This window comes from Actinopolymorpha sp. B9G3 (assembly GCF_040120725.1).
Classification (GTDB): domain Bacteria; phylum Actinomycetota; class Actinomycetes; order Propionibacteriales; family Actinopolymorphaceae; genus Thermasporomyces.
Genome location: NZ_JBEEAB010000003.1, coordinates 513,425 through 569,732, shown reverse-complemented (window position 1 = coordinate 569,732; position 56,308 = coordinate 513,425). Strand labels below are relative to the sequence as shown.

General features: G+C 69.4%; 57 protein-coding genes, 1 tRNA gene and 1 riboswitch (1 of these 59 only partly in view). Of the genes, 22 read left to right on the top strand and 36 right to left on the bottom strand.

Annotated elements, in window-relative coordinates; translation table 11 throughout:
• Positions 1-39: 39 nt before the first annotated feature.
• The 6 genes from ABNF93_RS08795 to ABNF93_RS08770 form a co-directional block, all read right to left on the bottom strand.
• On the bottom strand, positions 40-393 hold the full coding sequence (locus tag ABNF93_RS08795) for a hypothetical protein (RefSeq protein WP_349327304.1): 354 nt from the start codon (positions 391-393) through the stop codon (positions 40-42).
• Positions 394-395: 2 nt separating this feature from the next.
• Positions 396-1,136 (bottom strand): hypothetical protein, encoded by a 741-nt coding sequence (locus ABNF93_RS08790; protein WP_349327303.1) that lies wholly within the window; start codon positions 1,134-1,136, stop codon positions 396-398.
• A complete protein-coding gene (locus tag ABNF93_RS08785; RefSeq protein ID WP_349327302.1) occupies positions 1,133-2,188 on the bottom strand; it encodes a glycosyltransferase family 2 protein in 1,056 nt (351 codons plus the stop codon). The genes ABNF93_RS08790 and ABNF93_RS08785 overlap by 4 nt, the downstream gene beginning before the upstream one ends.
• 290 nt (positions 2,189-2,478) lie before the next feature.
• Complete coding sequence (locus ABNF93_RS08780; RefSeq protein WP_349327301.1) at positions 2,479-3,555, bottom strand: LLM class flavin-dependent oxidoreductase; 1,077 nt, start codon at positions 3,553-3,555, stop codon at positions 2,479-2,481.
• Between the two features lie 532 nt (positions 3,556-4,087).
• Complete coding sequence (locus ABNF93_RS08775; RefSeq protein WP_349327300.1) at positions 4,088-4,360, bottom strand: protein kinase family protein; 273 nt, start codon at positions 4,358-4,360, stop codon at positions 4,088-4,090.
• 11 nt (positions 4,361-4,371) lie between these two features.
• A complete protein-coding gene (locus ABNF93_RS08770; RefSeq protein ID WP_349327299.1) occupies positions 4,372-4,998 on the bottom strand; it encodes a phosphotransferase in 627 nt (208 codons plus the stop codon).
• A 410-nt stretch (positions 4,999-5,408) separates the two neighbouring features.
• Between ABNF93_RS08770 and ABNF93_RS08765 the strand changes: the two genes are divergently transcribed.
• From ABNF93_RS08765 to ABNF93_RS08750, 4 genes are all read left to right on the top strand, one after another.
• Positions 5,409-5,828, top strand: coding sequence for a hypothetical protein (locus ABNF93_RS08765; RefSeq protein WP_349327298.1), 420 nt, complete (start codon positions 5,409-5,411; stop codon positions 5,826-5,828).
• Between the two features lie 639 nt (positions 5,829-6,467).
• Positions 6,468-7,205: a phosphotransferase family protein gene (locus ABNF93_RS08760; protein WP_349327297.1), complete on the top strand. Its 738-nt coding sequence runs from the start codon at positions 6,468-6,470 to the stop codon at positions 7,203-7,205.
• A gap of 117 nt (positions 7,206-7,322) precedes the next feature.
• Positions 7,323-8,228 (top strand): aminoglycoside phosphotransferase family protein, encoded by a 906-nt coding sequence (locus tag ABNF93_RS08755; RefSeq protein ID WP_349327296.1) that lies wholly within the window; start codon positions 7,323-7,325, stop codon positions 8,226-8,228.
• Positions 8,229-8,232: 4 nt separating this feature from the next.
• Positions 8,233-8,316: riboswitch (ZMP/ZTP riboswitch) on the top strand.
• A gap of 36 nt (positions 8,317-8,352) precedes the next feature.
• Entirely contained in the window at positions 8,353-9,507 is a 1,155-nt protein-coding gene (locus ABNF93_RS08750; RefSeq protein ID WP_349327295.1) for a phosphoribosylaminoimidazolecarboxamide formyltransferase, read from the top strand.
• A 56-nt stretch (positions 9,508-9,563) separates the two neighbouring features.
• Here ABNF93_RS08750 and ABNF93_RS08745 read toward each other — a convergent pair whose 3' ends face one another.
• A complete protein-coding gene (locus ABNF93_RS08745; RefSeq protein WP_349327294.1) occupies positions 9,564-10,574 on the bottom strand; it encodes a DUF4037 domain-containing protein in 1,011 nt (336 codons plus the stop codon).
• A 314-nt stretch (positions 10,575-10,888) separates the two neighbouring features.
• Here ABNF93_RS08745 and ABNF93_RS08740 point away from each other — a divergent pair, with 314 nt between their 5' ends.
• The 4 genes from ABNF93_RS08740 to ABNF93_RS08725 all read left to right on the top strand — a co-directional run bounded on the left by ABNF93_RS08740 (position 10,889) and on the right by ABNF93_RS08725 (position 13,656).
• On the top strand, positions 10,889-11,326 hold the full coding sequence (locus ABNF93_RS08740) for a YybH family protein (protein ID WP_349327293.1): 438 nt from the start codon (positions 10,889-10,891) through the stop codon (positions 11,324-11,326).
• 101 nt (positions 11,327-11,427) lie between these two features.
• Positions 11,428-11,967 (top strand): DoxX family protein, encoded by a 540-nt coding sequence (locus ABNF93_RS08735; RefSeq protein WP_349327292.1) that lies wholly within the window; start codon positions 11,428-11,430, stop codon positions 11,965-11,967.
• Positions 11,968-12,004: 37 nt separating this feature from the next.
• On the top strand, positions 12,005-12,421 hold the full coding sequence (locus ABNF93_RS08730; protein WP_349327291.1) for a hypothetical protein: 417 nt from the start codon (positions 12,005-12,007) through the stop codon (positions 12,419-12,421).
• A 65-nt stretch (positions 12,422-12,486) separates the two neighbouring features.
• Positions 12,487-13,656 (top strand): epoxide hydrolase family protein, encoded by a 1,170-nt coding sequence (locus ABNF93_RS08725; RefSeq protein ID WP_349327290.1) that lies wholly within the window; start codon positions 12,487-12,489, stop codon positions 13,654-13,656.
• Between the two features lie 15 nt (positions 13,657-13,671).
• Here ABNF93_RS08725 and ABNF93_RS08720 read toward each other — a convergent pair whose 3' ends face one another.
• Positions 13,672-14,718, bottom strand: coding sequence for an aldo/keto reductase (locus tag ABNF93_RS08720; protein ID WP_349327288.1), 1,047 nt, complete (start codon positions 14,716-14,718; stop codon positions 13,672-13,674).
• 118 nt (positions 14,719-14,836) lie between these two features.
• Between ABNF93_RS08720 and ABNF93_RS08715 the strand changes: the two genes are divergently transcribed.
• On the top strand, positions 14,837-15,451 hold the full coding sequence (locus ABNF93_RS08715; protein ID WP_349327286.1) for a TetR-like C-terminal domain-containing protein: 615 nt from the start codon (positions 14,837-14,839) through the stop codon (positions 15,449-15,451).
• A 24-nt stretch (positions 15,452-15,475) separates the two neighbouring features.
• Here the strand turns inward: ABNF93_RS08715 and ABNF93_RS08710 are convergent, their stop codons facing one another.
• Positions 15,476-15,952 (bottom strand): P-loop nucleotide/nucleoside kinase family protein, encoded by a 477-nt coding sequence (locus ABNF93_RS08710; protein WP_349327285.1) that lies wholly within the window; start codon positions 15,950-15,952, stop codon positions 15,476-15,478.
• 72 nt (positions 15,953-16,024) lie between these two features.
• Here ABNF93_RS08710 and ABNF93_RS08705 point away from each other — a divergent pair, with 72 nt between their 5' ends.
• A complete protein-coding gene (locus ABNF93_RS08705; RefSeq protein WP_349327283.1) occupies positions 16,025-16,921 on the top strand; it encodes a ketopantoate reductase family protein in 897 nt (298 codons plus the stop codon).
• A 273-nt stretch (positions 16,922-17,194) separates the two neighbouring features.
• Positions 17,195-18,037: an ANTAR domain-containing protein gene (locus ABNF93_RS08700; RefSeq protein WP_349327282.1), complete on the top strand. Its 843-nt coding sequence runs from the start codon at positions 17,195-17,197 to the stop codon at positions 18,035-18,037.
• A gap of 144 nt (positions 18,038-18,181) precedes the next feature.
• On the opposite strand, the gene ABNF93_RS08695 is transcribed toward ABNF93_RS08700, so the two are convergent.
• Both ABNF93_RS08695 and ABNF93_RS08690 read right to left on the bottom strand, forming a co-directional pair.
• A complete protein-coding gene (locus tag ABNF93_RS08695; protein WP_349327281.1) occupies positions 18,182-19,336 on the bottom strand; it encodes a M20 family metallopeptidase in 1,155 nt (384 codons plus the stop codon).
• 5 nt (positions 19,337-19,341) lie between these two features.
• Positions 19,342-21,279, bottom strand: coding sequence for a CocE/NonD family hydrolase (locus ABNF93_RS08690; RefSeq protein WP_349327280.1), 1,938 nt, complete (start codon positions 21,277-21,279; stop codon positions 19,342-19,344).
• Between the two features lie 611 nt (positions 21,280-21,890).
• Here ABNF93_RS08690 and ABNF93_RS08685 point away from each other — a divergent pair.
• Positions 21,891-23,420 (top strand): restriction endonuclease, encoded by a 1,530-nt coding sequence (locus tag ABNF93_RS08685; RefSeq protein ID WP_349327279.1) that lies wholly within the window; start codon positions 21,891-21,893, stop codon positions 23,418-23,420.
• 16 nt (positions 23,421-23,436) lie between these two features.
• Here ABNF93_RS08685 and ABNF93_RS08680 read toward each other — a convergent pair whose 3' ends face one another.
• Together ABNF93_RS08680 and ABNF93_RS08675 are read right to left on the bottom strand one after the other, a co-directional pair.
• The gene (locus ABNF93_RS08680; protein ID WP_349327278.1) at positions 23,437-24,591 is read right to left on the bottom strand and encodes an FUSC family protein; all 1,155 of its coding nucleotides are present in this window, start codon (positions 24,589-24,591) and stop codon (positions 23,437-23,439) included.
• 77 nt (positions 24,592-24,668) lie between these two features.
• On the bottom strand, positions 24,669-24,965 hold the full coding sequence (locus ABNF93_RS08675; RefSeq protein ID WP_349327334.1) for a GroES family chaperonin: 297 nt from the start codon (positions 24,963-24,965) through the stop codon (positions 24,669-24,671).
• Positions 24,966-25,187: 222 nt separating this feature from the next.
• Here ABNF93_RS08675 and ABNF93_RS08670 point away from each other — a divergent pair, with 222 nt between their 5' ends.
• Entirely contained in the window at positions 25,188-25,853 is a 666-nt protein-coding gene (locus tag ABNF93_RS08670; protein WP_349327277.1) for a hypothetical protein, read from the top strand.
• A 34-nt stretch (positions 25,854-25,887) separates the two neighbouring features.
• On the opposite strand, the gene ABNF93_RS08665 is transcribed toward ABNF93_RS08670, so the two are convergent.
• The 5 genes from ABNF93_RS08665 to ABNF93_RS08645 all read right to left on the bottom strand — a co-directional run bounded on the left by ABNF93_RS08665 (position 25,888) and on the right by ABNF93_RS08645 (position 29,315).
• Positions 25,888-26,364: a DUF3618 domain-containing protein gene (locus ABNF93_RS08665; protein WP_349327276.1), complete on the bottom strand. Its 477-nt coding sequence runs from the start codon at positions 26,362-26,364 to the stop codon at positions 25,888-25,890.
• Positions 26,365-26,608: 244 nt separating this feature from the next.
• Entirely contained in the window at positions 26,609-27,397 is a 789-nt protein-coding gene (locus tag ABNF93_RS08660; protein WP_349327275.1) for an energy-coupling factor ABC transporter ATP-binding protein, read from the bottom strand.
• Complete coding sequence (cbiQ, locus tag ABNF93_RS08655) at positions 27,394-28,164, bottom strand: cobalt ECF transporter T component CbiQ (RefSeq protein WP_349327273.1); 771 nt, start codon at positions 28,162-28,164, stop codon at positions 27,394-27,396. Before cbiQ ends, ABNF93_RS08660 begins: the two co-directional genes overlap by 4 nt.
• A gap of 3 nt (positions 28,165-28,167) precedes the next feature.
• The gene (locus ABNF93_RS08650) at positions 28,168-28,611 is read right to left on the bottom strand and encodes a PDGLE domain-containing protein (RefSeq protein ID WP_349327272.1); all 444 of its coding nucleotides are present in this window, start codon (positions 28,609-28,611) and stop codon (positions 28,168-28,170) included.
• Positions 28,608-29,315, bottom strand: a complete 708-nt coding sequence (locus ABNF93_RS08645) for an energy-coupling factor ABC transporter permease (protein ID WP_349327271.1) — start codon at positions 29,313-29,315, stop codon at positions 28,608-28,610. The genes ABNF93_RS08650 and ABNF93_RS08645 overlap by 4 nt, the downstream gene beginning before the upstream one ends.
• A gap of 169 nt (positions 29,316-29,484) precedes the next feature.
• Between ABNF93_RS08645 and bcp the strand changes: the two genes are divergently transcribed.
• From bcp to ABNF93_RS08625, 4 genes are all read left to right on the top strand, one after another.
• Positions 29,485-29,958: a thioredoxin-dependent thiol peroxidase gene (bcp, locus tag ABNF93_RS08640; RefSeq protein WP_349327270.1), complete on the top strand. Its 474-nt coding sequence runs from the start codon at positions 29,485-29,487 to the stop codon at positions 29,956-29,958.
• A gap of 99 nt (positions 29,959-30,057) precedes the next feature.
• Positions 30,058-30,138: transfer RNA gene (locus ABNF93_RS08635), tRNA-Leu, on the top strand.
• Positions 30,139-30,304: 166 nt separating this feature from the next.
• Positions 30,305-30,997 (top strand): glycosyltransferase family 2 protein, encoded by a 693-nt coding sequence (locus ABNF93_RS08630; RefSeq protein ID WP_349327269.1) that lies wholly within the window; start codon positions 30,305-30,307, stop codon positions 30,995-30,997.
• A gap of 65 nt (positions 30,998-31,062) precedes the next feature.
• Positions 31,063-32,730 carry a hypothetical protein gene (locus ABNF93_RS08625; RefSeq protein ID WP_349327268.1) on the top strand — a complete coding sequence of 556 codons (1,668 nt, stop codon included), beginning with the start codon at positions 31,063-31,065 and terminating at the stop codon, positions 32,728-32,730.
• A 112-nt stretch (positions 32,731-32,842) separates the two neighbouring features.
• Here the strand turns inward: ABNF93_RS08625 and rdgB are convergent, their stop codons facing one another.
• The 11 genes from rdgB to clpS form a co-directional block, all read right to left on the bottom strand.
• Positions 32,843-33,595: an RdgB/HAM1 family non-canonical purine NTP pyrophosphatase gene (rdgB, locus tag ABNF93_RS08620; protein ID WP_349327266.1), complete on the bottom strand. Its 753-nt coding sequence runs from the start codon at positions 33,593-33,595 to the stop codon at positions 32,843-32,845.
• Positions 33,592-34,335 (bottom strand): ribonuclease PH, encoded by a 744-nt coding sequence (gene rph / locus ABNF93_RS08615; protein WP_349327265.1) that lies wholly within the window; start codon positions 34,333-34,335, stop codon positions 33,592-33,594. Before rph ends, rdgB begins: the two co-directional genes overlap by 4 nt.
• A 109-nt stretch (positions 34,336-34,444) precedes the next feature.
• Complete coding sequence (locus ABNF93_RS08610; protein WP_349327264.1) at positions 34,445-35,248, bottom strand: SGNH/GDSL hydrolase family protein; 804 nt, start codon at positions 35,246-35,248, stop codon at positions 34,445-34,447.
• A gap of 183 nt (positions 35,249-35,431) precedes the next feature.
• Complete coding sequence (locus tag ABNF93_RS08605) at positions 35,432-36,193, bottom strand: MBL fold metallo-hydrolase (protein ID WP_349327263.1); 762 nt, start codon at positions 36,191-36,193, stop codon at positions 35,432-35,434.
• Positions 36,194-36,203: 10 nt separating this feature from the next.
• Complete coding sequence (murI, locus tag ABNF93_RS08600; RefSeq protein WP_349327261.1) at positions 36,204-36,998, bottom strand: glutamate racemase; 795 nt, start codon at positions 36,996-36,998, stop codon at positions 36,204-36,206.
• A gap of 447 nt (positions 36,999-37,445) precedes the next feature.
• On the bottom strand, positions 37,446-38,393 hold the full coding sequence (locus ABNF93_RS08595) for a PLP-dependent cysteine synthase family protein (protein WP_349327260.1): 948 nt from the start codon (positions 38,391-38,393) through the stop codon (positions 37,446-37,448).
• Between the two features lie 18 nt (positions 38,394-38,411).
• The gene (locus ABNF93_RS08590; protein ID WP_349327259.1) at positions 38,412-38,684 is read right to left on the bottom strand and encodes a MoaD family protein; all 273 of its coding nucleotides are present in this window, start codon (positions 38,682-38,684) and stop codon (positions 38,412-38,414) included.
• Positions 38,685-39,008: 324 nt separating this feature from the next.
• Positions 39,009-39,752: a putative endonuclease domain-containing protein gene (locus ABNF93_RS08585; protein WP_349327258.1), complete on the bottom strand. Its 744-nt coding sequence runs from the start codon at positions 39,750-39,752 to the stop codon at positions 39,009-39,011.
• Positions 39,753-40,028: 276 nt separating this feature from the next.
• Positions 40,029-40,472: a M67 family metallopeptidase gene (locus ABNF93_RS08580; protein ID WP_349327257.1), complete on the bottom strand. Its 444-nt coding sequence runs from the start codon at positions 40,470-40,472 to the stop codon at positions 40,029-40,031.
• Positions 40,473-40,547: 75 nt separating this feature from the next.
• On the bottom strand, positions 40,548-41,105 hold the full coding sequence (locus ABNF93_RS08575) for a DUF2017 domain-containing protein (RefSeq protein WP_349327256.1): 558 nt from the start codon (positions 41,103-41,105) through the stop codon (positions 40,548-40,550).
• Positions 41,106-41,154: 49 nt separating this feature from the next.
• A complete protein-coding gene (gene clpS / locus ABNF93_RS08570; RefSeq protein WP_349327255.1) occupies positions 41,155-41,454 on the bottom strand; it encodes an ATP-dependent Clp protease adapter ClpS in 300 nt (99 codons plus the stop codon).
• 141 nt (positions 41,455-41,595) lie between these two features.
• Between clpS and ABNF93_RS08565 the strand changes: the two genes are divergently transcribed.
• Entirely contained in the window at positions 41,596-42,918 is a 1,323-nt protein-coding gene (locus ABNF93_RS08565) for a nicotinate phosphoribosyltransferase (RefSeq protein WP_349327253.1), read from the top strand.
• A 24-nt stretch (positions 42,919-42,942) separates the two neighbouring features.
• Entirely contained in the window at positions 42,943-43,557 is a 615-nt protein-coding gene (locus tag ABNF93_RS08560) for an isochorismatase family protein (RefSeq protein ID WP_349327252.1), read from the top strand.
• Between the two features lie 14 nt (positions 43,558-43,571).
• Here ABNF93_RS08560 and ABNF93_RS08555 read toward each other — a convergent pair whose 3' ends face one another.
• From ABNF93_RS08555 to ABNF93_RS08545, 3 genes are all read right to left on the bottom strand, one after another.
• On the bottom strand, positions 43,572-46,295 hold the full coding sequence (locus ABNF93_RS08555; RefSeq protein ID WP_349327251.1) for a molybdopterin cofactor-binding domain-containing protein: 2,724 nt from the start codon (positions 46,293-46,295) through the stop codon (positions 43,572-43,574).
• A 168-nt stretch (positions 46,296-46,463) separates the two neighbouring features.
• Positions 46,464-47,348: a class I SAM-dependent methyltransferase gene (locus ABNF93_RS08550; RefSeq protein WP_349327250.1), complete on the bottom strand. Its 885-nt coding sequence runs from the start codon at positions 47,346-47,348 to the stop codon at positions 46,464-46,466.
• On the bottom strand, positions 47,345-47,539 hold the full coding sequence (locus tag ABNF93_RS08545) for a tail-anchor membrane protein (RefSeq protein ID WP_349327248.1): 195 nt from the start codon (positions 47,537-47,539) through the stop codon (positions 47,345-47,347). The genes ABNF93_RS08550 and ABNF93_RS08545 overlap by 4 nt, the downstream gene beginning before the upstream one ends.
• Before the next feature lie 212 nt (positions 47,540-47,751).
• On the opposite strand from ABNF93_RS08545, the gene ABNF93_RS08540 reads away from it, so the two are divergent.
• Positions 47,752-49,629, top strand: a complete 1,878-nt coding sequence (locus ABNF93_RS08540) for an ABC transporter ATP-binding protein (protein WP_349327246.1) — start codon at positions 47,752-47,754, stop codon at positions 49,627-49,629.
• Positions 49,622-51,535: an ABC transporter ATP-binding protein gene (locus ABNF93_RS08535; RefSeq protein ID WP_349327244.1), complete on the top strand. Its 1,914-nt coding sequence runs from the start codon at positions 49,622-49,624 to the stop codon at positions 51,533-51,535. Before ABNF93_RS08540 ends, ABNF93_RS08535 begins: the two co-directional genes overlap by 8 nt.
• 106 nt (positions 51,536-51,641) lie before the next feature.
• Here the strand turns inward: ABNF93_RS08535 and ABNF93_RS08530 are convergent, their stop codons facing one another.
• Positions 51,642-52,298: an FMN-binding negative transcriptional regulator gene (locus tag ABNF93_RS08530; protein ID WP_349327242.1), complete on the bottom strand. Its 657-nt coding sequence runs from the start codon at positions 52,296-52,298 to the stop codon at positions 51,642-51,644.
• A gap of 117 nt (positions 52,299-52,415) precedes the next feature.
• Positions 52,416-53,201, bottom strand: a complete 786-nt coding sequence (locus ABNF93_RS08525) for a GNAT family N-acetyltransferase (protein WP_349327240.1) — start codon at positions 53,199-53,201, stop codon at positions 52,416-52,418.
• Between the two features lie 138 nt (positions 53,202-53,339).
• Here ABNF93_RS08525 and ABNF93_RS08520 point away from each other — a divergent pair, with 138 nt between their 5' ends.
• A complete protein-coding gene (locus tag ABNF93_RS08520; RefSeq protein ID WP_349327239.1) occupies positions 53,340-54,668 on the top strand; it encodes an aminotransferase class I/II-fold pyridoxal phosphate-dependent enzyme in 1,329 nt (442 codons plus the stop codon).
• A gap of 9 nt (positions 54,669-54,677) precedes the next feature.
• On the opposite strand, the gene ABNF93_RS08515 is transcribed toward ABNF93_RS08520, so the two are convergent.
• Positions 54,678-54,872, bottom strand: a complete 195-nt coding sequence (locus ABNF93_RS08515; protein WP_349327238.1) for a tail-anchor membrane protein — start codon at positions 54,870-54,872, stop codon at positions 54,678-54,680.
• 171 nt (positions 54,873-55,043) lie between these two features.
• A protein-coding gene (locus ABNF93_RS08510; RefSeq protein ID WP_349327237.1) for a glycosyltransferase family 39 protein crosses the window boundary here: on the bottom strand, positions 55,044-56,308 show its 3' portion. Its footprint extends 340 nt past the window's final position; the window shows 1,265 of its 1,605 coding nt (coding positions 341-1,605); its start codon lies beyond the right edge, outside the window; its stop codon occupies positions 55,044-55,046.

Genomic DNA, 56,308 nt, shown 5'->3' with positions numbered 1-56,308 from the left:
TCACGACTGATGTATCCCGGCGGCGAAGCCCTGGCAGCTTTATGTGCGACCGCTACGAGACACGGGCGGGAGGCCCAACGTTTTGCGAACTCGGCGCGCCAGCCGGCGCCTGGTCCGCAGGAAGCGCGCCATCAGCTCGGCATGGCCGGTGAGGAAACCGTCGGGGTCGCCAGGCGGGGCGAGCACGTCGATCACCGGCATGCCGGCACCTTCGGGAACAGTCAGCGTGGCAGTGAGGCCGATGAAACCGGCATCAATCGTCGCAGCGGACAGGCTCGCCGTACCCTCGCCCGCATGCGCCGGTATCGCCGGTGTCGCCGGCTTCATGGTCGTACCGGCGAGCCGGATCGCCACCGAGTAGCGGCCGGGGTCAAGCCGATCACTGACCTTCACCGTCAGCGTGGAGTTGCTCGTGCCCCCGCGACGGCCGGCGAGAGCTCCGCGGGCAGGTCGATGGTCCTGTCCGTGCCCTCGTGCAGCAGTCTCATGACCGCATCAGACCGTGCCTGTGTGGTGAGTACGCGCAACGGGAGTGTGACCACGAAGCCCGCGTGCGGGCCTACCAGTGCAGGCTCGGCGGGCACGAGCATGTCCCGTTTCACGGTGCACTGCTCGCCGACCTCGATCGAGAGATGCCCGCGGTCGGTCCAGTGTGGTGTCACCATCTGTGCTGGTTCGCCGACGATCGCGGGTATGCAACGCTCGGCCGCCTTGACGGTCTTCATGGCACCGACCCTCGCGTCCTTTGTCCAGCCGCAGCAGGAGATCCGAGCGACGACATCCCAGATGCCGCTGGATAGAGGCGTGGAGGCGACGACCGAACGGATGTCGATGTGGGCCTCGCACGTCACGACCGTACGGAACGTTTCTCCGCTCACGGGTTCGGTGCCAGTGCAGTCGGTCATGGTCGCTGCGTAGGCCCGAACATCGGACGCGCCGACCGGGTATCGCGCGATGGCGGAGGTCGCCGGCACGAAGTGCTCGGCTGAGGTGGACTTCGCCCGGAGAACCACATCGACCTTCGCCTGGGCCAGCCGCATCGTGCTGTCGAGGTCGTCCGGGGACAGGGCCGCGAGCGCCTCGGCGGTGAGCGGTGGCGTCAGGAGGTCGCGACCGCCCCGATGGGTGAAGGTCATCGGCTCACCGGTGGTGCGCAGCTCAGCGGTGACGGCGAGCTGGAGACCCCGTCGTGCCAGACCAGATCGTCGAGGCGGACGTGATTGTGGATGTCCTCCTCCCACTCCGCCAACCGGATCAGGTCGTCGAGGCGGCCCGCCTGGACGAGGCGGCTGACGATACGTTGCGCGGGTGCCATGCCCGCGGCCACGCCAGGGGCGAAGCGTTCGGCGGAGAGGCGGTAGACCTCATCGAACAGCGCGCGCCGGTCGACCTCCGGCATCCGTAGCAGCCGGCTACCGCGCAGACGCTCGATCATCTCCACGCGGTACCACCGGCGGTGAAGCTTGTCGCGCAGCGGGCCAGGCTCGGTGTTGGCCTCGACGATGTCGAGCGCTTCGCTGAGGTTGGCGAAGTACTTTCTCCAGTCGATCTGCTGGTAGGCGGCGTTGCTGGAGTCGTCGCGGCGTACGTGGTAGTAGCAGATGTAGTTGCTGAGCACCGAGACTTTCTGCGCCGCGAAATATGCCGCCGTGACGAAGACGTGGTCTTCCAGGCGGCGCCGGCCTTCGGGAAACCTCAACCCGTGCGCGTCGAGGAACGCCTTGCGGAACATCTTGTGCGGGGTGAGGCTGTCGATCAGCGGCGTCTTGCCGAGAGTCGCGTCGGGGTGGTTCTTGCGGAACAGCTCGCGTGGGACGCCTCTGCCCTTGCCAGCCATCTTGCCGACGACGACGTCGGAGCCGTGCTCCTTGGCGTACTTATACATGCGCTCCAGGGCTTCGTCGCCGAGATAGTCGTCGTTGTCGACAAAGAAGACGTACTCCCCACACGCGTGGGCAACGCCGACGTTGCGAGGCTTGCCCGACCACCCGGAGTTCTCCTGGTGGATCACCCGGATGTGCGGGTGCTCGGCGGCGAGAGCGTCAAGCCGGGCCGGGCTGTCATCGGTCGAGCCGTCGTCGACGAAGATCGCCTCGAACTCCTCCGGCGGGAGGCTCTGGCGCAGCAGCGAGTCGATGCAATCCTGCAGGTAGGGCCCCGGATTGTAGACCGGAATGACGACCGTCACCTTGACGCCTGTCGACAGAGCGTTATCTGCGGCGGGACTCGGGGTGGGATCGCCCGACGATCCAGGGCCGGCGTGCGCAGACGAACTGCTTGTCGCCGCTGCCGAAAGTGTCATGTATACCCCTTGGTTGTGTCCATGTGGCTGTGTCGATCCACGGCGGCCAGGCTGCACGTGACGAACAGCACAGGTATCCGGGCGGGGCAGTCGGCGCGGTGCCAGTCAGGCCATTCCAGCTCGCCTGCGGCCGCCGCTGGCGGCGCATGGCGTGGCACCCCTCCTGCCTGCCGCCGTCAGGCGACTGCACGGTCGTTCAATCGGCTCAGCAACAGATCGCCGATTCTGACGACCTCCTGCTTGTAGGGAGTGTCCGAGAGGATGAAGTGGGTGAGGCCCAGCTCCTGGTACTTGCGCAGTGCGTCTGCGACGTCGGTGGGTGAGCCGACCAGCCAGGTGGTACCAGCTCCACCGCCTCCGAACTTGCCTGGCGCCGTGTAGAGGCAGGAGTCGAGCACCTCGCCCCGCGCGGCGAGGGCGATGAGGCGTTGCTGGCCAATCGCCTGGCGCCGCAGGCTGTCGGTACGGGACACGCGCTGTTCGTCGGACATCTTGGCGACCTTCGCCTCAGCATCGCGCCACGCTTCCTCAGTGGTGTCACGCACCAACGTGGTGATCCGTAGCCCGTACTCGAGGGGGGCGTGCGTACGCCCGAGCGACTGGCTCAGCGCCCTGAGCCGGTCGATCCGCTCGGCAATTCCGGCGAGCGGTTCGCCCCAGAAGAGCTGGACGTCCGCCTCAGCGGCCGACACCCGCTCGGCCGCGGCGGAGGCGCCGCCGAAATAGAGGCGCGGATGTTTGCGTTGCCCGATGCCAAACGGGCGCGGGGCAACTGTGGACCCGTCAACGGTGAAGTAGTCGCCCTTGAACGTGACGTTCTCCTCGGTCCACAGGAGCCGGACGAGCTGAAGAAACTCCTTGGTCCGTGCGTAGCGGTGGCTCTGGTCGCCCTCGGTGTCGCCGTAGGCGGCGAGGTTGTCGCGGCCGCTGACGATGTTGACAAGGAGGCGTCCGCCGCTGAGCAGGTCGAGCGTGGCCGCAGCGCTGGCGAAATGTGCAGGCTGCCAGTAGCCGGGCCGGATCGCCACGAGCGGCTTGAACGTTCTGGTGCGGGCGGCCAGGGAGGTGGCGACGGTGAAGGTGTCGGGGCGGCCCCAGCCGGTGCCGATCAGAGCGCCTCCCCAGCCGTGCTCCTCGGCTGCGCGAGCAAGCTTGGTGGAGAAGTCAAGGGTTCCCCACCCGTCCTTTGTGTCGTCGCCCCAGTGCCCCGGTTCGACAGTGTTCGGGATGTACCACAGGAACTCGAGGCTCATTTCGTCCCTTCGCCGGGGTCGCGACTGCAAGCTATCCTACTTACTCGATCGGGATGGTAGATAATAGGCATCTGCGGGCCATCAGATCCAGCGTCGCTACGTGGCGGAATATGCAGAGGATGGCGCGAGGGAGCTGTACACCTCGGCACCGCCGACACTGACGCCGTTGCGATCTAGTCGCCATGTGGCCCGGACGACCAACGCCTGCTAACCGGGTCTTCTCCCGCTTCTATGACGTGGCAGCCGTTGTCGAGCGAGCGCTGCCCCTCTGGCATCCTGACCATCGGCGGGGCCGCCAGAACGCTGTGTACCGGCTGCGTGCGGCTGTGAACCGCCCATCCTCCGCAGCCACGTCCCACCAGCCCGCCATCGGCGTGCCGGGTTGTCAGGTGTCAGCGTTGCTCTGCTTACCGACGTGCCCGCCGCCCGCAAGCGCGTGACACCGGTTGTGACACCAACCGGTGTCGTGCAAGTCACGCTCAGTACGGCAAGTCACGGCTCTGCACGCGGATGCCCAGGTAGAGCGCATGATCTACCCGTCCATGCCGTCTCGCCGCGCTGCTGCGTCGGTGAGTATCTCTTGAAAGAGCGCTTGGCATTCGGTGACGAAGGCGGGCCAGGTGCGCCCGTAGTACAAGATGATGGCGATCGCCCAGGCACGAGCGCGGGTCCAGGTCAGATCGTCGAGGTTCAGGGTGTTCCAGTAGGCCTGTCGTGCCTCCGGCGGCAGGCCCCAGACGGTGGCGTGCTCGGCGTCGGGATGACCGACCGTGAGGCTTCCAAAGTCAATGACAGCATGCAGCATGCCGTCCCGCGCTAACAGTTTGCTGGGTCTGAGGTCACCGTGGAGCCACACGTATGTCCGCATGGCTCGGGAAGGGCCAGAGCGGCTCGCCACAACTGCTCCAACGTCTCAACGTCCAGCTGGGATCCCAGAGTGGTTCGGCACTCGTCAAAGCAGCTGCTAACCCACTCGAGTTCCGGCAAGTAGCCACCGCGGTACCAGCTGAGGTCGCCAGTGCGAGTTGATCCCATCAGGTCGATGCTGTGCAACTCCCGAACGAACCCTGCCAGGTCCGCGCCCAACCTTGCCCAGTCTCGCACGCTGCCTGCGCCGACTAGCTCACCGTCTATCCAGCGGTAGACCGACCAGACGAGCGGGAACGTGCTGGTAGGGGTTCCGGCGTAGACCGGCTCAGGGACCGAGTAAGCAAGCAGGGGTGCCAGGCGAGGGAGCCACTCCTGCTCCTTCTGCACCGAGCGGGCGGTGTCGACGGTTCGTGGAAGCCGCACGACCAGCTCATCGCCGAGCCGGTACATGACGTTCTCCTTGCCCGCGCCCGCTGCGGACAATGGCAGATCAGCCCACTCAGGGCGTTGTTCCCTCAGGAGCGTCCGGACAACAGTGTCGTCGACCGCGACCTCGTTTTCGTGAAGCACCACCACGGAGAGTCTCCCCTTCGTAGAGCACGGGCAGCCAACGGTTTTCGGTCAGGCAGTCATGATGAGCCGCTGCTATCGCTCAATGCTGACGGGTTGACGGAGTGGGGCGGAGTCCAGGGGGCAGCGGCCCCGGAGAAGACCTCGACCTGAGACGGCTCAGCCAGTCATGCGTACCGTCTGCGACCGCGCCGGCCCGTCCGAGGAACGCGCCCCAGCTCCCCAAGTCAACCTTCGAATGCTTCGAGGCGGGCCTAGGATGCGTGCGTGGCGACCAAGTGGCTGATCGGGACGGCACTGGTTTTCGTTCTGATCGGTGGCTGCCAGCTACCACGGATCTGGAAGGTGCACGGGACATGTCCTGGCGGAACGGGCGGCACGCACAAGACAGCATCCAGGCTGTGGGAGAGGCGGTGGCCGACGAGTTCGGTGAGTCTGCGAAGGAGGCACCCGGTGGCCCGCTTTCGCGAGGCTACGTCGGCACCGCGCTCGACGACGCGTCAAGGAGTCTTGTGATTGTCGTCGATCCAGCGATGGTCGATATGGAGCGGCTCGCCCGCAGGCTGACTGCGGCGTCCGGGCCCAGCGGTGTGGCCGTTCGAGTCGAGGCCACGAAGGTCAGCGTCGCCGACTTGCTCGCCGCGGAGGAGGTATTGCGTGCACGAGATTGGCATCCGGATGCCTCAACGGTTGGTATGGCTTTCGGCCTTGACCCCGCGGCATGTCGGTACGAGGTCACTCTCAGTAAGACTCACGAGGACGTTGCTCTTGCCCTCAAGGACCGGCTAGGCGAGCTTGTCGACATCCGCTGGGGAACGCCGCAACGGCGGTGAGGGTAGGGCGCCGTGGACACCGGGGGCGACCTCGACGCAGTGGCCATTGGAAGCGGAATTCTTGGACTTGCGTGAGCGAGAACGGCTGGCCGCAGGGCGGCATCAGGATGCGACGCCGTCCGCGAACTGCCAGCCGCGTACCAGAGGGATAGCGGCGTCGCGTACGCCGGCCTGTCGGCGGCCCTGGCTGCCCAAGACCATCCTGAGGCCGCCGCCTCACCGGGCCCTTAGCGATGGCGCGGGCACGAAATAGGCTGCCCGTCACGTGGCGGGGAGGGTGGACGATGCGGCAGAAGATCGACACGGAGCCGATCCGTGAGCCCTGAGGAGGGTACGGGGCACGAGTGGGGATCGAGGCTCTGGCGCGACGCTGCCGAGAACTGGGCTCATCTGCAGCTCGACCGGCTTGGTTTCCGTCCAGCCGGCGCGATGTCCGACCTGTCAGACCAGCGCTGGTCGTGGGTTTGGCGCATTCCGACGAACCGGGGGGACGTGCTGCTCAAGCAAACGACGAGTGCCAGGAACGTCGAAGGATCCGTTCACACATTCTGTGCCGACGCGGCGCCCGAATACGTGGACCGGCCGCTCGCTTACGATCCTGCGACAGCGCGCATCCTGTTCACTGACGGTGGGCCCACGATGGGAGAGGCGAGTCAGTCGCCAGAAGGTCCTAGTCCCGAAGCCGTCGCCTCGATGGTTACCGACTACGCCCACCTGCAGCACGCCACTATCGGCCGTCAACGCCAAGCCGAGGCAGCCGGCCTACCGGCTTGGGATCCGGCCGGTGCAGCCCATGAGGCCGAGCAACTCGCCGGCATCCTGCATGCGCTGCCCAGATCGGACCCACGACGCATCACCGCCCTGCAAAAGGATCTGCTGCTCACGAAGCTCGACGCGCTCACTGAGTCCGGGACTGTCCTCGTCAACTCGCCCATCCCGTCCTGCGTCGACCACGGCGATCTCTGGCCAGGCAACGTCCTGGCCGCCCGTACCCCCGGCGGCCACCACCGCTTCATCGACTTTGGCGACGCTGCTTGGACCCATCCGTTCCTATCCCTCATGGCGCCCCTCTTCGAATGTCACCGTCGATGGTCACTGCCAGGCCCTTTCAGCGACAGTCTCAACCATCCGTCGCTGCAGATGATCATCGACTCATATCTTCAGGCGTGGACTGATTACGCCAGCCGCCAGGAACTAAGAGACATCCTCGGCCACGCCCTCCGGCTCACGCCCCTCAGACGAAGCTGGGCACTCGCCACCAACGTCAAGCACGCCACCAGCGCCGACGCCGACGACCTCGGACCCACCCCCTGGTCATGGCTAACGGCAGCCACGCCCTCTTGCACCAAGGAGCCACGACCGATGGGAGACCGATGACGATCATCTTTCTCGGTACGCCGCCCACGTGAAGCCCATGGGACTACCGAGCCGAGTTCGGGGCGATCGGAAATCGGCTTGCGGTGATCCGATGGGGCGTCGTACGGTCGGCCCTCGATGAACGAGACGCCCGAGGTCCTGCCATTGCCGGACAGGAAACCGGTCGACGCCGCAGTGGCGTCCAGGTTGATCGCCGCGCAGTTCCCGCAGTGGGCCGACCTCGAGGTCCGGCCGGTCGATGCGCAGGGTTGGGACAACTGCACCTTCCGCCTCGGTGACGAGATGCTGGTGCGGCTGCCGACTGCCGAGGAGTACGCGCTGGCGGTGGAGAAGGAACACCGGTGGCTGCCGGTTCTCGCCCCCGCGTTGCCGTTGGAGATCCCGGTTCCGCTGGCCAGAGGCGTACCCGATAAGGGCTTTCCGCACGACTGGTCGGTCTATCGGTGGCTCGGTGGCGAACCCGCGGACCGTGCCGTCGTCGAGGACATGACGGCGTTCGCCATCGACCTAGCGGAGTTCCTGGTGTCCCTGCAGCGGATCGACCCGACAGGCGGACCGGGCCCGGGGCTGCACAACTGGTTCCGTGGCGGACCACTGACGACCTATGACGGGTGGGCCCGGGCCTCTCTGGAGACCTTGGACGGCCTGATCCGGACCGAGACCGCCGAGGAGATCTGGGAACGGGCGTTGCGAGCCTCGTGGGACAACCGGCCGGTCTGGTTCCACGGTGACATCGCCTCGGGAAACCTTCTGGTGAAGGACCGTGCGCTCGCGGCCGTCATAGACTTCGGCACCTGCGGGGTCGGAGACCCGGCCTGCGACCTGGCGATCGCCTGGACGATGCTGACCGGCAAGAGCCGGGCCGCGTTCCGCGATCGGCTGGAGGTGGACGAGGCGACCTGGCAGCGTGGACAAGGCTGGGCGCTCTGGAAGGCCCTGGTCGTCTGCGCCTGGGCGGTTCGCGACGGCGACGGCCTGCCGGCGGACGCGTCGTTCGTTCTCGAGGAGATCCTCGCCGGGTAGGATTCGGCCTGGCCGCAACTGGCGAAGGTGGACAACCACCAGGGAGCGGCCGTTTCCCGCGTGAGCGTCGACCGCCTGGGCGCCTCCGTCAGTGATGTCCGGCTGACACCCAGGAGGCTACGACGTGGATCTGCGTTACGGAATCAACCCGCAGCAGGCGGCCAACGCCGCGCCAGTGCGCCCCGGCCAGTGGCCGGTCCGGGTGCTGCAGGGCAACCCGTCGTTCATCAACATGCTGGACGCGCTGAACAGCTGGCAACTGGTGCTGGACGCCAGCCGAGCCCTGCACCGACCAGCGGCTGCTTCCTTCAAGCACGTCTCGCCGGCCGGCGCGGCCGTGGCCGGACCCGTCGATGACGTCACCGCCGAGCTCTACGCCATCGACCGCGAGCAGGTCGGCGCGCTCACCAGCGCGTACCTGCGTGCCCGCGACGCCGACCCGAAATCCTCCTACGGTGATTTCGCCGCCGTCTCACACCCGGTCGACACCGAACTCGCCACGCTGCTGACCAACGTGGTCTGCGACGGCATCGTCGCTCCCGGCTATGCCCCCGGCACCGTCGCGACGCTCAGCAAGAAAAAGAATGGCCGCTTCCTGGTCATGGAAGCAGACGAAACCTACAGACCCCCTGCGTGCGAGGCACGGGACGTGTTCGGCCTGCGGCTGTTCCAGCAACGCGACGAGGTGACGCTCTCCACGACGCTGCTGGACAACGTCGTGTGCGGTGCGCTGCCCGCGACGGCATCGGCGGATCTCCTGCTGGGCTTGGCGGTCCTGCGCTACACGCAGTCCAACTCGGTGTGTTACCTGCGTGGTGGGGCGACTCTGGGGATCGGTGCCGGCCAGCAGTCCCGCGTGGACTGCACCCGCCTGGCCGGCGCGAAGACCGACACCTGGTGGCTTCGACGCCACCCGGCGGTCCGCGCGCTCGCGTTCCAGCCGTACATCAGGCGTCAGGACCGGATCAACTGGCAGATCCGCTTCGTCGAGGGCGACCTCACACCGGACGAGAGTACGCGAATGGCGAGCGCACTCTCCAAGCCCGCACCCGCGCTGACAGACGCCCAACACAGGCAGTGGCTGACTGGCTTGAGTGGGGTCGCGCTCGTCTCGGACGGCGCCTTGCCGTTCCGCGACAACGTCGACCATGCACACCGGCACGGCGTCGGCTACATCGCCGAGCCAGGCGGATCGATCCGTTCCAACGAAGTGGAGGACGCCTGCCGCGAGCATCAGATCGCTCTCGCCCGTACCGGCCTCCGGTTGTTCCACCACTGAGGACGCCGAGGTCCCCGCGGAGAGCAAACTGCTTGCGCAAGCCTCGTGCCGCGAACCTACTCAAACAGGCGGAGCAGCAGGCTGCGGCTACCGGGAGCCAGCAGAAGGTCCCTGAACTGGTCGACGCCGCCGGCGGGCCATCGTTCGGCGATGCGCTTCACGGCAGGGTCCTGGATCTGGGCGCCGAGCGCGCCGGGAAAGTCGCCCCAGATCACCTTGAAAGGACGGTCCCACAGGTGGTGCACCTCGGTGGGCACGGGTGGGGTGATGTTCAGTGCGTTGTGCATCGCTGCGACCTGTTCGTAGGCAGCCATCAGCGCGTTCTCGCGTTCCGGCCACGTCTCTGCCTGAAGCGCCTGCCACAGAATCGGCGACAGCTCGGCGGCGCAGGCCAGCCGGGAGAAAGCCGTCCCGAACCACTTCGAATAGGGCGCGTACTGCCGTTCCATCAGGAAGCACAGCCGCATCAGATCGAGCACCAGCCGGGATCCGATGAGCGCCGATCCGAGCTCGTCTCCCACGGAACCGGCCCTGCCGACCAGGTTGGCTTCGGGGTGAATACGCCACCAACCCGCCACCAGCAGGTAGAACCACACGTCCCGCGGATAGTAGGCGAAGCGGTCGCGGACGTTTTGCAGGCCGACCTCATCGTGATAGACCGCTCCGGCGGTGACCATACGGAGGCCCTGCTCAGAGAAGGTCAGCCAGTCGCGCGCACCGATCTCGCCGTCGATATCGACGTCCAGGCGTTCGCGAAAGTAGCCGCGCAGCGTGTGGATCCCGTAGTCGGTCGGATGGCCCTGGAACCGAGGCGGTACTCCTTGACGCAGGATTTCGTCGATGGCCTCACTGTGGCGGGCGTGGTCTTCTTCCCGCAGAAAGACCAGGACGCGCGGCTCCCAGTTGTGGTCCCCCGACATCTCGTCGTCGAAGCCCAGGACCTCCGAGCCGCGGCCGAGGAGCGCCGCGCTGTGGGGAAGACCGGGGAACTCCGCGTCCAGGATCGGCCGGACGGCTTCCTGGTAGAACCGCCGGCTCAGTTCCAGGCCGGGAACGAACGCAGACACGAGAGTGCACTCCTCAAGACGTGTGCCGCCGGGCGTTGCGGCACGGGCGTTGCGGCACGGGCGTTGCGGCACGGGCGGCATGCCACGTGCCCACACCGTGGATACCACGGAGCGTCAGCCGACAGGGCAGGGGTCACCGCAGGTCCGCCTTTCCTCCGATCAGGAGGTGACCGGGGACTCGAGACGGCAACCATGATCGTTCCTCGATGCGATCGAGCTCGGTTTTCGGGCCGCCGCGATGATTTCTCGTCCCGGCGCGGGTTGTAGTAGCGACCGAACCCCAACACAGCATCGGCTGGGAAGGATCGACGACCATGCCTACCAACGAGGAACAGATCCGCACGCTGATCGAAAGCTGGGCGGACGCGGTCCACACCGGTGACCTGGGTGGCGTCCTGGTCGACCACACCGACGACATCGTGATGTTCGACGTGCCGCCACCGTACGCAGGCGTATGTGGCATCGATGCCTACCGCGAGACCTGGCCGGGATTCTTCGAATGGCAGCGTCAAGGCGCCTCGTTCGAGATCGAGTCCCTGCACATCACCGCGGGCGAGGACATCGCATTCGCGTACGCCCTGCTGCGGTGTGGGACACCGCAGGAGTTCGCCGACAATCCCGAGAACCGGCTGCGGCTGACCCTGGGCCTGTGCAAGGAGAACGGCCGATGGGTTGTCACACACGAACATCACTCGTTCCCCCACACGGACCCCGGTGCCGGCGATGAGCCCGCTGAGGCGGCGCGTGGGTGAGGGGCGCTCCGGGATAAGGGTTTGCCTTCTCCGTGCCCATCATGGATAGTGGCAGTATCCATATGCGGATAGCACCACTATCCATCACGAACGGAAAGATCATGGTCTTACTCGTCCTGGCGGTCGCCCTCCTGGGCTTCCGCCTCCTCGGCACGTTCGGAGTCCGCCGATTCGCCACCTGGCCGGCCAGCGCCGCACCCGCGATGGCCGTCATGCTCGTCGTCACCGCGAGTGCGCATTTCGTCCCGGCGGGCGTCACTGTGATGCCCAACCACGCCGATCTCGTACGCATGGTGCCGCCGCTGGTCCCGTTCCCCGACGCGATGGTGTACCTGACCGGCGTACTCGAACTGCTCGGCGCTCTCGGCCTGGTGCTGACCGCGACCCGCTGGGCGGCCGGACTCAGCCTCGCCGCCCTCTTCGTCCTCCTGCTTCCCGCGAACATCTACGCCGCCGTCGCCAGCGTGCCGTTCAACGGAGAGGAGCCCACGCCGTTGTGGCTGCGGATTCCCGAGCAGATCCTCTACATCGCCCTCGTCGTCTGGGTCGCCCGGTCGGCGGACAGCACAGCGATCCGGCGCTTGCTGCGCCGGCACCTGCGCCGCTCCGAGTCCGCACCGCCAGCCGTCGCATCCCGCTGACCGTCATCCCATCCTGATTTCGCAGAAGGAGTACGCCGTGGAAACCGTGGCTCTCAGTGCCGAGTCCCGGCTGGTCGCCGGGGCCGTTCTCCTCACCATCGTCACCATCCAGGTCGGCGGCTGGTTCATGACCCGGATCGCCCGCGGCCAGGTGCCGATGACCGACTTCCAGAAGTCGTTCGCTCGCGCCGGGCACGGCCATGCGGGCGTCCTCGTGATCCTGAGCCTGGTCGGCCTGCTCTACGCGGATGCCACCGGCCTCACCGGGCTGGCGTTGTGGACCGCCCGGCTGGGTATTCCCGTCGCCGCGGTCCTCATGTCCGCCGGGTTCTTCGCCGCCTCCGCCGGGAGGAATGCCACCGGGCCCAACCGGTTGATCTGGATACTGTGGATCGGTGCGCTCTCCCTCGCCGCGGGCGTGGTCAGCCTCGGCATCGGCCTGCTGACCGCCTGACCCAGGCGACCCACGCGACCCACGCGACTCACGCAGCCAGCGTCGACCGCTGAGAAAAGGACACTGTGACGGAGATTCGAGAGTTCCGCATCGAGGTTCCGCAGGCGGCACTCGACGATCTGCATGCCCGCCTCGACCATGCACGGTGGCCCACGCAGCCACCGGGCGTCGGGTGGGACCGCGGCGTTCCCGGCGACTACCTGAAACCACTGGCGGACCACTGGCGGCATTCCTACGACTGGCGCACCTGGGAGGCGAAGCTCAACGAGTTCCCACAGTTCACCACCCGGATCGACGGGCAGCTGGTGCACTTCCTGCACGTACGCTCCCCCGAGCCAGACGCCCTTCCGCTCATCGTCACGCACGGATGGCCGGGGTCCGTCGTCGAGCTGATGAAGGTCATCCGCCCGCTCGCCGATCCCCGCGCCCACGGCGGTGACCCGGCGGATGCGTTCCACGTCGTGGCGCCGTCCGTGCCCGGATTCGGGTTCTCCATCCCCCTTGCCGAACCGGGCTGGAACCACCGCCGGATCGCCCTCGCGTGGGTCGAGCTGATGAGTCGGCTCGGATACCCCCGATTCGGCGCTCAGGGCGGCGACACCGGTTCGGTCGTGTCACCCGAGCTGGGCAGGGTGGCACCCCACCGGGTGGTCGGCGTCCACATCAACGGCGGGTTGGCGTTTCCGGACCTGGGCTCGTTCGACGTCGACAACTTCACCGATGTCGAACGGGCGCGGATCGCCGCGGCCGAATGCATCAGACGCGACGGAACGGGATACGCCGACATCCAGTCCACGCGGCCGCTGACCGTGGCGTACGGACTGAGCGACTCACCGGTCGCCCAGCTCGCCTGGATCGTGGAGAAGTTCCGGGAGTGGACCGACCCGGCCAAGGATCTGCCCGAGTCTGCCGTCGAGTTGGACCAACTGCTCACCAACGTCACGTTGTACTGGCTGACGGGAACGGGCGCATCCTCGGCACACCTCTACTACGAGACGCGGGCGGAGAGGGAGATGGAGGGCCAGCAGGACGCGTCGGACAGAAGGGCACCGGTGCCGACGGGACTCGCCATCTTCCCGTCCGACCCCGCGATCCGGCGGATCGCCGAACGCGAGCACACCCTGGTGCACTGGTCAGAGTTCGACCGCGGGGGGCACTTCGCCGCCATGGAGGCGCCCGACCTGCTCATCGACGACGTACGAACCTTCTTCCGCCGCGTCCGGCGACAGACCTGACCCACCTGTCCGGGCCTAGGACGACGCGCCCGTCGCCGGAGGGCTGAGTCGGGCGAAGCCTTCCTGCCGCTGGTAGGGAAAGTACGGATAGGGCGCGGTCAGCGCGCTGGCCGCGTCGAGCCTCGCCAGCTGGTCCGAGGTGAGCGTCCAGCCGACGGCGCCGAGGTTCTGACGCAACTGGGCTTCGTTGCGGGCACCGACGATGACCGAGGCGACCGTCGGTCGCCGCAACAGCCAGTTGAGGGCGATCTGCGGAATCGCCTTGCCGGTCTCCTTGGCAAGCTCGTCGAGAACGTCCACCACACCGAAGAGGCGCTCGTCGTCGACGGGTGGACCGAAGTCCGCGGTCTCGTGCAGCCGACTGCCGGCCGGCAGCGGTTGGCCGCGACGGATCTTGCCGGTGAGCCTCCCCCAGCCGAGCGGGCTCCACACGAGGGCGCCGACACCCTGGTCGAGCCCGAGGGGCATGAGCTCCCACTCGTAGTCGCGGCCGACGAGCGAGTAGTAGACCTGATGCGCGACATAGCGGGGGTAGCCGTACTTCTCCGCGACGGACAGCGACTTCATCACCTGCCAGCCGGAGAAGTTGGAGACGCCGACGTAGCGGACCTTTCCGGTGCGTACGAGGTCGTCGAGGGTGGACAGCACCTCCTCGATCGGCGTACCGGCGTCGAACGCGTGCAACTGGAAGAGGTCGAGGTAGTCGGTGCCGAGGCGCCGCAGCGCGTCCTCACACGCCCTGATCAGGCGCGACCGCGACGAACCGGCCTGGTCGGGCCCGTCGCCCATCGGCAGGCTGGTCTTGGTGGAGAGGATCACCCGGTCCCGCCGGCCCGCGACAGCCTGGCCGAGGACCTCCTCGGACGCGCCGTTCGAATAGACGTCGGCCGTGTCGAACATCGTGACGCCGGCGTCCAGGCAGATGTCCACGAGACGGCGAGCCTCGTCGGCATCCGTCTGGCCCCAGGCCCCGAACAGCGGGCCCTGGCCGGCGAACGTGCCGGCGCCGAAGCTGAGCGCGGGGACCATGAGTCCGGAGCTGCCCAACCGTCTGAATTCCATGACCACGTTCCTTCCCGCGACACGACAGAACGCCAGCCGCTAACGGTCCAGTAGTTCCGTTAAGCTGGGTGTAGTCAACCTAGCACGCCTCCGTCGTTAACGAAACTGGAGACCCGTTATGGGCGCCGAGAATGCCGGCCCCGGCACCATCCGCCCTGGAGGACGGACGGCAAGAGTGCGGGCGGTCGTACTCCAGGCAGCGGGGGACGCCCTCGCCGAGAACGGACTGGCCCACCTGGACCTCGCCGACGTCGCGCATCGGGCGAACGTGGGCAAGACGACCGTCTACCGCCGCTGGGGAACCGCGGCCAGCCTCGTCGCCGATCTGCTCGTGGACATGGCCGAGCAGTCCTCGCCTCGCACCGAGACGGGCACGCTGATCGGCGACCTCAAAGCCAACGCGCGCCTCGTCCAGCGGACCCTGAGCGACCGCCGCCAGGGAGCGCTGTTCAAGGCGATCATCGCCGCGGCGACGTGTGACGACCGGACGGCCGGAGCCCTGCGGCGCTTCTACGACACGCGGGTCGCGGAATGGGCGCCGTGCGTCGACCAGGCCATCGACCGGGGGGAGGTACCGGCGCGCACCGACGCCCACGAGGTGATCCGGGCCGTGTCCGCTCCGCTCTACTACCGCCTGCTGACAGGCGGCGATCCCCTCGACACCACCGCCGCGGATCGCGCCGCCGAAGCCACCGCCGCGGCGGCCCGAGCCGGGGCGTACGTCCGTCGGTAGCCACGAGCGCTGGTGGCCACCCCGTCAGGTTTCGATCAGGACATGGTCCTCGTCCTCGCCCGGCGGTTCGACCTTGGCCTCGAGAACGTCGAAGGTGTGGCGCGACATCCGGATGCTGCCCCGCGGATCGTGGTTGCGTCGCTCGACGCGCGCCCACGCCACCTCCCGGTCGCGACAGCGCACATGGTGCAGCCGGGACGAGGCGCCACACCGCTCGGCGAGGCGACGGGCGGTGTCCCGCTTGCTCCGTGCCCAGAACCCCAGGTCGAGTACGACGTCGACGCCGAGCGACAGGCACCGACACCAGAGCGGTTCCATCACCGTCTCGACCCGGCGGATCAGCGGCGCCATGTCCGGGATCCGGCTCTCGTCCTCGTCGTAGAGCGTGGCGACCCACTCATCCGTACTGAACCGGACGCCCCCGAGGCGCTCGGCCAGGCTCTGGGCGTAGGTCGTCTTGCCGGCTCCGATGTAGCCGTAGATCAGATGCGCGGTGGCCATCGAAAAAGTGTAGGGAGGACGTGTCCGCACGCGCCCGGGATCACCCCCGCCACGTAGGCCAGGATGGTCGCCATGGCGAACGACACGGTGGCTGTCCTTGGTCCTGGCGGTGTCGGCGGACTGCTCGGCGGGTTGCTCGCCCGTGCCGGGCACCGGGTGGTGTTCCTTGCCCGGCCCGCGACGGCGGCGGCCCTGCGGGAGACCGGCCTCACCGTCACCAGTACGGCATTCGGCGACTTCACCGTTCCGGTCGAGGCCGACACCCAGCTCCGCGAACCTGTCGCCGCCTGCCTCATCACCGTCAAGGCCACCGCACTCGGCGATGCCCTCACCCGCCTGCCCGCCGACGCGTCCGGCGCGGGTCTGCTCGTGCCGTTCCTCAACGGCGTCGACCACATGTCGCTCCTGCGCGAGCGCTACCCGACGGCGTCGGCGGTCGCCGGCACCATCGTCGTGGAGTCGACCCGCGTCGCGCCGGGACGCATCGAGCACGCCAGCCCGTTCGCGCGGATCGAGCTGGCGAGCGTCACGGTGGAGCGGCAACGGCTCGACCAGCTTGCCGGTCTGTTCGCCGAGGTCGGCCTCGACGCGTCGGTGCGCGCTGACGAGACGGCGATCCTGTGGAACAAGGCGTCGTTCCTCGCCCCGATGGCGTTGCTGACCACCCACGCCCGCGCACCGATCGGGGTCGTACGCAACGACCGGCGGTCCACCATGCTGGCGGTCATCGACGAGATCAGCGAGGTCGCCCAAGCGTCGGGTGGCACCGTCGACGCGGAGACGGTCGTCGTGGGCCTGGACCGGATGCCGGAGACCCTGAAATCGTCGATGTTGCGCGACGCCGAAGCCGGCCGCGCGATCGAGCTGGACGCGATCGGCGGTGCCGTGCTGCGGGCCGCCGAGCGGCACGGCATCGACGTCTCCGTGACCGCGGGCCTGGTCGACGACCTTCGAGTGCCGCGTCCATGAGAGCGTCACCAGGAACGAGTGTCCTTCCAGGTCTTGAACACATGGATGACTATCCGTCGTCAAACCGGGTAGATCGAGTCGCGAGACACGACCTCAGCGACGAAAACGCCACCACGTCCACCAGCACCAGAGCGCCCGGACCTCGTGCCTTTGGCCGGTACGCATGAGCGGCAGTGATCACGCACGGCGTCGCCCGGCCCTCCGCGCGCCGGTCGCCTGCCCCTTCGCGTTGCCAGGTGCGACTGCGCTGGCGCAGGCGAAAGGGACGAGAGCATGACCGGAGAGCAACCCGTGGCCGAGGCGGCCATCGAGCTTGCCGACTCCGCCGGAATCGATGTGAGCTCACTCGACCCGCTCGGAGCCGTGATCCACCACTGCATGTCGCTGATGGACATCGCCGCCAGCGGTGTGATGCTCGCCGACCGGTACGGCCGACTCCAGACGGCGGCCACCAGTGCCACGTCCGATGCCCTGACCCGCCTCTTCGAGCTGGAGTCAGAAGGCGGACCCTGTACGGAGAGTTACCAGACTCAGGAGCCGGTCAGCGAGACCGATCTCGATGCGGCGCCTACCCGCTGGCCGCAGTACGCACTGTGCGCGCGGGAGGCCGGCGCCCGTGCGGTTCATGCGTTCCCGCTCAAGGTGGGCACGCTGACGGTCGGCGCGCTCGGGTTCGTCAGCGCCGAACCGAAGCCCCTCTCCGACGACGACCAACGGCTCGCCACGGCGCTGGCCGACCTGGCGACGATCGGCGTACTCCACCAGAGCTCCGCGGGACGGGCACACAAGGTCGCCGGCCAACTGCAGGGGGCCCTCGACAGCCGCGTCATCATCGAGCAGGCCAAGGGAATGCTGGCGCAGCGCAGCGGTCTGAGCGTCGACCAGGCGTTCAACGCGCTCCGGCACCACGCCCGCAGCAACCGGCTCCGACTGGCCGAACTCGCCCAACAGGTCGTCGACGGCACGGGCGATCCCACCGTCATCCTGGACTCCCTGTCGACGACCGCCGCACGGCCGACGCAGGTCACGAGGCCGATCCGTCCCACGGGCTCACCTCGTCCCAGCCGGCCAGACACACCGAGACGAGGGGGCTCCGGCCCACCAGCGGGACACTGACGCGGAAGATTCGGGGGACCATCGTGCGGCAAGCCGGCTGGAAGGCGATCGAATTCGTGCTGTTCGCGGCACTCGGCGTCGTCTGGGTGATGGTGATGCTCGTACGCTGAGCGCCGCTCCCACTGCTCCGATGCCGAGCGCCGCTCACACCTCGGCCAGCAGACCGGCGATAAGCGCGGCGCGGCGCGGCATGCTCTCGATCAGGACGTGCTCATGGTCGGCGTGCGCGCCGCCGCCCTCCGGGCCGAGGCCGTCGAGGGTGGGTACGCCCATGGCGGCGACGAGGTTGGCGTCACTGGCTCCACCGGTCGAGCCCTCCCCGAGGTCGCCGACTCCCATGCCGGCCGCGATCGCGCGGGCGTGGGCGAAGAGCTGTCGGCTGGCGGGAGTCGACTCCATCGGCGGGCGGGATGCCTCGACCCGCACCGTCAGTGTCGTACCGGTCACTGCCGGGATCAGCCCGGTGATCGCCTGTTCGACGCGGCTGGCCTCGGCCGCGGTGGCGACCCGGACGTCGATCTCGGCCTCTGCGTGAGCCGCGACGACGTTGGGACGGCTGCCGCCGCGGACCACGCCGACGTTGACGGTGGTGCCGCGCTCGCGATCGTTCAGCCGGTGGAGCGCCTGCACCTGGTGGGCTAGCTCGACGATCGCGCTCGCTCCCTTGTCGGGTTCGATCCCCGCGTGGGCGGCGCGACCGCCGATCGCCAACCGGTACGTCGCGATGCCCTTCCGCGCGGTCTTGAGCGCGCCACCTGGCAGGGGCGACTCCAGGACGAAGGCGGCAGCGGCACCGGTCGCGGCGGTTTCGATCAACTCCCGTGACGTCCGGCTGCTGACCTCTTCGTCGCAGCTGAGGAGAATCCGCACCTGACGCCGTGGGGCGCGTCCCTGTGCCTTGAGCTCGCGGAGCGCGTACAGCAGCAGCACCAGGCCACTCTTCATGTCGAAACTTCCCGGACCGGTCAGGATGCCGTCCTCGATCCGCAGCGGCATCCGGGACAGCGTGCCGCGTGCCCACACCGTGTCGTAGTGGCCGAGGACGACGACGGGTGCGGCGTCGGGCTCCGCGCCCGGCACCGTGAGCGAGAGGTGCGGCGCCCCGCCCGGCCCGAGCGGGTGACGGGTCAGCGTTCCGAACTCGCCGAACCGCTGCTCGAGCCGGCCGGCCATCTCCGCAAGACCCGCCGGATCGTCCGAACCGGACTCGATGCTGACCCACTCGGCGAGCAGGTCGACCAGCTCCTGGCGCCGCGCCTCCAGCCGCACGCGGATCTCCCCCGCGATCGATCCGCCCATGCCGATCAGTCTGCCAGGACGGGGAGTACGACGTGCGAGGGGTGAGCGGCGCTGTGGTGGACGGTGTTGTCCGCTACCTGGTGCCGGTGGTGACGTCCGATCGGTTCGCCGGTGTTGGGGTTGGGGTCGAACCGCGGGAAGTTGCTCGACGACACGTCGACCCGGATCCGGTGACCCTTGCCGAAGACCGCGCCGGTGCCGTACATCGGGATGCGCAACTGGTAGACCTCCCCGGGGACCATCGGCTCCGGTTGCGCGGGATCGTTGCGGTAACGGCACCGGAAGATCGAGTCGGAGATGTTCACGGCGTACCCGTGCGGGTAGTCCGCCGAAGGCGGAAAGACGTCGACGAGCTTGACCGTGAAGTCGGTGTCAGGCGCGGACGAGGAGACGTACAGCACCGCCGACAGCGGACCGATCACCGTCACGTCGGCGGCGAGCGGCTCGGTCTGGAACACCACCACGTCCCCGCGCGCGCCCAGTGGGAGGTAGGGCGGCCAGGCGCCGAGCACGTCCGGCCCGGTGCGCTGGTCCTGCCCGCCGACCTTGACGATGGACGCCCATCGTTCTTCGTACGGGATGCGGTCCGCGAGCGCGTCCGGCACCGGCACCTGGTCGGAGAGCGAGGAGATGTTCCCGCCGATCGTCGGCACCGGATCGGCCGGGTCGTAGCAGAACGTCGTGCTGTCCGCTGTGGCCGCGATGCCACCGGACGTCGGCTCCGGAGGTTCGGTGCCGAGAGACCCGTCGCCCCGCAGGTGGTACGTGACCTCGGCCACGCCCGCCGGCGGGAACTGTTTCTCGCCACGCCATTCGCCACCGCGGCGGAGCCGCCCCTCGCGCGACCGTGACCCGTCGCCCGCGCCCATGACGAACAGGCGGACGGGATCCTCCCGGTCCACGCCGTTGTCGAGGCCCTTCAGCCAGCGGTCGAACCACCGGAGGTGGAGGTGCGGGAAGTCGTCGGCGAGGTTGCCCGCGAGGGAGCCCGCTTCCCCGAACTCGACGTCACCGGCGAACGTCGTGTCCACCGTCGTCGAACCGTGCGTCCACGGGCCCATGACGAGGTGGACGGGACCGTTCTTGCGCTGCGAGAGCCCGGTGAAGTTCTCGATCGTCGCGCGGGTGTAGGAGTCGTACCATGCGCCGCAGAACAGGACCGGCACGTCGGCGAAGTCGTCCCAGTGCTTCATGACGTGGAAGCCGGGCTGCTCCCAGAACTCCTCATAGTCCCCGCGGGTGTAGAGATCCAGCGCCCAGCGCTCGATCGACGGCGAGTGGGCGAGCGGCGTCAGGCCTGGACGCAGCGGCAGTCGACGAAGCCACTCCGCCGCCGAGACCGCCGTCTGCGCGGCTGTCAACTCGGGGTTGCGCGCGTTCGCCGGCGTCGTCGCCGCCTCCATGAACGCCCAACTGAGAAAGCGCAACTCCATTGCGCCGTTGTGGCGTACGGAACTGGTGTAGGCGTTCGACCCGGACTGGTTGACCACCATCGCGGCGAGGTGGGGTGGGTTCAGCGCGGCGGCCGCCGTCTGGGTCCATCCCGAGTACGACGTGCCCATCGTGCCTACCGCGCCGGTCGACCAGGCTTGGACACCGAGCCACTCGATCGTGTCGTACCCGTCCTGGGGTTCCTGGACGAGGAAGTCGAACGTGCCCTCCGAGGCGTACCGTCCCCGGCAGTCCTGGATCGCCGTCACGTAGCCACGGCGGGCGAAGTACTCCCCGAGCTCGCGCATCGCGAGGCTCCGCTTGTTGTACGGCGTACGTACGAGGACAACCGGACAGGCCCCGGCTGCCCGGGAGTCGGGCGCGGCGGGATCCGCCGGAAAGAACAGGTCCGTGGCGAGCCCGGCGCCGTCGCGCATCGCCAACCGCACGTCACTCGCCAGCAGTACGCCGAACTCGCTCGGCGACTCCGGTTGCCCTCGCCAGTCAGCCACGTCGACTCCCTCGGGAGATGGGAGGGCTCCAGGTCGGAATGCGGAACCCCTTTCTCCGAACCTATGAGACGAAGGGCACCCTCATCGAGACCAGACCCGGGTGCCGCGGATGACCGCGTTCGGCACCGGCATGCACATCGGCCGGCGGATGCGCCCACGACGCGGCATTCCCCACAAGCCCTCGATGGGTGAACTTTTGCCTCCAGAGCCTGGTCGATAGTGGGACACAAACACCACTGCTCACATTCTGGAACCAACGGCGGAGCAAACTCGTCACAACCCTCGCAAGTGGGCGGCGTTCACCTCGCGATACGGACTCTTGGCCTACGTTGGAGCGGCATGTTACAAGAGACGAACACAGCGTGATCGGACGCCGAGGCAAACCCGGAGGGCGACCCGATGAGACGCCAGCGCCACCACAGTGGCCGGCACGTCGACACGGCGACCACGGACGACGCCCGCGGGCACTTACCAGCCCGCGCACCGTCCGCCCTTTCAGGTGCCGTACGCACGCGTTTCCCCGGCCGTACCCGGCCCACCGCTCGGCTGACGCGACCCACTGCCACGACCGAAGTGACAAGACCGTCTCTCCCTGACGAGGGGGCCGCGCGATGGTGAAACGTTGGCAGCGAACCCAGTCGAAACGCCGGCTCACGGCGCAGGAACGTCACCGCGAAGAACTCCACATCCAGCAGATGAGCGAAGACGCCGTCGTACGCTCGGAGAAGTCCGAGCAACGGGTGCAGCGCCTCAAGATCCTGCTGCACGCCTCGTTGTCCCGTCCGGTCGAACCCGTCGACTTCGAGCAGTTGAAGAAGTCCGTACCGACCGTCGATCTCGGCAGCGACGCCGATCCCCACCCCCTCCCGCACTGGGAGGAGTACGCACCCCGACCGGCGAACTTCCTCACCCGGCTGCTGACCCGCGCGTCCCGGCGGACGACCGAGGCGGAGGCGGAGGCGGCGTACGCCAGCGCACTGGAGCGTTACCGTGCCGACGAGGCGGAGCGGCAACGCCGGATCGAGGAGCTGCAGCGTTCCCACGCCGACACACACGCCACCGTGCTCGAGAAGACCCTTGCCCACAACGCGTCCATCGACGAGTTCCGCGACGCGGTGCTTGCCGGTGACCGTGTCCGGGTGAGCGAGTACTTCTCCCGGGTGTTCGCGACCATCGTGGACCGGTCCAGCTTTCCCCGCGACCGGCGGTTCGCCTACGTTCCCGAATCCAAACTCCTGCTGATCGAGTGGCAGCTTCCGAGCACCGACATCGTGCCGCGGGAGAAGGAGTTCCGCTTCAACAAGGCCACCGACTCGGTGGGTGTCTACAAGTGGCGTTCGGTCGGCGAACTCCGCGATGTCTACCACGACCTGCTGGCCCAGATGGCGCTCCGCGCGGCCAACACCGCATTCGGCGCGGACCCGGCGGGACTCGTGGAGACCGTCGTCTTCAACGGCATGGTGACCACGGAGGACGGCACGAGTGCGTGCCTCATCACCATGAGTACCTCGCGACGACGCTTCAGCCGACTCAATCTCGACAACCTCAGCGACCCGCTGGAGCTCGTCCGCAAGCAGTGCGGGGCAGACGTTTCCCCTTATCCGGAAGAGCTTGCCGGCGTGACGCCGATTCTCACCTACGACCTCGCCGATCCGTCCGTGACTCCGGCGGCGGCCACCCGCGCACCCAACCTCGCGACGGCACCGATCGAGGAGTTCTGGCGCCTCGTCGAACGGCTCCTGGAACGCATGGGCTACTCCGTCGTCGCGCTCGACGGAGCGGCCGGCAGCTACCTCGCGTCCTCCTCGGGCGCCGAAGCCTGCCGCAAGGTCGTGCATGTCCGCCGCGGAGAGGGCCGGTTGGAGACCTCGGAGGTCCGCGGGCTTGCCTCCGCCGTACGCCGCGAGCGGGCCGACGGCGGCATGCTCCTGACGACCGGCGGGCTCGACCCGCAGGCGTACGACTACGCACACCGGCGGCCGTTACGGCTCTACGACGGGCACAACGTCCTCGCCCTGTGCCAGCAGCACGGCCTACCCGTACGGATCGAGCCGGCCGTCTCCTCCGAGGCGGGACCTGCGGAAGGCTCAGGCGTACCCGAGCAGCGCCACGACCGCACTCCGTCCGGCGTCGACCGCTGACGCAGCCGGGGCGCCCTCATCCCACGTCGTCGATACCGGCGAGGATCTCGTCGACGTCGGCGCGGTCGAGCCCCGAGGCATGCAACAGGTCGTGGACGCAGGACCGTACCTGTGCGACCACGACCTTGCCGGAGAACCCGCACGCGTCGACCGCCGACGTCGCCAACTCGGCCGCGTCGACCAGGCCGCGCCTCGCCGCCCGCGGTTCGACTCCCCTGGCGAGTTCGTTGCGGAGCGTACGCACGGACTCGGCGAGCCGGCGTACCGCTGCCACCAGGTTGGGTGGGACCGGCTCGTCGTCCCGGATGACCACGATGACGCGCCGGGCGAGGACCCGGGTGTTGCGTACGGCATGGTCGAGGTCGGTCACGGCATCGACGTACGAGGTGAGATGACCGCGGGCACGCCAGCGCACGGGCGCGATGCGGGCGATCTCCCTCCCGGCGCTGAGCGCCTCGCGAAAGTCCCCGAACGAACCCTCGATGAGACGGGCACGAGCCAGGGCGGCGTTGGCGGCGGACCGGTCCTTCGCGTTGAGCGCCGATGCCAGGTCGTCAAGGGTGCTGGCCAGTTCCTCCAGCATCCGGCCAGCGGCGCGCCGTGCCACGACGACAGGGTTGACGGGCAGCAGGATCGCGTTGACCAGCAGGCCGATGGCACCTCCGACGAGGGCGTCCACGAAGCGGGTCGTGGCGGCCATCGCGGTGCTGGTCGCCGGCACGAGTGCGACGACGAGGATCGCCGACGCGGCGCCCTGGTTGACGAGCAGCGGACCACCTCCGGTGAGGACGGCGGCCGCCATCGCGAGCAGCACCACCAGCCCGATCTGCCAGGCGCCGCGACCGATCGCCCCGATGAGGAGTTCGGCGACGAGGACGCCGAGGGCCACGCCGACCACGAGCTCGAGGGACCGGCGCAGCCGCTGGCCGAGGGACACTCCCAGCGACAGCACGGCCGCGATCGGGGCGAAGAACGGTTGCGGATGACCGACGAAGCGGGTCGCGACGTACCACGCGAGACCGGCCGCCACGGCCGACTGGACGATCGGGAGCAGGGTGCGCCCGAGCCGTCGGACGCGGGTGCCGAGCGACTCACGGGAACGCTGCGCCACGTCGTCGAGGATCGCCTCGCCCCGGCGTACCAGCGCCGCCACCGGCCGTCGGCCCTTCATCACACCCTCGACTCACCCACTGGTTGTCCCGGGCCGCCGGTCGCTCGCAGGACGTACGTACCCAGGCCGGCGGTCCCCTACAGGTAGAGGCCGGTCTGGTCGTCCTCGAGCCGTTCGGAGGCAACCGCGTGGATGTCACGTTCGCGCAGCAGGATGTACTCCTCGGCGTGCAGCTCGATCTCCGCGCGGTCCTCGGGATCGAACAGGACCCGGTCGTCGATGACGACCGACCGGACGTGTGGTCCGATCGCCACGACCTTCGCCCAGGCAAGACGCTTACCCATCTTGGCGGTCGCCGGAATCACGATCCCCGCGGACGAGCGACGCTCACCGCTCTCGGCGTCCAGGACGACGAGGACGCGGTCGTGCAGCATCCGGATCGGCAGCTTGTCGGCGCGGAGCCGGCCGTTCGACGTGTCGGTCACGGTGTGAGAGATTACGGCGCCTTGCCCACCGATCGCCAACGGCCCGGGCTCCGCGTGGACGCCGGCCGCCTGGGCACCTCCCGACGGCGGCCCTCTTCGTTGCCTGGGCCAGCCGGGCAACCACCGGGGCAGAGAGAGCGTCCAGAGATCAATCCGACCCTGGAGGCTCCGATGTCCCGCTTCACCGCGCCCCGGAAGGCTCTCTTCGTACGGACACTGCTCGTACGGACCCCGCTCCTACGGGCTCTGCTCGTACGGACTCTGGGCGTCGGGATGGTCGCCGCGTTCCTCACTCTCGGCGGTGTGGTCCTCGCGCCCGTACCCGCGTGCGCGTGTTCGTGCGTTCCGACCAACCCGGCCGAGGCGTTCGCGCGCGCCGACGCCGTTTTCGTCGGACGAGTCGTTGACCGGGCCTCGAAAGACCGGTTCCCCTGGGAGAGCACGGGTGTGGAGGTCTGGACGTTCGAGGTGGAAAGGATCTACAAGGGCGAGGTACAGCGGCGGCAGGAGATCGTCACGATGGAGTCCGGCGCGTCCTGCGGCCTGGAGCTGGACGGCTCCGGACCGTTCGTGATCTATGCCACCCACGACAGCTTTGACATCGAACCCCAGCGCGACCAGTACGCCGCCGGCCTGTGTGACGGCAGCCAACCGCTCACCGCCGAGGTCGAGCGTTCGCTGGCCGCGCAGGCACCCGCCGGGCCGATCATGCCGGCCGGCTCGGTGGACGCGTCGGGAGAGAACCGCGACGGGGTGTCCACCCCTCTCGTGGTCGGACTCGGAGCGATCGGTGCCGTCGTCGCGGCGGTCGTCGGCTGGCTGAAGCTGCACGGATGAGCCACCCGCGGGACCCCGTCTGGTCGGTCGACGCTCAGCGACGTCTCCCCTGCCGGCGATGGTGCCGCGGGCCACGTGGCTGCCGGCCACGCGGCTGGCCGAGCCGCTGAGTACGCGGACGGGCGCCACCGGTCGGGCCGTCGTGCAGCCGGCCGCGGAGCAGCTTGAGCGCACCGAACACGGCACCCGCGGCGACCACGGCCGTCACGACCCGGCCGGTACGGAACCGGCCGTCGGGGGTCATGACCACGAGCTTCGCCTTCGCCGCACCGCGGGAGACCATCTGCTTCGGCTGCATGCGTTCGGTCAGTGTGTCGATCGTGGTGGCCAGGCGTTCGCGCGTGGCCGTGAGCTCCCGCTCGATCTCGGCAGCGGACCGGTTGCCCGCGGCTTGCCGCTCACCAAGGGACGCCTTCTCGCCAGCGGTTCGCTTCTCGGCAACCTCCCGGCTCGCGCTCGCGCCCGGTTGTTCCTTCTGGGCGGGTAAGCGCTGCCTCGTCCGGTCGCTCACTCTCGGCCCTCCGATCGTCTGGTGATCATGAAGGGTTCCCGGCGCCACAGGCGGGCCCGATCGTCACGATCACGTCACCTCGCTCGCATCCGAACCCCACGATCGCGGTGATCACTTCAGTGTGGCAGATCGCTCATGTGCGCCTCAGATCTTCGCGGGGTTACCCCAAACGAGCGCTCTGACCACAAAAGCCCGAGCCATGGCGAAACGTGCGGGCGAGTCAGCGCGCCCGGGCCCAGCCAGCTCAGCGGGTGCGATCCGCCAAGCGCGGGTCGAAGCCGTACGGAAGTTCCAGTCGGTGTGCCGCCATCAGTTGGGCGTCACCGAGGACGAGGGGAGTCGGTCCGTCGGCGACGATCGTGCCGCCGTCGAGGATGACCGAGCGTTCGCAGAGTTCCAGGGCGTACGGAAGATCGTGGGTCACCATGAGCACGGTCACGTCCAACCGGCGGAGGATCTCCGCCAGCTCCCGGCGGCTGGCCGGGTCCAGGTTGCTGGACGGCTCGTCGAGGACGAGGATCGACGGCCGCATCGCGAGGACGGTCGCCACCGCGACCCGACGCCGCTGGCCGAAGGACAGGTGGTGAGGCGGGCGATCGGCGAAGTCGCCCATCCCGACCTGCCGCAGCGCCTCGTCGACCCGGGCGTCGAGCTCTCCGCCGCGCAGGCCGAGGTTGGCCGGGCCGAACGCCACGTCGTCGCGCACACTCGGCATGAACAGCTGGTCGTCGGGGTCCTGGAAGACGACGCCGACCCGCCGGCGTACCTCCCGGATCGTCTCCGCACCGACCTGCATACCGTCGATGCGTACTGATCCCAATCCCGGGATGAGGATGCCGTTGAGGTGCAGAACGAGCGTGGTCTTGCCCGCGCCGTTGGGGCCGAGGACGGCGACCCGCTCGCCGCGGGTGACCGTGAGGTCGACGCCGTAGAGCGCCTGGTGGCCGTCGGGATAGGCGTATGCCAGGCCACGGAGTTCGAGGACGGGCGCGCTCGACCTGGTGTGCTCGGTCTGCGGCGGCGCGGCGGTCATGGTGTCCACCAGGCGACGAACGCCACTGCCAGCGCGGTCGCCGGGAGTGCCAGGGCGAGAAGCCATGCCCGGCGTGAGGGGTACGCCGGGGCTCCGGGCAGGTCCGGCAGCCGACCGGAGTAGCCGCGGGAAAGCATCGCGAGGTGGACACGTTCACCGCGTTCGTAGGACCGGATGAACAACGCTCCGGCCGACTGGGCGAGGACGGGCCACGCCCGCGGTCCGCGCGGGGTGAACGCCCGGGCAGCCCTCGCCGTACGCATCCGCCCCATCTGGTCGGTGACCACGTCGAGGTAGCGCACCATGAACGCCATGATCTGGACGAGCTGACCCGGCACCCGCAGCCGCTGCATCCCGACCAGCAGGTCGCGCTGGTCGGTCGTCGCCGCGAACAGGATCGACGTGACAACACCCAGGGTGGCCTTGGCCAGGACGTTCCAGCCCGACAGCAGGCCAGCCTCCGACACGGACACGCCGAGCACGTCCATGCGCGGCCCCTGCGCGATGAACGGCAGGAGCACCGCGAACACCACCACCGGCGCCTCGACCACCATGCGCGTGGCGACGAACGGCAGCGGCACCTGGGCGAGCAGGGCGACGGCGATCAGGAGTGCGGCATAGCACCCGAACGCCCAGAACGCGGTGCGCGGCGTCGCGACGACCACGAGGACGAAGGCGACGAGCGCGACGAGCTTGCAGTGCGGCGGGAGCCGGTGCACGACCGAATGGCCGTGGACGTAGAGCCGGTGCGTATGGACCGCGCCCATCTGTCAGCCGTCGGTGGAGCGACTGGTGGCCTCGACGGCGGAAGCGCCGGTGGCACGGTCGGTGGAGGGCGTCGAGGGTTGGGGCGTCCGGGTCCGCCGGCGCACGGCGTAGGCCAGACCACTTCCCAGGGCGAGAACGACCAGGACGCCCGCGACTCCCGCGAGCCCACCGGACAGGACCGGATGCTCCACACCCCTGACGCCGTAGTCGGCGAGCGGCGACCCAGCAGTGGCGCTGTCGCGGGCCCGATCGCCGAAACCGAGGTCCTCGGCGACCCGGTTGAGCCCGTCCGGGCTGCCGGAGGCGAAGTAGCTCACCCCGCCCGCGAGCAGGACCGCGACCACGACGCCGACGAGCACGACCACCTTCGTCCGTACCCGGGGCCGGCGGGTCGGGCTCGGCTGGGTCGGGCTCGGTTGCGTACCGGCGTCGACGCGTTCGCTCATGAGGCGGCCTCCTTCGACATGGCGCGGGACGTACGGATGAGGAGGGCCTGCCCGGCAAGCAGGCCTCGGGCGCCGTGGACCAGGTCGGGCCGGACCGCCACGATGCTGGCCACGGTCGCGGCGGTGATGGCGGCCTCGCCGATCCCGATCAGGACGTGCCAGCCGAGCATGGCGGCCATGAGTGCGCCGAGCGAGATCTCGGCCGTTCCGCCCACGGCGTAGAGGCCGACGAAACACAGTGCGGAGACCGGCACCGAGATCAGCGCGGCCACGAACGCCGCCGGCGCCGCCGACCCGGGCCGCCTCGGCAGCAGCCGGAGGACGAGCGTGAAGATCACCCACCCGGCAATGACCGTCACGACGCCCATCAGGGTGATGTTGGTGCCCAGCGCCGTGATTCCGCCGTCGGCGAAGAAGAGTGCCTGGACCGCCAGGACGACGGTCAGACACAGCACGGCCGTCCAAGGGCCGACGAGGACCGCGGCGAGTGCGCCGCCGAGCAGGTGCCCGCTGGTGCCGGCGCCGACCGGGAAGTTGAGCATCTGGACCGCGAACACGAACGCCGCGACCAGTCCGGTCAGAGGTGCCGTCCGGTCGTCGAGCTCGCGGCGCGCCCCGCGGAGAGCGACGCCCACGACCGCGGCCGCAGCGACGCCCGTCGCGACCGACGTGGGCGCGTCGAGGAAGCCGTCGGGTACGTGCACTGGTCCTCCTCGGGACTGGGAGGTCTGGGCGGGATGTCTCCGGTCTGGGAGATGCTCCACCTTGAGAGATGATGGCAATCCTGGACTGATCACATTTCGCCGGTCATTCTTACATGCAAACAACTTGCAACAAGACCCCCCGTCTCATTCCGTCCGACCTGGAGGACCAGTGGCCCCCGCACCTCGACTCAGCCCGGGCGACCCGGCACCCGACTTCACCCTCGACGACGCCGACGGCAAGAGCGTCGCCCTCGCCGACCACCGTGGCCAGAAGGTGATCGTCTACGCCTACCCGGCCGCCATGACCCCCGGCTGCACCAAGCAGGCCTGCGACTTCCGCGACTCGCTGGACTCGCTGGCCGCGGCGGGATATGCCGTGCTCGGGATCTCGCCGGACAAGCCGGCGGCCCTCGCGAAGTTCCGCGAGAAGGAGGGTCTGACGTTTCCGCTTCTCTCCGATCCCGACCGGCAGATGCTGACCGCGTGGGGTGCGTACGGCGAGAAGCAGATGTACGGCAAGACGGTCACAGGGGTGATCCGTTCGACGTTCATCGTCGGCGAGGACGGCCGGATCGAGGTCGCGCAGTACGGCGTCCGGGCCACCGGGCACGTCGCCAAGCTGCGCCGCGAACTCGGCGTCTGACGCCCTCGGCGGCGGGTCCCGGCAGGAGGTCGTCGGCGGGTGGCGGCCGAGACCGTAGACTGAGCCGCCGCTGATGGGCTGCCGCAGGCACGCCCGGGCGCGAGAGTGGCGGAATGGCAGACGCGCCGGACTTAGGATTCGGTGCCTTCGGGCGTGAGGGTTCGACTCCCTTCTCTCGCACGCGGCCGACGACGCTGGGCGACGCGGCCGGATCCACCTCCGGTGGTCACGCCGACCCGCTGGCACGGGGACGTCAATCCTCCTGTCAGCCCTCAGTCGGGGCTACTCGCCGGAGCTGATGTCCTCGCTCCTCTTCTCGCACCAACGTCTCGTGGGGGAATGCCCGGTGAAGCTCTCCATCCTCGTACCTGTCTACAACGAGGAAGCGACCTTCAGCCGTGTCCTCAAACGGGTCCTCGACGTTGACTACCCGTGCGAGGTAGAGGTCATCATCGTCGATGACGGCAGCCGCGACGCCACCCCTGAACTCCTCGACCAGATCGACGACCGGCGGGTCGTTGTCCACCGGCACACCGTCAACCGCGGCAAGGGTGCGGCCATCCGTACGGCCGCCAGCATCGCGACCGGCGACTTCTTCGTGGTCTGTGACGCCGACCTCGAATACGACCCGGCCGACATCCCGAGGCTGCTTGCTCCTGTCATCTCCCAAGACGCCGAGGTGGTCTACGGCACCAGGACGTTCTCGAGCCACACCTCGTACTCCTTCTGGTTCGTCCTCGGCAACAGGGCCGTCACGACATTCGCCAACGTGCTCTTCAACTGCTACATCCGCGACCTCGAGACCTGTTTCAAACTGATGCCGCTCACGCTCTACCGCGAACTCGACATCCGTTCGGCAGGCTTCGGCATGGAGGCCGAGATCACCGGCAAGCTGCTGCGTCGGGGCTATCGGCCGTACGAAGTGCCGATCTCCTACCGCGCTCGCACCCGGGCGCAGGGCAAGAAGCTCACCTGGCGCGACGGGGTCGAGGCGTTGTGGATCCTGGCGCGTACCCGACTCTCCGGCGGCCGGCGCTGAGGCTCCGTCCAGGGGAAAGACTCTGGCGGTCCCCGCACCCCGCGACCGCCGCCGTCTCCCTGGCTGTGGCCGCGGGCATCGCGGTACGGCTCGTGTTGTGGTGGCAGGACCGCGCGTTCTGGCGTGACGAACTCGGCCTGGTCCAGAGCCTCGACGCCTACCCGGCTGCGGCACTGCTCGGGCGGCTGGCCGACACGCAGTCCGCGCCGCCGCTGTGGCTCCTCGTGGTCCGCGCGGTGACGGCGGTCGCCGGCGACGGCGAACGCACCTACCGGCTGGTGACGCTCGGATCAGGCTGTGCCTTGTTGGTGCTCGTGGCGGTGCTCGGCATCCGTCTGGTCCGCTACCGCTGGGCCATCGTGGTGCCGCTGATCCTGCTCGCGACCCTCTCGGAACTGGTCTTCTACACCGTGCAGACGAAGCAGTACGCCACGGACGCGTTGGCCGTGACGTGGTTGGTGCTGCTCGGCGTACTGCTGCTGGCGCGTGGTGCCGAGCCGACCGTCGCTCAAGGCGGGGAGGGCGGTGACGGGGTTGGTGTCAGCGCCCGGCACAGCGGCTTCCGGCGGACCGATCTGTGGTGGTACGCGTCGCTCGTCGTCCTGCCGTGGCTGTCCCACGCCTTCATGCTGGCGGCGCCGTTGGTCGCTGGCTGGGTGACGCTCGTGCGGACGTGGCGTGGCGAAGTGACGCTGCGCCGCGCTGCGGGCTGGCTCGTCGCGCCGGCAGTGTCGGTCCTGGCGGCGGCACTCTACGCGCGGCACCTGACGAGCCAGGCGCCCGACTTCCTGACGTACTGGGCGGCGTTTCTCGGACCGAGCGGTCACACGACGCACGGTGGAGGTCTGGCCGGCTGGTGGGACTGGCACAGGTTCGTGTTCGGTGAGTTCGCCGTCCGCGAGCTCGGCTTCCCGACGACGTGGGGGGCCGCGCTGGTCGTCGTCGGGGCACTGATCGCGTTCCGCCGCGGTGCCGCCATCGCGATGCTGCTGGTCCTGCCACTGGTGGCGGCGTACACCGTGGGGGTGCTGGGGCTCTATCCGTTCGGGCGGCGGCTGGTGCTCTTCTGCGTTCCTTCGCTACTGCTCTGCCTCGGCATCCTGGTCGACGCCGTGGCGGGACGGGCAGTCCGCGTGGTTCGCGGGTGGACGGCGAGGTCGGGGGGACCGAGTGGCTGGCCGGCGGTCGGTGACCGGATGGTGGCGGCCGTCGCCGGGACCACGACCGCGGCGGCCGTCCTCGCCGTGTGCTGGACGCCGCCGACGCGGCTCGTTCACGACCTGACCTACCTGTACGGCGTCGACGACTACCGCGGTGCGTTGAGCTTCGTGGCCGCGAAGTGGGAACCCGGCGATGTCCTGCTCGTCGGCAACGGCGACCGGGCGGCGGTACGGGTGTATGCCCCGCGGCTGCACCTTCCGCTCGACCGGGCGTACCGCGCGATACCGACCGCGACGACCACCCCGCGGGCGGACTGTCCCCTGCCGCGCGAACTGGCGGCCGCGCGGCGGATCTGGCTGGTGACAGGCGATGTCGTCCCGCTGTACGACGGTGTGCCGAGCAGGTACGCCCTCGTGTCACCGCTGCTGCCGCGGTTCCGGGTGGTGTGGTTCCAGGACAAGGGACTGGTCACCGTGCAGGCCGTCATACCGGGCCCGACGCCCGACGCCCGACCGACCAGGTGCCTCGACTACGCCCCCGTCGGCCCCGCGGGCTCCCCCGCCCTCCCGTGATCATGATCGTGATCATGAAGGTGCCGCGGAGCTATGGCCCCGAAAGCCTTCATGGTCCGTTTTCACTTCATGATCTCACTGCAGGCCGGCGAGGGTGCGGGGACAGTGAGCGTCAGCGCTGAGTCAGGGCGGCGGCGATGAGGGGCGCCATGGCGCGGACCGCCTTGCCCCGGTGGCTCAGGGCGTCCTTCTCGGCCGGCGGAAGCTGGGCGGCGGTCCGCGTTTCGCCGTCGGGAACGAACACGGGGTCGTAGCCGAACCCGCCGTCTCCCGCCGGCTCCCGCGCGATCCTCCCTGGCATTCGGCCCTCGACGACGTGCTCTGTGCCGTCGGGCAGGACCAGCACCATGCAGGCCACGAAGTACGCTCCACGGCGCTCGTCAGGCACCTCGGCCAGTTGGTCGAGCAGGAGTTCGTACCCACGGGGTCGGTTCTCTCCCCGACCGGCCCAACGCGCGGAGAGGACGCCCGGCATGCCGTTCAAAGCGTCGACACACAGGCCGCTGTCGTCCGCTACGGACGGCAGACCCGAGTGGGCGAGCGCAGCGTGCGCCTTGAGCCTGGCATTTCCGTCGAAGGTCGGCTCGGTCTCGGCGGGCTCGTCGTAGGCAGGAACGTCGTCAAGGCTGAGGACCTCGACAGCGGACACCAGCGGGGTGAGGATCCGGGCCATCTCGACGAGCTTGCCGCGGTTGTGGGTGGCGAGCAGGACCTTCGGCCGGACCGACCGGTCCACCGGCGTACCCGTACTCGTCACCGATCCCGCCTCAACCGTGTCACCCGACCGCACCGCCGACTCCGCCTCAACCGTGTCACCCGACCGCGTCACCGATTCGGCCGCAACCGCGTCGCGGGCGCGCGTCACTGACCGGACCTCGGCGGAAGCTCCTTGGCAAGAACCTCTGCCTGGATGTGCGCCAGCTCCGCGCATCCGACGCCGGCCAGCTCCAGCAGTTCGTCGAGCAGTTTGCGGTCGAACGGGTCGCCCTCGGCCGTCCCCTGCACCTCGACGAAACGCCCGTCGCCGGTCATCACGACGTTCATGTCGGTCTGGGCGCGGACGTCCTCTTCGTAACAGAGGTCGAGCAGGGGCGCGTCGTCGACGATGCCGACCGAGATCGCCGACACCGAGTCGGTGAGGGCGTCGCCCCGGAGCGAGCCGCGGCCATCGAGATAGCGCACGGCGTCGACGAGTGCGACGTAGGCGCCGGTGATCGCCGCGGTCCGGGTGCCGCCGTCGGCCTGCAGGACGTCGCAGTCGAGCACGATGGTGTTCTCGCCGAGCGCCTTGAAGTCGATGACCGCGCGCAGAGACCTGCCGATGAGCCGGGAGATCTCCATCGTGCGTCCACCCAGCCGTCCCTTCACCGACTCGCGGTCGCTTCGGGTGTTGGTCGAACGCGGCAGCATCGAGTACTCGGCGGTGACCCAGCCGAGGCCGGAGTCCCGGCGCCAGCGGGGGACGCTCTCCGTCACGCTGGCCGCACACAGCACGCGGGTACGCCCGAACTCCACCAGAGCCGACCCTTCGGCATGGTCGAGCCACCCGCGGGTGATCTGGACAGGACGCAGCTGATCCGCGGAGCGGTCGTCGACTCTCACCATGCGTACGACCCTACCGGCGGCACCACCGGATCCCGTGCAGCGGCGCCTGCTGCTGCGCCGCCTCCGCGAGGGTACGCGGGCGGCGACAGACCGAAGGGCTGGGCGACGCTCAGGAACGACTCGTCGCGGGCGCGCCGCGGCGGCGCAGCACCGCCGCCACCTCCCCGACGGCAAGCCGGGCCGCCCACGGTGCCAGGTCGCGGGTCCTGCGACCCAACCACGGCACGCCCTTGGTCGCCAGCCAGGCCAGCTCCGCCCTACGGGACAAGGCGATGCCACCGCCGCGTTCGACGCCCGTGGGCGACGACCGCACACCCACAGCGCCGAGCCCCTCGGCACACGTACGCGCGAGCAGCCGGTGCCCCAGCTCCGACGGATGGAGTCGGTCGACGCTCCAGGCCTCGCGCGCGTAGACGGCGGGCGAGGCGGCGAGATCGATGTACGCACCACCGAAGGCGGCGTGGATCTCGTCGTACACCCCGTTCACCGCCTCGATTCGCCGGGCCAACGGTCCGGCCAGCAGCCTCGGCAACCCGAAGACCCGGCTGTGGTCGTGGAACCGCACCATCAGGAGGTCAGCCCCCGCCCGGGTGAGCTTCTCGGCGGTCCCGAAGAGGTCGGCGCGCACCCGGTCCGCGTCGAAGCTCGACCGCATCGTGTCGTTGACGCCGACGATCACCGACGCCAGCTGGGGCCGCAGGGCCAGCGCCTCGGGCAGTTGCCGGTCGCGGACGTGCGTGGTGGTCGCGCCAGCCTGGGCGAGGTTGTGGAACGTGAGGTCGTACGTCGACGTCAGCGACTCCGCAAGGAGCGCCGCCCACCCCCGCCATCCGGAGGTCGTGAGGTCGCCGATCCCGAGGGTCAGGCTGTCGCCGAGGGCGACGTACCGCAGCTCCCGCGTCGCACAGGTCACGGCGACCAGGCTGGGTCAGCCGGTAGGAGGTTGTCCGCACCCGACGTGACCGCCGGTCGAACGTCCCGCAAACTCTTGCCCGGCCGGGCGCTACCGCCTTACAAGGCAATGACCAACGACGCACGGTGAGTTTGCCGCGTGTCGTTGGGAATGATCACGCCTGCGTGATCATTCCCCTTGGGCTCAGATGTCGTACGCCGCGCCAGCGTGGGCGATCTCCACCGGCCCGTCGTAGGCGGCGCGCGCCTCAGCGGCAAGGTCCTCGGGTGCGTACCACGGCGGCACGTGCGTGATCACGAGCCGACCGACGCCGGCGCGATGGGCGTACTCCCCCGCCTGTCGGCCGGTCAGGTGGACGTCCGGCGGGTTCGAGTCGCCGTCACGGAACGTCGCCTCGCTCACCAAAACGTCGGCTCCGCGGGCGAGTTCCACGAGCGCGTCGGTCGGGCCCGTGTCGCCGGTGTAGACGAGCGAACGACCCTGATGCTCCAGCCTGATGAGGTACGCCTCGACCGGGTGGCAGGCCGGCGCCACCGAGACGTCCATCGGCCCGATCTGCCGTGCGCCTCCGGTCAGCCAGGCCCGGAAGTCGAACACGTCCCGCATACCGGGCTCGAGCGGGAGGCCGTAGGCGACGGCCAGCCGGTCGGCCGTACCGAACGGGCCGTAGACCGGGATCACCGTCCGTGGACCACCCGGATGGTACTTCCGAGCGACGTAGTACGAACACAGGTCCAGGCAGTGGTCCGCATGCAGGTGGGAGAGTCCCACCACGTCCACGGAGTACGGGTCGACGTGGCGTTGCAGGGCACCGAACGCGCCGTTGCCGAGATCGAGGACGAGCCGGAAGGTACGCCCACCATGGGGAACCTCGACCAGGTAGCACGACGCCGGCGAATCCGGCCCGGGAAACGACCCGGAGCATCCCACGACGGTGAGCCGCATGCCCACTCCTTTAGGCCACTTCCTCGACGAACGCGATCTCCGGACCGAGGAACCGCCCACCGATCGCCATGAACGCCTCCGGATCCCCGGTGGTGAGGAACCGGTGCTTCGGCGGCGACAGGGCGTCGTCCCGCGCCAGGCCCCCGCCGACCAGCCGTGCGTACACGTCGTTCGCCGTCTCCTCGGCACTCGAGACCAGGGTGACCGCAGAGCCCATGACGTACGAGATCACTCCCGTCAGGAGAGGGTAGTGGGTGCACCCGAGGACCAGCGTGTCGATCTTGGCCGCCGCGAGCGGATCGAGGTAGCGGTGCGCCTCGGCGAGGAGTTCCGGACCGCTGGTCAGGCCGCGTTCGACGAACTCCACGAACCGTGGGCAGGCCCGGGTGTGCAACGTGACGTGGGGTGCCGCCGCAAACGCATCGTCGTAGGCCTGGGAGGTCGCGGTGGCCCGGGTGCAGATGACGCCGACCTGGCCGGTCCTCGTCGCGGACACCGCTCGCCGCGTGGCCGGAAGGATCACCTCCACGACCGGGACCGAGTAGCGTTCCCGCGCGTCACGGAGCACCGCGGCACTTGCCGAGTTACAGGCGATCACGAGCAGCTTGACGCCCTGGTCGACCAGGTGGTCGAGGGATTCGAGGGCGATCTTGCGGACGTCGGCGATGCCCTTCTCGCCGTACGGGTAGCGCGCGGTGTCGGCGAGGTAGAGGACGGATTCGTGCGGGAGCTGGTCCATGACCGCCCGGGCGACGGTGAGGCCGCCGAAACCCGAGTCGAAGATGCCGATCGGCGAGTCTGACACGGCCGCCAGCCTACGGGCACCAACCCTGGCCCGGGGCCGCTATTCGCACCCGTCCAGACTTCGCCGTCGCGGGGAGAAACTCGCACAAGTCTTACGGGGCTCGGCCTAGGCCCGCGAACGCACCTGGGCTGCGTCCGTCGGCCAGGCCGAGCCCCCTCGGCGCCCCACCTGTCGGCGGCTCGTCAGCACGACAGTCGGTTCCTCCCACCAGCCCGCTCCAGGTGACCCTGGGTCGAGCATGTGTCCTCCGTCCGACCGCGCGTGCCTGAGTGTTCCCCCGAACCTCCCCGGTCCGCCGTCCCGGGCGCGTCATGGAATGCAAACCCACGAACCGCTCATGTGGTTGCATCAACTCTCAAGTCTCGACAAACCGGCCAACCTCGGTCATCGAGCGCCTGGGCGTGTTCCGTGACCCGGTGTGTTCGTCAGAGGCCTCACCGTGTTCCGTCACGCCCACAGCTGGCAGTCGAGAGTCTCCTCGGCCTCGTCGAGAGTTCCTTCGTACGCACCTGTGGAGAGGTACTTCCATCCGCCATCGGCGACGATCGCCACGATGTCGGCGCTCCTGCCCGCCTTGACGGCCTGATGGGCCTGGGCGATCGCGGCGTGCAGGACGGCACCGGTGGAGATGCCGGCGAAGATGCCCTCGAGGTCGAGCAGTTCCCTCACCCGACGTACCGCGTCGCGCGGGCCGACCGAGAAGCGGGAGTCGATCATGCGAGCGTCGTACAGCTCCGGAACGAATCCTTCGTCGAGGTTGCGCAGGCCGTAGACCAGCTCGCCGTACCTCGGTTCGGCCGCGACGATCGTGACGTCCGGCTTGTGCTCGTGGAAGAACCTGCCGACGCCCATGAGTGTCCCGGTCGTGCCGAGGCCCGCGACGACGTGGGTGACGCTCGGCAGGTCGGCCAGGATCTCCGGTGCGGTGCCTTCGTAGTGGGCGAGGGCGTTGGCCGGGTTGCCGTACTGGTAGAGCATCACCCAGTCCGGATGCTCCTCAGCGAGCTGCTTGGCGACGCGGACGGCCTCGTTGGACCCCCCGGCCGCTGGCGAGGAGACGATCTCGGCGCCCCACATGCGAAGCAGCTGCCGGCGCTCGGCCGAGGTGTTCTCCGGCATGACGCAGACGAGGCGGTAGCCCTTGAGCTTCGCCGCCATCGCCAGGGAGATGCCGGTGTTGCCCGACGTCGGCTCGAGAATGGTGGCTCCGGGACGCAGGAGTCCGTCCTTCTCGGCCTCGACGATCATCCGCAGGGCCGCGCGGTCCTTGACCGAACCCGTGGGGTTCCGATCCTCGAGCTTGGCCCACAGGCGTACGTCCGAGGTCGGAGACATGCGCGGCAGCCCGACCAGCGGGGTCTGGCCCACGGCGTCGAGATGCGAGGCGTAACGCATGGCTGACGGACCCCCGGCTCAGCCGCCCGCGACGGCGGGAAGGACCGTCACGACATCGCCGTCCTCGACGGACGCGCCGAGGCCGCCCCGGAAGCGGACGTCCTCGTCGTTGACGTAGACGTTGACGAACTTGCGAAGATCACCCTCGTCGACCAGTCGGGACTTCAGCCCGGCGTGGCGGGCCTCCAGGTCGTCGAGCAGCTCCTGCAATGTCGCGCCAGCGCCCTCGACGGTCTTGGCGCCCCCGGTGTGGGTACGGAGAATCGTCGGGATACGGACCTCGATAGCCATCGGTGATGTACTCCTTCGCTCGTCGTCATACGCGCCAAGTGCCACAACACGGGCTGCCGCACGGGGATTCCGACAGGGGATTCCGACAGGGGATGGACGGCCGATTCCGGTTTGATCGAGCGTCCGGGACCTCCGGCAGCCGAGCCGGCGATGATCTCGGCAGTCGGGATCAGTGGCCCGAACAGTCGTAGACGACGACGGGGGCCGTGTGCCCGAGGAGGAAGAGCTCCACGCCTTGGAGTCTACGGTCTCACCTCAGGTGGGAGGTCCGGCGGATCGCCTCGTCGCGGGAGCGCTGGCCAACCCGCACAACCACCTGCTGCATCACAGGGTGGTGTCGATCATGATCGGCGCTTCCGAGTACGACCGGTTGGGCGGGAACAACGCCTGCCACTGCGGATTCAAGACCTGAGGTACATCCGGATGGTCCCGGTCGAGCAGCGCCTTCTGGACCCGCCAGAGCAACTCCTCCGGCCGGGCGGTGATGTCGTCGGCTGTGAGGACGATGACGATCCAGCCCAGGTCGCGGAGTTCCTCGCAGGCGCGAACGTCGTTTCGCCACTTCCGCTTGAGCGTGCGGTGGAGGTCACCGTCGTACTCCAGGGCGATCTTCTGCTCTGGGTACTGCAGGTCTGCCGTCGCCACCCACTGGCCGAACTCGTCGTGGATTTCCCATCCTGGTTCAGGGCACGGCAGGCCCGCGAGGAGGAGCAGCAGCCGGGTCCTCGTCTCCATTGGCGAGTCGACCCGTGGCCTGACCAACCTCGCGGTCGCCCGGGCCAGCCGCAGCCCAGGGCGTCGAGGAGAGGCGTCCGCCGACCGGATCAACGCCTCGCGACTCGTCCACCCGTGACGTACCAGGGCGTCGCCGAGGATCAGGAGATCCACCAGCGAGAGATGAGCCGAAAGCTCGGTGAAATTCCGCTCAGGCATCACCACTGCTCGCCCCTCGACGAGCGTGACCGCCTCACCGTCGCTCGTGGCATGGCCGACGATGCCGTGGACCCTGGGACGCGAGGTGGGCGCCGGAACCGTCACATGGACCATCCCGTCGTCCCGGACGGGCACGTCCCGCAAGAGCAACTGTCCGCGAGATCCCGAGGCTCTCGGCGTACGACACGGTGAACGGCCCGGACAGCAACTCAGAAGGAAGGTCGGACGGAGCGGGCATCCGGACAGCTTGCCCGGGTCACCCACCGGCCCGTCTCAGGTATCCACAGGGGGGACCGGCCGCGTTCATTGCGAAGAAACGGTTAACGGGCCGCCGACCTGGTTCACCACAACTTCGCAATGAACGAGACCCGGACACATCTGGCGGGAGCGAGGCGGGAGATGACCGAAGCGCTAGTTGTTCGCGCGGCCGTCGTAGGCCGGGACCACCTGGACCTTCTCTTCGGTGACCTCGCCGTCGATGATGCGGTAGGACCGGAACTCGACCTCGCCACCCGCATCGGCGCCGTCCCTGGTCGACACGACGACATAGTGGGCATCCGGCTCCGCCGCGTAGGAGATGTCGGTACGCGACGGGTAGGCCTCGGTGGCGGTGTGCGAATGGTAGATCACGATCGGTTCCTCGTCGCGGTCGTCCATCTCCCGCCACACTCTGAACTGCTCCTGCGGGTCGAACCGGAAGAACGTCGGCGAGCGCTCGGCATTGACCATGGGTACGAAGCGTTCGGGCCGGTTGGAGCCTGCGGGCCCGGCGACCACGCCACACGCCTCGTCGGGATGGTCAGCGCGGGCGTGGGCGACGATCTTGTCGCGGGTGGCCTGGTCGATGGTCAGCACAGCCCGACCCTATCCAGCCGACCCAACCGCACCCTCCCGCCAACCGTGGCCGGCGGCCGGTCGCGGAAGGCAGGCTCAGCTGATCGCCGAGACCAGCGACTCCTGGAGCCACCCCAGCCAGATGTAGACGCCGTACACCTGGCGCCGGCGATCGTCCTCGGGCAGCGCCTCCCAGCGGGCCTCGTCGTCCTGCTCGACCCCCAGCCGGGTGGCGAGGGCGAGCCGGAGATCGGTGAGCGTACGCAGCCAGGCCTGGATCTCGTCGGGGTTGATCGAGACGGTCACCTGGTCGGAGTACGCCGGGTCGCCGAGCGACTCCAGGACGGCTTCGGCGTTCTTGACCTTGCCGTCGCGCAGGCCGTGTTCGGTGAACCGCCGGAACTCCCCCGCCGCTTCCTCATCATCGGCGTAGGCATTCGGGAAGAGCCGCGCGAGCACCTCGTCGTCGGGCGGCTCGGTCGAGCCCAGATGGCCGACGAGGGCGGCGAGGCTGTCCGCGGGCGGCGTCGACGACGGCGCCTCGTCGCGGATCAACTCCACCAGCTCACCGACCAGTCCACGGAGGATGTGCGCCTCCTCCGCGACGAACGTCGCCGACACCACTCCGTGTCGGGCCCGAAATCCGGTCGTCATGTGTCCCCAGTCGTCGTCTGCCCGGCCGCATTGCCAGCGGCGTCACACCTCATGTGTCACCACTCTTCTGCAGGGTCGCCCACAGACCGTAGGAGTGCATCGCCTCGACATCGCGTTCCATCTCTTCCCGCGTGCCGTTGGAGACGACGGCCTTGCCCTTCTCATGGACGTCCATCATGAGCTTCTCCGCCTTCTTCCGCTGGTAGCCGAAGTAGGACTGGAAGACGTACGTGACGTACGACATGAGGTTGACCGGGTCATTCCAGACAATGGTCACCCACGGCGTGTCCGGGCGGACGACGTCCTCGATGTCCGGCCGTTCGAGCTCCACTGGTGCGGTCCCGCTCACCGTCCCATCGTGGCATCTGTCGGGCGTTCCCCTCTCCTCGCACCCCCCAGAACGGTCCGAACGGCGCGTGGCCCACCACAACGAGCCGCCAGGGCGTGAAGGCTGAACGGCGTTGGCGCGCCGCGGTCTAGGCTCGGCCCTATGGACGAGATGTCCACCGGCACCTCCTCGACGGCGCTGTTCACCGACCGGTACGAGCTCACCATGCTCCGGTCCGCCCTCGCCGACGGCACCGCGCATCGGCGTGCCGTGTTCGAGGTGTTCGCCCGCCGACTTCCGGACGGTCGTCGCTACGGCGTGGTCGGCGGCACGGGGCGGTTCCTCGAGGCGTTGGAGCGGTTCCGGTTCGATGACGACACCCTCGACCACCTCGCCCGCAACGACGTCATCGACGAGCGAACCGCCGACTGGCTGGCGTCGTACCGGTTCTCCGGCGACATCTGGGGCTATGCCGAGGGAGAGTGTTACTTTCCGGGTTCGCCGATCCTGGTGGTGGAGTCGACCTTCGCCGAGGCTGTCCTGCTCGAGACCGTCTCGCTGTCGATCCTGAACCACGACTCGGCGATCGCGTCGGCGGCGTCTCGGATGACGACGGCAGCCGGGTCCCGCCCGATCGTCGAGATGGGTTCGCGACGTACGCATGAGGTGGCGGCGGTGGCGGCCGCCCGCGCCGCCTACCTCGCGGGCTTCGCGGCGACGTCCAACCTCGCGGCCGGTCGCACCTACGGCATCCCCACCAGGGGTACCAGCGCGCACGCGTTCACACTGCTGTTCGACTCGGAGCGCGCGGCGTTCGACGCCCAGGTAGCCGCGCTCGGCGCGAGCACGACGCTGCTCGTCGACACGTTCGACGTCCGTGCCGCCGTGCGAAGGGCCGTCGAGGCGGCCGGCACCCGACTCGGCGCCGTCCGGATCGACTCCGGCGACCTCCCGGTGCTCGCCCACGAGGTACGGGCCCAGCTGGACGAGCTGGGCGCGACGGAGACCCGGATCCTGGTGAGCGGCGACCTGGACGAGTACGCCCTGGCCGGGCTGGCCGCCGCGCCCGCCGATGCGTACGGCGTCGGCACCGCGCTGGTCACCGGCAGCGGCTACCCGACCGCGGAGTTCGTCTACAAGCTGGTCGCCCGTTCCACGACCGCTGACCCGGACGCTCCCCTGATCGGCGTCGCGAAGGCGTCGACCGGAAAGCCGACCCACAAGGGACGCAAGTGGGCCGTACGCCAACTCGACAACGGGATCGCCGTCGCCGAGGTCGTGTCGACACGGCCGGAGGACGAGCGGTTGGGCCGGCCGCTGTTGGTCCCCCTGGTGAAGAACGGCGAGGTTGTCGGCCGCGAACCACTCGACGCCGCCCGCGAGCGTCACCAGCGCAGCCGGGGCGAGTTGCCGCCGGCCGCCCTGCAGCTGTCTCGCGGCGAGCCGGCGATTCCGACGGCGTACGAAGAACACGCGCGGGAATGAGGTCCTGGAAGGAGGAGAGGTGCGATGACACGGGCGCTGATCGTCGTCGATGTCCAGAACGACTTCTGTGAAGGAGGCAGCCTGCCTGTGCACGGCGGGGCTGAGGTGGCCTTCGCGATCGGCGAGGTCCTCGGCGCCTGGCACGAGGCCGAAGAACGCGACAAGGCGTACGACCACGTGGTCGCGACCCGGGACCACCACATCGATCCGGGTGAGCATTTCTCCACCGAGCCCGACTATGTGACGAGCTGGCCGCCGCACTGCGTCGCGGGGACCGACGGAGCCGGCTTCCACCCGAACATCGACCCGCAGCCGTTCGACGCGGTCTTCAACTGTGGCGAGTACTCCCACGGATACTCCGCCTTCGAGGGGAGGTCGATCGAGGGGAAGGGACTGGCCGAGTGGCTCCGGTCCCACGACGTCGACCAGGTGGATCTCGTCGGGATCGCCACCGATCACTGCGTACGGGCCACTGCCGTGGACGCGGCGCGGGAGGGCTTTCGTACCCGCGTACTCCTCGACATGACGGCGGGCGTTCGCGCGGACACGACGGAGGCCGCGGTGCGCGAGATGCGAGAGGCCGGCGTCGAACTCGTCGGCACTCCGGTCGTCCACGAGGGCTATCCGCAGCCGAGCTGACTGTCGTAGGTCGATCAGGCGAGGACGCGGGCAAGCTCGTCGTCGGTCAGTTCCTCCAGCCGGGCGCGGAGTCGGTCCGGTGTGATCGGGAGGGTACGCATCCGGATGCCGACAGCGTCGTCGACCGCGTTGGCGAGGGCGGCCGGTGCCACTGGCGTGGACGCCTCCCCCGCGCCGAGCGGCGGCAGGCCGGGGCGGTCGAGCAGGACGAGATCGAGGGTGGGTACGCCGGAGAACGGAAGTATCGGATAGCTCGTCCAGTCGACGCTCTCGATCCCGTCGGTGCCGTGGCGCACCTCCTCGTGGAGCGCCCGGCTCAGGCCCTGCAGGATGCCGCCCTCGATCTGGTTCGCGAGGCCGTCGGGGTTGACGATGACGCCAGCGTCGCAGGCGGCCACGACGCGGCGTACGGTCACCGCTGCCGTCGTCGTGTTCACGCCCGCGTCGACGACGAGCGCGGCGTAGGCCTTCGACCCCTTGTACCTCGCCACCGCCACGCCCTGACCGCGCCCACTCGGGCCGATCCGCGTCTGCCAGCCGGCGCGTTCGGCGGCAGTCTCCAGTACCGCGCGCGCCCGCGGATCCGAGAGGTGCGCGAGCCGGAACTCCACCGGATCCTTGCCGGCGGCCTCGGCGAGCTCGTCCATGAACGACTCGATCGCGAACGTGTTGAAGTAGGCGCCGAGGCTGCGCAGCGCCGATGTCCGCAACGGTCCCTTCACGTAGTCGCCGACGATCTCGCGGGCGGGGATGTCGTACGCCGGAAGGGCGCTGCGTACTCCCCCTTCCCCGCCGCCCGCCCACGGCCGCGCCGGACCGCCCGCGCGCAGCCACGCCACCATCAGGCGGTCGCCTGTGCCGTGCGGTCGGGAGGTGTGTGCACCGGTACGGATGTGGTGCCGCCAGCCGGTGATCCTTCCGGAGGTGTCGAGGCTGGCGTCGAGGTCGGCCTGCATCGCCGGTCCGTACGGCTCCCAGGTGAACTCGTCCCGCACCGAGAACTGGAACCGCACCGGCCTGCCGGGCACCGCCCGGGCTGCCAGCGCCGCGAAGCCGGCCGCGTCGTCGGCGCCGTTGTGCCCGTAGCAGCCAGGACCGTCAACGTGGCGGACGGTGAGGGTGTCGGCGTCGACGCCGAGCAGCGCCGCCAGCTCCCGCCGCAGCGGATAGACGCCCTGGCTGTGCGTCCAGACCGTGAGCGCGGCCGGTTCTGGCACGGGGCCCGGTTCGGCACCGGCGCCCGGCTCAACCTCGGCATCCGGCTCAACCCCGGCGCCCGGCCCAACAGCGGCGAGGGCGACGGCAGCGGACGGCGCGATGGAGGCGTGCGCCTCGTGCGGTTTGGCGTACGACGCGTGGACCTGCCGCCCGGCGGCGAGTGCCTCGGTCACGCCGGGCTCCTCGACAACGGACTGGCGTACGGGCTGCGCTCGCCGTGTGTCATCGGAGGCGTCGCTGCCGTCGACCAGCGGCGCGGGTTCCCAGCGTGCGGACCGGGCGAGACGTCGTACGCCGGCGACGGCCTGCTCCTCGCGGTCGGCCACCACGACGACGAGGCGGCCGTCGTGGACCACGGCCCGCACGCCGGGCATCGTCTGTGCGGCGTCTACATCCACGCTGGTCAACGCCGCGTCGTAGGTCGGCGGGAGGAGCGCGCGGGCGTGCAGGAGTCCAGGCAGTGCCAGATCGTGGACGTAGGCCGGCGCGCCGGTGAGCTTCGCGGTCAGGTCGATGCGGTGGACCGGCTGGCCCACCGCTCCCCCTGGCGCGGTCGCCCCTGTCGCTGGAACACCGACCGCAGGAGCACCGCCCGCACTTGCACCCTCCGCGGATGGGCTGGTCCAGCGCGGGCGGTCGTCCGGGCGGATGGGCCCTAGCGGCGGGCAGCCTTCGGCCCGAAGCCGGCGGAACGCCGCGGCCGCCATCGCCAGCGCCGTACCGCCCTGCTCGAGTGAGGCGCTGCCGGCCGTGTAGCCCTCGTCCGGGGTCGCGTCGGTCGCGGCCTGGCGGACGACGATCCGGTCCACCGGTACGTCGAGCTCGGCGGCGACGACCTGGGCGAGAGCAGTACGTACTCCTTGGCCGAGTTCCGACCGGCCGCTGCGGGCCTCGATCCGGCCGTCGGGGAGTGGTCTGAGCCAGTCCTCGACGTTCGGGGCGCCACGTAGCGCGCCCGGAAGGTCCACGTCGGCGGGCCCGGCGGCCGCGAGTCCGCGTGGATCGGTGAGCAGGGTGGAATCCGGTCGTACGACGGCAGCGCAGGGCGGGAGCGTCTGACCGGCGAGCTTGCGGACAGCCCGGAGGATCCGGTGATGCGTACCGCACCGGCACAGGTGACCTTCGAGGGCTTCCTGGATGGCGGCCTCGTCGGGACTGGGCTCGCGGGCCAGCAGGCCGGCCGTCGACATGATGATGCCGTTGAGGCAGTAGCCGCACTGGGCCGCCTGTTCGTCGAGGAACGCCTGCTGGATCTCGTGCGGCTCCTCGGGTGTGCCGAGCCCCTCCGGTGTGGTGATCCTCGTCCCCTCGGCGGCGGCGAGAGAGAGCTGGCAGGAACGCTCCGGCCGGCCGTCGACGAGCACGACGCAGGCGCCGCACTCTCCGACCGCGCAGCCGGGGCGTACGCCGTAGAGAGCGAGATCGTGCCGGAGTACGTAGACCAGCGGCGTCTCCCGGTCGGCGTCGACGACGGTGGGGGTCTCGTTGACGACGAACGCGGTCGGTTCCGGGCCAGACATGTGGCTCACCTCTTTCGGCGTCGAACGGGTCCGCGCCTCTGTGGCGACAGGGGCGCCCTCATCCAATCGCTCCTCGCGACAGGGGCGCCTTCATCCAAGCCTTCTTCGTTGCACGGCGGCCCTCATCCAACGACGTGCGCGTCACGGAGTCCACCCCACTGGTTCGGGTCAGCGGAAGGACGCCTGCCACACGAGGCGGCAGTGCCGGAGTTCGAGGGTCCCGCCGTACGCCGTGAAGAGTCGTGTCAGGTCTTCCTTGACAGCCGGCCATGACGGAACGCCCCCGCGACGCCCAGCGAGCTTGGCGTAGAGCTCCGCGGGTTCATCGAAGGTCTCCGCCACGTCGAACCACCAGCACCCGTCGAGGTGGATCCGCCCCGCTGCCTGGTCGATGCCGGAGGTCACCCATCCGCGTACCTCGTCGTAGCCGAAGACGCGCTCGATTCGCTGCGGCTCGGGCAGGTCGGCGTTCCATGGCGGGACGGCGCCCGCAGGACCGGTCGGGTGCATGCCGACGGCGACCGCACCGGGACGCGCCGCCCGGAGCGAGGGGTCGAGCCACTTCGCGAAGATCGGCCCGCGCCGGCAGACGAACACGTCCACGCTCGCGTCCGGCACGCCGACGCCCGCGCCACCGTCGCTCAACCCGCTGCCGGCACCGTTCTCACCGGCACCGTTCTCACCGGCACCGTTCTCACCGGCACCCTCATCGAGGCGGAGGACGCGAAAGTCGATGTTGGCCACGCCGCGTTCGGTGGCAAGTTGCCGGGCCAGGTCGATGACGCCGGGATCGCCGTCGACCCCGATCACGTGCCGGCACAGCGGGGCCAACGTCTGGGCGTACCCCCCATGTCCACAGCCGATATCGGCCACGACGAAGCTGGGGCTCACCAGTGACCGGACAAGCGCATCGAAGAAGGCTTCGCCGTTGCCCGGCGCCACCTGGGAACGCCAGCCGTGGACGAAGCCGCGACTCACCAGCCGTTCGTCGTCCTGCCACTCGGCGAGGTCGGCGGGATACCTGTCGAGAAACCCCCGGCCCGGCGCCCTCACCGTCCGAGCTGCCGCCGGTCCCGGATCCGGCGAAGCCGCCGGCGCTGCGAGTCGTCGAGCATCAGGTAACCGGCGATCGGCGCGCCGACCACAGCAAGCACGATCAGCAGGGTCGCCCACCAGGGAAGCAGAATCCAGGCGAGCAGGCTGACACCCACGCCACCGACGATCCACCACGTGCGATTCGACATGTCGTCCCTCTCAACCGCTCTGAGGCGTGCACCACCCGGTCGTTCCATTGTCCGTCATGAGAACGGTCGACCGGTCCGTATGGTGTCACCCGTTCCCGACCCAGGCCGGACTTATGGCACCAAACCGACCGCCAAGGGGTGCAGCACCTGGGCTGGCGCCGACCAAAAACCGGGGTGACCCCGCCCATGGTGCGGTGCCATGCTCGGTGATCGTGTCGTCTGAGCGCCAGCAGGACTCGTCCGAACGTCGCCGATCCTCCGCCCGCCGTGCCGCGCTGGGAGTGCTCGTCCGCGCGTTCCCTGGTCGTACGACAATCCTGGCACTCCTCGCCCTGCTCTCCGGGGCACCGGCGGCCGGGTTCGCGCTCCTCGTCGGCCGCCTGGTCGGCCAGCTGCCCGACGTGGTGACGGGCGGATTCGACTCGGCGGAAGGACGCCGTGTCGTCACGACACTTGTGCTGATAGGCACCGTCCTGGTGGTGCAGGAGGCCGTCAATCTGCTGCGGCTGCTCGCGACGACCGATCTCCAGAAGCGGATGGACGAGTACCTCCTGGCTCGCGTGATGACGACCACGATGGCAGTGCCGGGACTCGAGCTCTTCGAGGATCCCGAGCTCGCCGCGGCCACCAACCGTGCCGCGAGTGTCGCCCGCTATGGACCCGGTGAACTGATCAGCGGCCTTTCGTACCGCTGGACCAGCCTGTCGCGCGGGCTTGCCGCAACCATCCTGGTCGCCACCATCTGGCCGGTGGCGGCGGGATGCCTGCTCATCCTCTGGCTCGTCGTCAGCCGCCACCTGCAGGCCGACTTCTACCGAGCGAACCCGTTCTGGACCGACCCGCTGCGCCGGGCGGTGTATCTCAACCGGCTCACCTACCTGCCCGACTGGGCGAAGGAGCTCCGCATCTTCGGGTTGACCGGTTGGATCGTCGACAAGTTCAGTACGGAGTGGCAGCAGGTGATGGCCGAGCTGTGGCGTACCCGCCGGGTCGGCTACCGCACCACGACGTTGCTCACGGTCGTGATCCTCGCTGCCAACGTCGTGGTGATGGTCCTGGCCGCGCGTGCGGCGCTTCGCGGCGACCTCGAGCTGGCCACGCTGACGGTCCTCGTCCAGGGACTCTTCGCGATGGCGATGCTCGCCTCTCAGGACGGCGACATCTGGATCGAGAACGGCGCGATCCCGGTGCCCGACGTCCTCGCCCACGAACGTGCCGCCGCCGCCATCACGTCGGCGCCCGACCCCACGGCGCGCTCGGCGACCGGCCTTCCAGCGCGGGCGATCTCGTTCGAGGGCGTCCGGTTCGGTTATCCGAGCCGCGACCGGCCGGTGTACGACGGCCTCGACCTCACCATCGAAGCCGGGCGCTCCCTCGCGGTCGTCGGCCTCAACGGCGCCGGCAAGACCACGCTGATCAAACTCCTCACCGGCCTGCTCCATCCGCAGGACGGCCGGATCACCGTCGACGGCATCGACCTGGCCGACCTCGATTCCACCAGCTGGCGGCGGAGCGTCGCGGCGATCTTCCAGGACTTCGTCCACTATCAACTGCCGGCGCGGGACAACGTCGGCTTCGGCGCCGTCGAGGGGCTGCACGCGCCCGACGTCGACGCGCGCGTCCTCGCCGCTGCGGGCAGGGCCGGCGCCGACACGATCATCGAACGTCTCCCGACGGGGCTCGACACCGTGCTGTCCCGGCGCCACGACGGCGGCGTCGACCTGTCCGGCGGCCAGTGGCAGCGGATCGCGCTGGCACGCGCGATGGCCGCGGTGAGCGCCGGCGCCCGCGTGCTCGTCCTGGACGAACCCACGGCGCATCTCGACGTCCGCGCGGAGGCGGACCTGTACGACCGGTTCCTCGACCTCACCCACGGGCTCACGTCGATCGTGATCAGCCACCGGTTCTCGACGGTACGCAGGGCCGACCGGATCGTCGTCCTCGACGGCGGACGGATCACCGAGGACGGGACGCACGACGAACTGGTGGCGGCGGGTGGGCGGTATTCCGGCCTCTTCCGTACGCAGGCGATGCGGTATCACGCCGAGGATCGAGACACCGCGGTAGAGGCGGGGGTGGGTGATGCCTGACGCGGCACCCACAGACGTGACCGGCCCGACCGGCTCGACCGGCACGCACGCTCCCGCGAGCCGGCTCCGCGCCGCCCGGGTGATGCTCGGCTTCGCGTGGCGCGCGGACAGACGCCGTTCGGTGCTCGCGTTCGGGATCTTCACGGTGCAGGCGCTCGTCACCGCGGGCTTCGCGTGGTGGTTGAAGCTGCTCCTCGACGGCCTCGCCGACGGCGACTCCACCCGGACCGCGCTGGCAGCCGTCACCATCGGAGTGTCGATCGCGGCCGGGAGCGCTCTCGACTACGCCGGTACCCGCGTCCGGATGGCCCTGAACGAGCGCGCCTCGCATCTGATCGAGCGCCGGCTCGCCGAAACGGTCGGGCATGTGCCGACACTCGAGATCCACGAGACGCCGGAGCACCTCACCCAGCTGGAACTACTGTCGAACGAGGAGTGGGAGTTCGGTGACGCGATCCCGTCCCTCGTGCAGCTGACGAACGTCATGATCCAGGCCGCCGCGTCGGTGGCCCTGCTGCTGAGCGTGCATCCACTGCTGCTGGCGCTGCCACTGTTCGGGGTGCCGATGCTGGTGTTGAGCCGGCGTACGAACGGATTGTTCAACCTCGGCATCGAACTCTCCGCGGCACCCAGCCGGCGAGCGGGAGACCTGTGGGATCTCGCCACGACGGCCGGAGCGGCGAAGGAGATTCGGCTCTTCCGGTTGGCCCCCGAGATCCTGCGGCGCTTCCACGCCGCGCACCGCGAGATCCGGCGGACGAACGTACGGCTCCAGCTGCACGGCTCGAGCATCGGGTTCGTCGCGCGACTCGTCTTCCTGGTGGGGTATTTCGGCGCGATCGTCTTCGTCGTCAACGAGGCGGTACGCGGACGGGCGAGTGTGGGTGACGTCCTTCTGACAGCGGTGCTCGCCGGGCAGGTGCTCGGCATCGTGGACGGGTCCGGCGAGATCGTGCTGTGGGTCCTGCGTACCCTCACGGCCGCGAGCCGGTTCGTCTACCTCGAGGATGTGGCGACGCGGGCACGGCGACGGGTGGACGTGAGCGCCGGCGTACCCGAGCGGCTGCACACGGGGATCGTGCTCGACTCCGTGTCGTACCGCTATCCGCTCGGAAGTCGCGACGTCCTGCAGGAGGTCAGCCTCCGACTTCCCGCCGGATCGACGGTCGCGATCGTCGGCGACAACGGTGCGGGGAAGACCACGCTGGTGAAGCTGCTGGCCGGGTTGTACGTGCCGACCGGCGGGCGTATCACCGTCGACGGCACCGACCTTGCGACATTGGATCCCGACCGCTGGCGGGAGCGGGTGTCGGCCGCGTTCCAGGACCATGCGCGGTGGGAGTTCAGCGTGGGCGAGGCGGTCGGGATCGGTGATCTCTCCGCTCTCGGAGCGGGTGTCGACGTTGGAGCGGGTGTCGACGATCGAGCGGGTGTCGACGATCGAGCGGGTGTCGACGATCGAGCGGTGACCGGGGCACTGGAGCGGGCTGGCGCCGATGACCTGCTCGACTCCCTGCCCGCGGGTCTGCGGACCCAGCTCGGACCGACGTGGCCCGACGGGATCGACCTGTCCGGCGGCCAGTGGCAGAAGCTCGCGATCGGGCGGGCGATGATGCGGACGTCGCCGCTTCTCCTTCTGCTGGACGAACCCACCGCGGCCCTCGACGCCGAGACCGAGCACCGGCTCTTCGAACGCTGGACCGCCGCGGCGGGCGCGGTCCGTCGTTCGACTGGCGGGGTGACGGTGCTGGTGTCGCACCGGTTCTCGACGGTACGCATGGCCGACCTGATCGTCGTCCTCGACCGTGGCCGGGTCGTCGAGACCGGTAGCCATGCCGACCTGGTGACCCGGGAGGGCGGCCTCTACGCCGAACTCTTCGAACTCCAGGCCAAGTCATATCGCTGACCTACGCACCCGCACCCCGGCGACCGCACCCCTACGACCCCGCCGCAGCGACCCGCCACAAGAATCCCCGCGGCAGCGGGGTAGCGTCACAAGTGCCGCTGCGGTATCAGGAGCTCTGCTGGTCGAGGCGGCGGAGGAGATGGGCGCGGGCGGCGGCGTCGGATCGGCCGCCACGCTCAGCCAGCCGGTCGGCGATCTCCCGGCGATGGTCGGGCTCTTTGGAGCCTGCGTACTTGACCTTCGCGCGTACGCCCGTCACGGTCAGCTCGATCCCGCGGATACCCGGCAGCTGCCGGCGATCGGGGTCGTCGACCGACGAGACCGGGACCCGACCCGATCCGGGCTCCAACCGGCCCAACTGCCGATTGAGCAGCACTGCCTTCTCCGCCGGGTCGTCGACGATGCGGACGTCGCACTCCATCTGGACAGTGGTGTAGTACGACGTCGGGATGCCCAACTCGGGCGGGGTACCCGGCAGCGCCTGCCAGGCCGACGGTGCGTACACATAGTCGTCGATCACGCACAACAGTGCACGGGGATGCTCCTCGAGCAGAGGCCAGATCGGGTTGGGTCTGGCGAGGTGCAGCCAGACGGTCGACGCTCCGTCGAAGACGAAGTGGGTGGCGACGACAATCGGCAGATCACGTCCGTCGCCCTCGTCGCCGCCGCGACTGCCGGGCGCGATGAGTTGACCGAAGTTGTGTTCTGCCAGCCATGTCCGCCACTCCTCGTCAGTCGCCGCGTCCCAGGGATGAACGAGCACAGAGTCCTCCTCGCTGATCGCCTCGCCACCGCAGAGACCGATCGCCGTCCGTCCGCCGCCTTTGCCCCGTGAATACGGTCGGGCGCGTCGCCGCCGCGCCATTCGAAAGCTTGGCCGTCAGGCCGCGGCCAACCGCGCCCGCAGCCGGTCCCGAACGCCGGGCCAGTCGTCGTCGGTCATCGCGTACTGCACGGTGTCGCGCCACGATCCGTCGCGGCGCGGCTTGTGCTTGCGCAACACCCCCTCGCGCTCCGCACCGAGCCGGGCGATCGCCGCCTGCGAACGGTCATTGCGGATGTCGGTGTGCCACACGACCCGCACCGCACCAAGCTCGTCGAACGCGCGCTGCAGGAGCAGCAGCTTCGCTTCGGTGTTGACGCCGGTACGCCACCACCGCTGGCCGAGCCAGGTGTACCCGATCGCGATCGACCGGGTGACCGGTGAGACTTCGTAGTACGAGGTCGTTCCGGCGACCTCACCGGTTCGCGCATCGATCTGCGTCCACGGCACGAGGACCCGGTCGTCCCGGGCGGCGAAGACCCGCCCGACCCACTGCACGACATCGTCGCGGGTACGCAGCGGCGGAACCGACAGGTGGCGCAGGACCTCGTCGTCGGCGGCCGCCAGGAATCCGTCCACGTGGTCGAGAGACATGGGTTCGAGGCGTACGAGCGCTCCGGTCAACACCGGCGCGGCGAACCACGCCTCGATGCCCTGGTCCGCGGCACTTCCCTGATCCCCTGCACTCCCCTGGTCCCCGGCACTCCTGTGGTGGGCGGTCGACGGGCTCGTTGCTGAGGCGTTCGTTCTGGTCGGGCCGGCCGCGGTCGGGCCGGCCGCGGTCGGGCTGGCCGCGGTCGGGCTGGCTGCGGTCGGGGTTGCGGGGCTCGCGGTCTCGGACACGGAGGGCACTCCTTCACCGGCATCGCCACGCCGAAGGTCACAGCCCCGAGCCCCCACCCCTCGAGAGCGGGTCCGGTCGCGACCCTAGTCAACCCGGGACCTTGCGCGGCAAGTTCGTTATAGTACAAAATAGTTGTTGTGTCTCTACAATATTCCATCGCCGGTACGACGTCGAGCGAGATTGCGACCAGCGTCGAGTCCGGTGTGCGCTCGGGCGCTCTGGAGCCGGGCACCGCACTCCCGCCCGTCCGCGCGCTTGCGACCCAACTCGCCCTGAGTCCGGGCACGATCGCGTCGGCCTATCGCACCCTGCGGCAACGGGGAATCGTCGAGACCGACGGACGCCGGGGCACACGCGTACGCACGAAGCCGCCGATCTCACCGCGCAGCGGCGGCCGCCTACCCACCCCGCCAGGCGCCCGCGACCTCGCCAGCGGCAACCCCGATCCGGCCCTGCTGCCCGCACTCGGCCCGAGACTGCGGCGGCTCGCTCCCGACCCTGTGCTCTACGGGATGGCGGGACCGGTCCCCGAGTTGGCCGTACTGGCAAGAGAGCGGCTGTCCGCCGACGGCGTGCCGGCCGAGTCCGTCACGGTCACCAGCGGCTGCCTCGATGCCGTCGAACGAGTCCTCGGTGCCCATCTGCGTACCGGAGACAGCGTGGCCGTCGAGGATCCCGGCTGGTCGAACCTGCTGGACCTGCTCGCCGCAATGGACCATCCGGTCATCCCCGTGCCCGTCGACGACGACGGCCCGGATCCTGTCAGCGTCGAGGCCGCGATCCGCCACGGTGCACGCGCGATCGTCGTCACCAGCCGGGCCCAGAACCCGTGGGGAGCAAGCGTCAGCGCGGCCCGAGCCACCCGGTTGCGCGCGATCCTCACCGCCCACCCCGACACGCTCGTCGTCGAGGACGACCACGCCGCCGAGCTCGCGACCGAGCCCCTGCACGCCTTGGCCGGCACAACGCGCCACTGGGCGATGGCGCGTTCGGTGTCCAAACCCCTCGGCCCGGATCTACGCTGCGCCATCCTTGCCGGCGACGACGAGACCGTCGGCCGGGTCGAGGGACGGCAGTGGCTCGCCGCCCGCTGGGTCTCGACGGTCCTCCAGGCCCTCGTGGTGGAGCTGTGGCGTGACCCGGCGGTCGAGGCACTGGTTACGCGGGCGGGAGAGCGGTACGACGAACGGCGGACGGCGCTGGTGAGCGCCCTTGGCCGCCGGGGAGTACGCGCCCACGGGCGCTCGGGCCTCAACGTGTGGGTACCCGTCGAGGACGAGACCGCCGTGTGTGCGCGGCTGATGGAGGCGGGGTGGGTGGTGGCTCCGGGCCGGATGTACCGGATCTCGAGTGGCGAGGGCATACGCATCACCGCCAGCACCCTGCAGGTCGGGCGCGACGTCGACGTCCTTGCCGATGCCGTGGCCAGGGCCTTGGCCCCGGGCCGCGCCCCCGCCACGGCTTAACGGTGGCGGTCAGCGAGGAAGCTGCCCCCGGCCCCGGAGCCGCGTGATCCGGCGACGCTGCGACTCGTCCAGCATGAAGTAGCCCACGACGGGCGCGGCGACGACGGCGAAGATGATCAGCAGGGCGAGCCAGTTCGGCAGCAGCCACAGGGCGAGGAGTGCGACACCCGCACCGCCCAGCACATATTTCGTACGGTTCGACATGCACCCATGGTTGCTCGTGGAATCCGTCCAGCCCTCGGGCATCACCCCGAGATCCCCCGGATGGCCAGCCCTCAGAGGAGACCGCCGAACGGGCCGCCCTCACCGGAGATCCCGAACGACGGCCCGCCCTCCCGAGCGGACGAGGCAGGCCCATACCGGCCTATACACGGCCTACCCGGGCGGGCTTTGTGCGGCGTCGACGCGGTAGACCCGCACGGCGTTGTCCCTGGTCGCATAGACCTGTCGCCAGCCCGGCGGAATGCGGAGTGGGTCCCCCAGCGCCAACCGCGCTGCGTCCCCGCAGTGCGCGCAGGGAATCTCGCCTTCCGTGCCGTAGAGGACGACGTACTCGCCCGGACCGGGCTGCTCACCCGCCGGTGCGAGGGTCCGCAGCTCGCCGGACCAGATCGTCCGGCCGAACCGCGTGGTCCGGTAGATCGGCAGCACCCGGACGGTACGCCCGTCGGTCCAGAGGACGCCTACGTCCGAGCGGTGGGCGGTGAGCCAGTCCCGGAGGTCACCCAGCGGATCGGATCCCGTCACCCGGTATCCCCGGTCCACCGTCCATCCCGGTGCAGCCGTGGCCAAGGCACCAGTGGCGAGGCACAGCACCACCGCCGCCGCGATGCCCCGCCGCAGGTCCGCCTGGCGCACGCTCGCCCACGGCCTGGTCAGCACCCAGCCGGTGAGCAGCCAGGCGGCGCCAAGACCACCCAGGATGTACGCCGGAAACGCCGGGAACCAGTACCGCATCAGGAACAGCCGCAGCTTCGGAGCCGACGGATCAACCACGCCGCCGAGCAGTACCAGTGGCACGGAGATCAGGGCCAGCCAGCCGAGCAGGACGCCGACCCGCCGGCGGGCGAGGATCCCGCCGGCTACCACACCGGCCAGCGCCGCCAGGAGCCACAGCCCTTCCGGTACGTCGGCGAGGCCGGCGGGGAGCCGGATGAGGTACCACCAGCGCGGCATTTCCTGGTACGTCGCCGCCGCCTCCGGTGGTACCGGGCCGCTGCCGTGCCCAGTCACCGCGCGCAACCGCGCCAGCGGATCGCCGTACGTCAGCTGGCACAGGCCGAGCTCCGTCGCCGCGGTAACCACCAGCGGGACGACAGCCAGGCTCGCCCGTCGCCAGCCCACCCGGGGTACGACGAGGAGCGGGATGAGGGGCCAGGCGAAGACGACGTACTCCCGGGTGAGGTAGCTCCAGCCGAGAAGCGCTCCGATGACCAGGACCGCGATGACCCGGCGCCGGGCGGAGACCGCGACCAGCCGGCGTTCCTGGTGGACTGCCACAGCCAGCACCAGCGCCGCACAGAACAGCGCCGTCGCCAGGACGTCCGGCAACGGCGCGAGCAGGTCGAAGAAGACCAGGTTGTTGGCCACGGTGAGCGCGGCCGCCGCTACTCCGACCGACCTGGCGAAGAGCATCGTTC

Coding starts and splice junctions, on each gene's coding strand:
- cbiQ (WP_349327273.1), bottom strand. CDS start 28,164: ATGGGCGCGGTCCATACGCACCGGCTCTACGTCCACGGCCATTCGGTC.
- ABNF93_RS08560 (WP_349327252.1), top strand. CDS start 42,943: ATGACACGGGCGCTGATCGTCGTCGATGTCCAGAACGACTTCTGTGAA.
- ABNF93_RS08685 (WP_349327279.1), top strand. CDS start 21,891: ATGGTGAAACGTTGGCAGCGAACCCAGTCGAAACGCCGGCTCACGGCG.
- ABNF93_RS08555 (WP_349327251.1), bottom strand. CDS start 46,295: ATGTCTGGCCCGGAACCGACCGCGTTCGTCGTCAACGAGACCCCCACC.
- ABNF93_RS08565 (WP_349327253.1), top strand. CDS start 41,596: ATGGACGAGATGTCCACCGGCACCTCCTCGACGGCGCTGTTCACCGAC.
- ABNF93_RS08595 (WP_349327260.1), bottom strand. CDS start 38,393: ATGCGTTACGCCTCGCATCTCGACGCCGTGGGCCAGACCCCGCTGGTC.
- ABNF93_RS08715 (WP_349327286.1), top strand. CDS start 14,837: ATGGGCGCCGAGAATGCCGGCCCCGGCACCATCCGCCCTGGAGGACGG.
- ABNF93_RS08695 (WP_349327281.1), bottom strand. CDS start 19,336: ATGGGCGGATCGATCGCGGGGGAGATCCGCGTGCGGCTGGAGGCGCGG.
- ABNF93_RS08675 (WP_349327334.1), bottom strand. CDS start 24,965: ATGCTGCACGACCGCGTCCTCGTCGTCCTGGACGCCGAGAGCGGTGAG.
- ABNF93_RS08590 (WP_349327259.1), bottom strand. CDS start 38,684: ATGGCTATCGAGGTCCGTATCCCGACGATTCTCCGTACCCACACCGGG.
- ABNF93_RS08760 (WP_349327297.1), top strand. CDS start 6,468: ATGGGAGAGGCGAGTCAGTCGCCAGAAGGTCCTAGTCCCGAAGCCGTC.
- ABNF93_RS08790 (WP_349327303.1), bottom strand. CDS start 1,136: ATGACCTTCACCCATCGGGGCGGTCGCGACCTCCTGACGCCACCGCTC.
- ABNF93_RS08720 (WP_349327288.1), bottom strand. CDS start 14,718: ATGGAATTCAGACGGTTGGGCAGCTCCGGACTCATGGTCCCCGCGCTC.
- ABNF93_RS08780 (WP_349327301.1), bottom strand. CDS start 3,555: ATGAGCCTCGAGTTCCTGTGGTACATCCCGAACACTGTCGAACCGGGG.
- ABNF93_RS08660 (WP_349327275.1), bottom strand. CDS start 27,397: ATGACCGCCGCGCCGCCGCAGACCGAGCACACCAGGTCGAGCGCGCCC.
- ABNF93_RS08680 (WP_349327278.1), bottom strand. CDS start 24,591: ATGAAGGGCCGACGGCCGGTGGCGGCGCTGGTACGCCGGGGCGAGGCG.
- ABNF93_RS08605 (WP_349327263.1), bottom strand. CDS start 36,193: ATGCGGCTCACCGTCGTGGGATGCTCCGGGTCGTTTCCCGGGCCGGAT.
- ABNF93_RS08710 (WP_349327285.1), bottom strand. CDS start 15,952: ATGGCCACCGCGCATCTGATCTACGGCTACATCGGAGCCGGCAAGACG.
- ABNF93_RS08535 (WP_349327244.1), top strand. CDS start 49,622: ATGCCTGACGCGGCACCCACAGACGTGACCGGCCCGACCGGCTCGACC.
- ABNF93_RS08515 (WP_349327238.1), bottom strand. CDS start 54,872: ATGTCGAACCGTACGAAATATGTGCTGGGCGGTGCGGGTGTCGCACTC.
- ABNF93_RS08735 (WP_349327292.1), top strand. CDS start 11,428: ATGGTCTTACTCGTCCTGGCGGTCGCCCTCCTGGGCTTCCGCCTCCTC.
- ABNF93_RS08775 (WP_349327300.1), bottom strand. CDS start 4,360: ATGCTGCATGCTGTCATTGACTTTGGAAGCCTCACGGTCGGTCATCCC.
- ABNF93_RS08670 (WP_349327277.1), top strand. CDS start 25,188: ATGTCCCGCTTCACCGCGCCCCGGAAGGCTCTCTTCGTACGGACACTG.
- ABNF93_RS08705 (WP_349327283.1), top strand. CDS start 16,025: ATGGCGAACGACACGGTGGCTGTCCTTGGTCCTGGCGGTGTCGGCGGA.
- ABNF93_RS08700 (WP_349327282.1), top strand. CDS start 17,195: ATGACCGGAGAGCAACCCGTGGCCGAGGCGGCCATCGAGCTTGCCGAC.
- ABNF93_RS08545 (WP_349327248.1), bottom strand. CDS start 47,539: ATGTCGAATCGCACGTGGTGGATCGTCGGTGGCGTGGGTGTCAGCCTG.
- ABNF93_RS08755 (WP_349327296.1), top strand. CDS start 7,323: ATGAACGAGACGCCCGAGGTCCTGCCATTGCCGGACAGGAAACCGGTC.
- ABNF93_RS08740 (WP_349327293.1), top strand. CDS start 10,889: ATGCCTACCAACGAGGAACAGATCCGCACGCTGATCGAAAGCTGGGCG.
- ABNF93_RS08575 (WP_349327256.1), bottom strand. CDS start 41,105: ATGACGACCGGATTTCGGGCCCGACACGGAGTGGTGTCGGCGACGTTC.
- ABNF93_RS08650 (WP_349327272.1), bottom strand. CDS start 28,611: ATGAGCGAACGCGTCGACGCCGGTACGCAACCGAGCCCGACCCAGCCG.
- rph (WP_349327265.1), bottom strand. CDS start 34,335: ATGGTGAGAGTCGACGACCGCTCCGCGGATCAGCTGCGTCCTGTCCAG.